The 57,358-nt window shown below is 59.9% G+C and carries 51 protein-coding genes (1 of these 51 running past the window's edge); 21 read left to right on the plus strand and 30 right to left on the minus strand.

Translation table 11 applies throughout. From position 1 onward, the window contains the following. The 3 genes in view from HMPREF2857_RS03390 to HMPREF2857_RS03400 are tightly spaced (at most 11 nt apart) and all read right to left on the minus strand, a layout consistent with a single transcriptional unit that may run on beyond the window. A protein-coding gene (locus HMPREF2857_RS03390) for a heme ABC transporter ATP-binding protein (protein WP_083310492.1) crosses the window boundary here: on the minus strand, positions 1-7 show its 5' end (the start). Its footprint begins 818 nt before the window's first position; the window shows 7 of its 825 coding nt (coding positions 1-7); the start codon lies at positions 5-7; its stop codon lies off the left edge, out of view. Then, positions 7-1,086: a FecCD family ABC transporter permease gene (locus tag HMPREF2857_RS03395; protein ID WP_049172506.1), complete on the minus strand. Its 1,080-nt coding sequence runs from the start codon at positions 1,084-1,086 to the stop codon at positions 7-9. Before HMPREF2857_RS03395 ends, HMPREF2857_RS03390 begins: the two co-directional genes overlap by 1 nt. 11 nt (positions 1,087-1,097) lie before the next feature. Then, positions 1,098-2,171, minus strand: a complete 1,074-nt coding sequence (locus HMPREF2857_RS03400; RefSeq protein ID WP_016421807.1) for a heme/hemin ABC transporter substrate-binding protein — start codon at positions 2,169-2,171, stop codon at positions 1,098-1,100. Positions 2,172-2,374: 203 nt separating this feature from the next. Between HMPREF2857_RS03400 and HMPREF2857_RS03405 the strand changes: the two genes are divergently transcribed. The 3 genes from HMPREF2857_RS03405 to HMPREF2857_RS10870 all read left to right on the plus strand — a co-directional run bounded on the left by HMPREF2857_RS03405 (position 2,375) and on the right by HMPREF2857_RS10870 (position 4,619). Then, a complete protein-coding gene (locus tag HMPREF2857_RS03405; RefSeq protein WP_070642741.1) occupies positions 2,375-2,923 on the plus strand; it encodes a thiamine biosynthesis protein in 549 nt (182 codons plus the stop codon). Positions 2,924-2,967: 44 nt separating this feature from the next. Continuing rightward, positions 2,968-4,152 (plus strand): isocitrate/isopropylmalate dehydrogenase family protein, encoded by a 1,185-nt coding sequence (locus HMPREF2857_RS03410; protein WP_070642743.1) that lies wholly within the window; start codon positions 2,968-2,970, stop codon positions 4,150-4,152. Positions 4,153-4,271: 119 nt separating this feature from the next. Continuing rightward, entirely contained in the window at positions 4,272-4,619 is a 348-nt protein-coding gene (locus HMPREF2857_RS10870) for a PIN domain-containing protein (RefSeq protein ID WP_176719133.1), read from the plus strand. A 49-nt stretch (positions 4,620-4,668) separates the two neighbouring features. Here HMPREF2857_RS10870 and HMPREF2857_RS03415 read toward each other — a convergent pair whose 3' ends face one another. Both HMPREF2857_RS03415 and HMPREF2857_RS03420 read right to left on the minus strand, forming a co-directional pair. After that, complete coding sequence (locus HMPREF2857_RS03415) at positions 4,669-5,550, minus strand: glyoxalase/bleomycin resistance/extradiol dioxygenase family protein (protein WP_070642745.1); 882 nt, start codon at positions 5,548-5,550, stop codon at positions 4,669-4,671. 3 nt (positions 5,551-5,553) lie between these two features. Beyond that, positions 5,554-5,847 (minus strand): RNA-binding S4 domain-containing protein, encoded by a 294-nt coding sequence (locus HMPREF2857_RS03420; protein ID WP_005510922.1) that lies wholly within the window; start codon positions 5,845-5,847, stop codon positions 5,554-5,556. 164 nt (positions 5,848-6,011) lie between these two features. Between HMPREF2857_RS03420 and HMPREF2857_RS03425 the strand changes: the two genes are divergently transcribed. Together HMPREF2857_RS03425 and HMPREF2857_RS03430 are read left to right on the plus strand one after the other, a co-directional pair. After that, a complete protein-coding gene (locus HMPREF2857_RS03425; protein ID WP_070642746.1) occupies positions 6,012-6,539 on the plus strand; it encodes an HPP family protein in 528 nt (175 codons plus the stop codon). A gap of 58 nt (positions 6,540-6,597) precedes the next feature. Then, complete coding sequence (locus HMPREF2857_RS03430) at positions 6,598-7,293, plus strand: NeuD/PglB/VioB family sugar acetyltransferase (protein WP_049172520.1); 696 nt, start codon at positions 6,598-6,600, stop codon at positions 7,291-7,293. Here the strand turns inward: HMPREF2857_RS03430 and HMPREF2857_RS03435 are convergent. From HMPREF2857_RS03435 to HMPREF2857_RS03460, 6 genes are read right to left on the minus strand one after another with little or no spacing between them, the layout of a single operon-like run. Then, the gene (locus HMPREF2857_RS03435; RefSeq protein WP_070642747.1) at positions 7,277-7,927 is read right to left on the minus strand and encodes a sugar transferase; all 651 of its coding nucleotides are present in this window, start codon (positions 7,925-7,927) and stop codon (positions 7,277-7,279) included. The two genes, HMPREF2857_RS03430 and HMPREF2857_RS03435, sit on opposite strands and share 17 nt — an antisense overlap. A 10-nt stretch (positions 7,928-7,937) precedes the next feature. Next, positions 7,938-9,494 carry an O-antigen ligase family protein gene (locus tag HMPREF2857_RS03440; protein ID WP_070642749.1) on the minus strand — a complete coding sequence of 519 codons (1,557 nt, stop codon included), beginning with the start codon at positions 9,492-9,494 and terminating at the stop codon, positions 7,938-7,940. Then, the gene (locus HMPREF2857_RS03445; RefSeq protein WP_070642750.1) at positions 9,491-10,669 is read right to left on the minus strand and encodes a DegT/DnrJ/EryC1/StrS family aminotransferase; all 1,179 of its coding nucleotides are present in this window, start codon (positions 10,667-10,669) and stop codon (positions 9,491-9,493) included. The genes HMPREF2857_RS03440 and HMPREF2857_RS03445 overlap by 4 nt, the downstream gene beginning before the upstream one ends. Further along, on the minus strand, positions 10,669-11,859 hold the full coding sequence (locus HMPREF2857_RS03450; protein ID WP_070642752.1) for a glycosyltransferase family 4 protein: 1,191 nt from the start codon (positions 11,857-11,859) through the stop codon (positions 10,669-10,671). Before HMPREF2857_RS03450 ends, HMPREF2857_RS03445 begins: the two co-directional genes overlap by 1 nt. 3 nt (positions 11,860-11,862) lie before the next feature. Continuing rightward, entirely contained in the window at positions 11,863-13,107 is a 1,245-nt protein-coding gene (locus tag HMPREF2857_RS03455; protein WP_070642754.1) for a lipopolysaccharide biosynthesis protein, read from the minus strand. A gap of 18 nt (positions 13,108-13,125) precedes the next feature. Continuing rightward, a complete protein-coding gene (locus HMPREF2857_RS03460; RefSeq protein WP_070642755.1) occupies positions 13,126-15,003 on the minus strand; it encodes a polysaccharide biosynthesis protein in 1,878 nt (625 codons plus the stop codon). A gap of 366 nt (positions 15,004-15,369) precedes the next feature. Between HMPREF2857_RS03460 and HMPREF2857_RS11185 the strand changes: the two genes are divergently transcribed. Both HMPREF2857_RS11185 and HMPREF2857_RS03465 read left to right on the plus strand, forming a co-directional pair. Continuing rightward, positions 15,370-15,522, plus strand: coding sequence for a hypothetical protein (locus HMPREF2857_RS11185; protein WP_155877870.1), 153 nt, complete (start codon positions 15,370-15,372; stop codon positions 15,520-15,522). A gap of 132 nt (positions 15,523-15,654) precedes the next feature. Continuing rightward, entirely contained in the window at positions 15,655-18,222 is a 2,568-nt protein-coding gene (locus HMPREF2857_RS03465; protein ID WP_070642757.1) for a multicopper oxidase domain-containing protein, read from the plus strand. Between the two features lie 8 nt (positions 18,223-18,230). Here the strand turns inward: HMPREF2857_RS03465 and HMPREF2857_RS03470 are convergent, their stop codons facing one another. Together HMPREF2857_RS03470 and gltB are read right to left on the minus strand one after the other, a co-directional pair. Beyond that, complete coding sequence (locus HMPREF2857_RS03470; protein WP_070642759.1) at positions 18,231-19,772, minus strand: glutamate synthase subunit beta; 1,542 nt, start codon at positions 19,770-19,772, stop codon at positions 18,231-18,233. After that, positions 19,765-24,387: a glutamate synthase large subunit gene (gene gltB, locus HMPREF2857_RS03475; protein WP_070642787.1), complete on the minus strand. Its 4,623-nt coding sequence runs from the start codon at positions 24,385-24,387 to the stop codon at positions 19,765-19,767. The genes HMPREF2857_RS03470 and gltB overlap by 8 nt, the downstream gene beginning before the upstream one ends. A gap of 326 nt (positions 24,388-24,713) precedes the next feature. Here gltB and HMPREF2857_RS03480 point away from each other — a divergent pair, with 326 nt between their 5' ends. Both HMPREF2857_RS03480 and HMPREF2857_RS03485 read left to right on the plus strand, forming a co-directional pair. Continuing rightward, positions 24,714-25,559: an HNH endonuclease family protein gene (locus HMPREF2857_RS03480; protein WP_070642788.1), complete on the plus strand. Its 846-nt coding sequence runs from the start codon at positions 24,714-24,716 to the stop codon at positions 25,557-25,559. Positions 25,560-26,098: 539 nt separating this feature from the next. After that, positions 26,099-27,796 carry an AMP-binding protein gene (locus tag HMPREF2857_RS03485; protein ID WP_016421788.1) on the plus strand — a complete coding sequence of 566 codons (1,698 nt, stop codon included), beginning with the start codon at positions 26,099-26,101 and terminating at the stop codon, positions 27,794-27,796. Between the two features lie 82 nt (positions 27,797-27,878). On the opposite strand, the gene HMPREF2857_RS03490 is transcribed toward HMPREF2857_RS03485, so the two are convergent. Continuing rightward, the gene (locus HMPREF2857_RS03490; protein WP_016421787.1) at positions 27,879-28,610 is read right to left on the minus strand and encodes an SDR family oxidoreductase; all 732 of its coding nucleotides are present in this window, start codon (positions 28,608-28,610) and stop codon (positions 27,879-27,881) included. 24 nt (positions 28,611-28,634) lie between these two features. Further along, positions 28,635-29,396: an SDR family oxidoreductase gene (locus HMPREF2857_RS03495; protein WP_049193380.1), complete on the minus strand. Its 762-nt coding sequence runs from the start codon at positions 29,394-29,396 to the stop codon at positions 28,635-28,637. A gap of 183 nt (positions 29,397-29,579) precedes the next feature. On the opposite strand from HMPREF2857_RS03495, the gene HMPREF2857_RS03500 reads away from it, so the two are divergent. Next, positions 29,580-31,640, plus strand: coding sequence for an oxidoreductase (locus HMPREF2857_RS03500; protein WP_070607218.1), 2,061 nt, complete (start codon positions 29,580-29,582; stop codon positions 31,638-31,640). A gap of 11 nt (positions 31,641-31,651) precedes the next feature. Here HMPREF2857_RS03500 and HMPREF2857_RS03505 read toward each other — a convergent pair whose 3' ends face one another. The 4 genes from HMPREF2857_RS03505 to HMPREF2857_RS03520 all read right to left on the minus strand — a co-directional run bounded on the left by HMPREF2857_RS03505 (position 31,652) and on the right by HMPREF2857_RS03520 (position 34,781). Continuing rightward, positions 31,652-32,314 (minus strand): nitroreductase family protein, encoded by a 663-nt coding sequence (locus HMPREF2857_RS03505; RefSeq protein WP_049172542.1) that lies wholly within the window; start codon positions 32,312-32,314, stop codon positions 31,652-31,654. Between the two features lie 3 nt (positions 32,315-32,317). Further along, positions 32,318-32,818, minus strand: a complete 501-nt coding sequence (locus HMPREF2857_RS03510; RefSeq protein ID WP_049172545.1) for a methylated-DNA--[protein]-cysteine S-methyltransferase — start codon at positions 32,816-32,818, stop codon at positions 32,318-32,320. 12 nt (positions 32,819-32,830) lie between these two features. Next, complete coding sequence (locus tag HMPREF2857_RS03515) at positions 32,831-33,778, minus strand: alpha/beta hydrolase family protein (protein WP_049189819.1); 948 nt, start codon at positions 33,776-33,778, stop codon at positions 32,831-32,833. 109 nt (positions 33,779-33,887) lie between these two features. After that, positions 33,888-34,781, minus strand: coding sequence for a cation diffusion facilitator family transporter (locus tag HMPREF2857_RS03520; RefSeq protein WP_070642760.1), 894 nt, complete (start codon positions 34,779-34,781; stop codon positions 33,888-33,890). Between the two features lie 43 nt (positions 34,782-34,824). Here HMPREF2857_RS03520 and HMPREF2857_RS03525 point away from each other — a divergent pair, with 43 nt between their 5' ends. Then, positions 34,825-37,242 carry an ATP-dependent RNA helicase gene (locus tag HMPREF2857_RS03525; protein WP_070642763.1) on the plus strand — a complete coding sequence of 806 codons (2,418 nt, stop codon included), beginning with the start codon at positions 34,825-34,827 and terminating at the stop codon, positions 37,240-37,242. Between the two features lie 12 nt (positions 37,243-37,254). Here HMPREF2857_RS03525 and HMPREF2857_RS03530 read toward each other — a convergent pair whose 3' ends face one another. Beyond that, positions 37,255-38,421 (minus strand): glycosyltransferase 87 family protein, encoded by a 1,167-nt coding sequence (locus tag HMPREF2857_RS03530; protein ID WP_242458688.1) that lies wholly within the window; start codon positions 38,419-38,421, stop codon positions 37,255-37,257. Between the two features lie 84 nt (positions 38,422-38,505). On the opposite strand from HMPREF2857_RS03530, the gene HMPREF2857_RS03535 reads away from it, so the two are divergent. Next, positions 38,506-39,228 carry a YggS family pyridoxal phosphate-dependent enzyme gene (locus tag HMPREF2857_RS03535; protein ID WP_070642767.1) on the plus strand — a complete coding sequence of 241 codons (723 nt, stop codon included), beginning with the start codon at positions 38,506-38,508 and terminating at the stop codon, positions 39,226-39,228. Positions 39,229-39,258: 30 nt separating this feature from the next. Then, the gene (locus HMPREF2857_RS03540; protein WP_049172555.1) at positions 39,259-39,645 is read left to right on the plus strand and encodes a Rieske (2Fe-2S) protein; all 387 of its coding nucleotides are present in this window, start codon (positions 39,259-39,261) and stop codon (positions 39,643-39,645) included. 14 nt (positions 39,646-39,659) lie between these two features. Here the strand turns inward: HMPREF2857_RS03540 and HMPREF2857_RS03545 are convergent, their stop codons facing one another. Together HMPREF2857_RS03545 and HMPREF2857_RS03550 are read right to left on the minus strand one after the other, a co-directional pair. After that, positions 39,660-40,874 (minus strand): Fic family protein, encoded by a 1,215-nt coding sequence (locus HMPREF2857_RS03545; protein ID WP_070642790.1) that lies wholly within the window; start codon positions 40,872-40,874, stop codon positions 39,660-39,662. Positions 40,875-41,074: 200 nt separating this feature from the next. Next, on the minus strand, positions 41,075-42,283 hold the full coding sequence (locus tag HMPREF2857_RS03550) for an MFS transporter (RefSeq protein WP_049193393.1): 1,209 nt from the start codon (positions 42,281-42,283) through the stop codon (positions 41,075-41,077). 106 nt (positions 42,284-42,389) lie between these two features. Between HMPREF2857_RS03550 and HMPREF2857_RS03555 the strand changes: the two genes are divergently transcribed. Then, positions 42,390-43,607, plus strand: a complete 1,218-nt coding sequence (locus tag HMPREF2857_RS03555) for a saccharopine dehydrogenase family protein (RefSeq protein ID WP_070642768.1) — start codon at positions 42,390-42,392, stop codon at positions 43,605-43,607. Next, positions 43,604-44,455 (plus strand): SDR family NAD(P)-dependent oxidoreductase, encoded by an 852-nt coding sequence (locus HMPREF2857_RS03560; RefSeq protein WP_070642769.1) that lies wholly within the window; start codon positions 43,604-43,606, stop codon positions 44,453-44,455. Before HMPREF2857_RS03555 ends, HMPREF2857_RS03560 begins: the two co-directional genes overlap by 4 nt. A gap of 1 nt (position 44,456) precedes the next feature. Here HMPREF2857_RS03560 and HMPREF2857_RS03565 read toward each other — a convergent pair whose 3' ends face one another. From HMPREF2857_RS03565 to HMPREF2857_RS03575, 3 genes are all read right to left on the minus strand, one after another. Next, a complete protein-coding gene (locus HMPREF2857_RS03565) occupies positions 44,457-44,792 on the minus strand; it encodes a YciI family protein (RefSeq protein ID WP_070642771.1) in 336 nt (111 codons plus the stop codon). Between the two features lie 108 nt (positions 44,793-44,900). Further along, positions 44,901-45,386, minus strand: coding sequence for a hypothetical protein (locus HMPREF2857_RS03570; protein ID WP_070642791.1), 486 nt, complete (start codon positions 45,384-45,386; stop codon positions 44,901-44,903). A gap of 79 nt (positions 45,387-45,465) precedes the next feature. After that, positions 45,466-46,794 (minus strand): PepSY-associated TM helix domain-containing protein, encoded by a 1,329-nt coding sequence (locus tag HMPREF2857_RS03575; protein ID WP_070642772.1) that lies wholly within the window; start codon positions 46,792-46,794, stop codon positions 45,466-45,468. 145 nt (positions 46,795-46,939) lie between these two features. On the opposite strand from HMPREF2857_RS03575, the gene HMPREF2857_RS03580 reads away from it, so the two are divergent. After that, entirely contained in the window at positions 46,940-47,977 is a 1,038-nt protein-coding gene (locus tag HMPREF2857_RS03580) for an aldo/keto reductase (RefSeq protein WP_070642774.1), read from the plus strand. Here the strand turns inward: HMPREF2857_RS03580 and HMPREF2857_RS03585 are convergent. Next, positions 47,961-48,959, minus strand: a complete 999-nt coding sequence (locus HMPREF2857_RS03585; protein ID WP_070602192.1) for an LLM class oxidoreductase — start codon at positions 48,957-48,959, stop codon at positions 47,961-47,963. The two genes, HMPREF2857_RS03580 and HMPREF2857_RS03585, sit on opposite strands and share 17 nt — an antisense overlap. 54 nt (positions 48,960-49,013) lie before the next feature. On the opposite strand from HMPREF2857_RS03585, the gene HMPREF2857_RS03590 reads away from it, so the two are divergent. After that, positions 49,014-49,931, plus strand: a complete 918-nt coding sequence (locus HMPREF2857_RS03590) for an FAD-dependent oxidoreductase (protein WP_070642776.1) — start codon at positions 49,014-49,016, stop codon at positions 49,929-49,931. Here HMPREF2857_RS03590 and HMPREF2857_RS03595 read toward each other — a convergent pair. Then, the gene (locus HMPREF2857_RS03595) at positions 49,888-50,409 is read right to left on the minus strand and encodes a GNAT family N-acetyltransferase (RefSeq protein ID WP_070642793.1); all 522 of its coding nucleotides are present in this window, start codon (positions 50,407-50,409) and stop codon (positions 49,888-49,890) included. The two genes, HMPREF2857_RS03590 and HMPREF2857_RS03595, sit on opposite strands and share 44 nt — an antisense overlap. 272 nt (positions 50,410-50,681) lie before the next feature. Here HMPREF2857_RS03595 and HMPREF2857_RS03600 point away from each other — a divergent pair, with 272 nt between their 5' ends. Next, complete coding sequence (locus tag HMPREF2857_RS03600; RefSeq protein ID WP_070642777.1) at positions 50,682-51,911, plus strand: HNH endonuclease signature motif containing protein; 1,230 nt, start codon at positions 50,682-50,684, stop codon at positions 51,909-51,911. Here HMPREF2857_RS03600 and HMPREF2857_RS03605 read toward each other — a convergent pair. After that, positions 51,908-52,234, minus strand: coding sequence for a transglycosylase family protein (locus HMPREF2857_RS03605; RefSeq protein WP_005511827.1), 327 nt, complete (start codon positions 52,232-52,234; stop codon positions 51,908-51,910). The genes HMPREF2857_RS03600 and HMPREF2857_RS03605 overlap by 4 nt on opposite strands. Before the next feature lie 93 nt (positions 52,235-52,327). Between HMPREF2857_RS03605 and HMPREF2857_RS03610 the strand changes: the two genes are divergently transcribed. Continuing rightward, entirely contained in the window at positions 52,328-53,341 is a 1,014-nt protein-coding gene (locus tag HMPREF2857_RS03610; RefSeq protein ID WP_070642778.1) for an App1 family protein, read from the plus strand. Beyond that, positions 53,338-54,030, plus strand: a complete 693-nt coding sequence (locus HMPREF2857_RS03615) for an AAA family ATPase (RefSeq protein WP_070642780.1) — start codon at positions 53,338-53,340, stop codon at positions 54,028-54,030. Before HMPREF2857_RS03610 ends, HMPREF2857_RS03615 begins: the two co-directional genes overlap by 4 nt. Here HMPREF2857_RS03615 and HMPREF2857_RS03620 read toward each other — a convergent pair. Next, on the minus strand, positions 54,014-55,396 hold the full coding sequence (locus HMPREF2857_RS03620; protein WP_070642782.1) for a DHA2 family efflux MFS transporter permease subunit: 1,383 nt from the start codon (positions 55,394-55,396) through the stop codon (positions 54,014-54,016). The genes HMPREF2857_RS03615 and HMPREF2857_RS03620 overlap by 17 nt on opposite strands. A 59-nt stretch (positions 55,397-55,455) precedes the next feature. On the opposite strand from HMPREF2857_RS03620, the gene HMPREF2857_RS03625 reads away from it, so the two are divergent. Further along, complete coding sequence (locus HMPREF2857_RS03625; RefSeq protein ID WP_083310497.1) at positions 55,456-55,872, plus strand: iron chaperone; 417 nt, start codon at positions 55,456-55,458, stop codon at positions 55,870-55,872. Positions 55,873-55,910: 38 nt separating this feature from the next. Here HMPREF2857_RS03625 and HMPREF2857_RS03630 read toward each other — a convergent pair whose 3' ends face one another. Further along, positions 55,911-56,726, minus strand: coding sequence for a hypothetical protein (locus tag HMPREF2857_RS03630; protein ID WP_048731909.1), 816 nt, complete (start codon positions 56,724-56,726; stop codon positions 55,911-55,913). Positions 56,727-57,358 lie beyond the last annotated feature (632 nt).

A 57,358-nucleotide genomic window follows, 5' to 3' on the forward strand; every position in this document is an offset into this window, starting at 1 on the left:
TTTCCATTAGTGCACCGCCCTCTTCGAACGCAGGAGCAGCCAGAAGAACAGCGGGCCACCGACGATCGAGGTGAGCATTCCCAGCGGCAGGTCCGCACCGGTGATCATGGTGCGGGCCGCGAGGTCGGCCAGCGTTGTGGCCAGCGCGCCGCCGAGGATGCATGCAGGAATCAGCGTGCGATGCGCTGGTCCCAGCAGCAGTCGTGCAGCGTGCGGCACGACCAGGCCGATGAAGACGATGATGCCGGAAAATGCCACACCAGCCGCCACGACCAGGGACGTGCCAAAAATGATGGCGCGACGCAGCGTGACGACGTTAATACCCAGGTGGCGGGCTTGCGCTTCACCAAGACTCAGAATGTCCAGCTTGCGGTAGCTGACCCACATGGCAATTACGGCCGGAACTGTCACCAGCGTAATGATGACAACCTGCGTCCAGGTGGCACTGGCAAACGAGCCCATCTGCCAGAACACAATGCGGTCGCGGGCAGCCGTGGAGGCTACGAATGTCAGGAGCGAAACCAGACCACCACAGATGGAGTTCACAGCCACACCGACCAGAATGATTCGAGCGATATCGCGGCCACCGTGCGCATTGGCGGCCACAATAGCCGTGGCTACCGCGCCACCAATAAAAGCTGAGACCGCAATGGCCCAGCTGCTGGCGAAGACACTCAACACTCCGCCGAGCACTCCGGAAAGCCCGGCGGCGGTGCCCAAAACTGTGGCGGTGGCAGCGCCGACCGCGGCGCCGGAGGAAACGCCGATGAGGCCGGGTTCGGCAAGCGGGTTGCCGAACACCGCTTGCAGCGCCACACCTGCGAGGGCGAGCCCCGCGCCAACGAGGCAGGCCAGCGCGATGCGCGGCAGTCGCACTTGCCACAGCACGGTGTCGATGGGCTCTGGCGCGTCACCGAGACCGCCATTGAACACTAGCCTCACCATTGAGCTCAGTGATTCGCCGATGGTAGCGCCGAACTGCCCCACGGAGGCCGACCAACCTATTGCCAGCACCAGCGCTAGGGCGAGTCCAATGAAAACGGCCACCTGTCTGAACGGACTAGTTTTGTTCGCGGTTGTCTGCATTGCTCAGCCAGTCACTTTCCCGCAGTCTTGTCAGCGCCATCACCAGCACCGCCACCGTAGAGAGCATCCGCAATGGCGCGAATCGCACGCGGCGACTGCGAGTCAAAGGACAGCAGCTGCGAATCGGGCACGTCCACAACGGACTCATTCTGGCCCGCCGGGGTCTGTGCGATGCCCGGGATTTCCTTCAAGCCTTCAATCCCGCCGACGGACTCCAGGCCACCAGACATAACCAGGATGGTGTCTGGAGCCGCAGCAATCAGGGACTCCGGAGTAATAGGCGTGAACGCACCCTCAATACCCACGCCCTCACCGGCATCGACACCGCCGAGACGAGTGATCAGAGAACGCCCACCAGAATCCGGTCCCGCAATCATGGCCACACCGGTTCCGCGCACATACAGAATCATCATCTTGCGGCCATCGGCCTTGGCCTGCGCGTACTCGGTCGCAGCCGCCAGCTCCTTGTCCAGGTGCTCCTTCACCGGGCCAACTTGGTCAGCCAGGCCGACTGCGCCCGCGACTTCGTCGATAAGCGTGTTGATCGTCTCAGGAGTGCGCTCGTCCGACACATGGACGACAGTGATTCCCGCTTTTTCAAACGTGTCGAAGACACGGCTAGGGCCAATCGTGCCATCGGTAATGATGAGCTCCGGCTTCAGCTTCATCACCGACTCAGCATTGACTGCATGCCCGCCGATGGTGAGGTTCGGCAAATCCTTTACCGCCGGGAAATCGGAGGTGGAGTCGCGCCCCACCAGACGGTCTCCGAGACCAAGCGTGTAGACCGCACGACTGAGTGCTCCCGCCCGGTCAAGCGTGAGAATACGCTGGTAGTCCTTGTCCGCCGCCGGTTTCGGGTCTTTCAGCAGCACTTCGGGGTTTTCCGAAGGCAGGTTCGCATGCGCGGCACCGTGAGCGGAAATGTTGTCGGCGCGCGGAACCGTCGTCACGCCAGCGCTTGACGACGATGCCCCCTCCCTCGCGGCATCATCGGAACCACAGGCGACTAGTCCTGCGACTAGGACAACACTCAGCAGTGTTCCGGCAAGACTGCGAACGCGACAGGCAGGCACGGTGAACATATTCCCCCTCTGTGAGCTGACGCTGCACGGAGATAGACGACAAAAAGAATGACTAAATAACGACTAACACTAGTAACAAAGAGCTTAGAAAGGACTTTGCTCTACTCACCCAAAGAATCTTAGGCTATCTTTTAGTTCTAGGTTAGCCTACCCTTAAATAAAGATAGTAATTTCTACAGTTTTTCGGAAGGACGTTACCGCCCATGACTACTCGCACACTCCAGCGTCGCGCAGCTCTCCTAGCTATCCCGGCCGTCGCCGCACTTCCACTTCTCGCCGCCTGTGGCACAGATGACGCGGACGATGCCGCACAGGATGCTACCAACGCCTCGGAAACCACCAGCTCGGCTGCAGATCAAGAAACCGACGCCAGCGCCGGCGAAGTAACCATGGAGGCCGAACCGGTCAACGACCTGTCCGAGGGCGATGTCATCTCCGTCGATCTGGCTGGTCTCGACCCCGACTACGGCTACTACGCCGCACTCTGCGCCGCCGAGAAGGCTCCAGGAAACCCCGTTCCGGACTGCACCGGTGACCGCAGTGCCGGCACCCAGTCGCAGCAGTGGATTACCAAAAAGTCCGGCGGCACCACCACCATCGCCGACGACAACACCGCACACTTCGAGCTCAGCGTCGTGCCCACCGGCGAGGCCGTGGACTGCACCCAGCAGGACTGCGTGCTGAAGCTCTTCGGTGACCACAGCGAGGGCTTCGAGGACATCACCGAGATCCCGGTTACTTTCGCAAAGTAGCCAAACCGCACACGCGCAGGCGTCGCAGTCCTAGGCTAAGAGCCATGGAAACCGACCAGCCTGCGACTGCTTTAGAAGCGGCACCGCGCCGCATCACACTCCTGCCCGGCGACGGCATCGGCCCTGAAATCACCGATGCCTGCCGAGGACTCATCGCCGATGTCTTCCCACACTGGGAGCTGACAGAGGCACAAATTGGCTGGTCCCAGTGGTGCGCGCACGGCAATCCCGTCCCGCAGGAAACTTGGGAAACACTCGGACGCAGCGACGCCGCTCTGCTCGCGGCGATTACCTCCAAGCCCGCTCGAGAGGCTGAGGAAGAACTAGCACCGCATCTGCGCGATACCGGCCTGATCTACCGCTCCCCTGTTCTCCAGCTGCGCCAGCGCCTCGACCTCTTCGCCAACATCCGTCCGGTCACCCTGCCCGGCGCGACTGCCGATTTCACCATCGTCCGCGAAAACACCGAGGGCCTCTACAGTCACGACTATCTCCTTCCGCCTCACGACGCCCCGGCCGACTCCCCGCACCACCACCTGTGGGCAGAGGTGGTGGAGGACTCGACGGTGGCTCGCGCCGTCGATAAGCGTGGCGAAGTTGCGGTTTCTTTGCGCGTGACGACGTCCTTTGCGTGGCACCGCCTTGCGCGACAGGCGGCCAAGTTGGCTCTCGCGCGGCAGGCGGCAAACCCCGATTCGGAGGCCACGCCGATGGTGACGGTGGCGGACAAGCCGAATATCCTGCGGGACTCTGCGCGTGTGATTCGCGGGGCAGTTGAAGAGGTGGCGGAGGAGTATCCGCAGGTCACATTCGATTTTGCCAATGCGGATGCCGTGGCAATGCAGCTAGTGACCGACCCGGCGCGCTTTGATGTCATCATCGCGGAGAACCTCATCGGTGACATCCTCAGTGACATCGGCGCAGGCCTGATTGGCGGGCTGGGGCTGGCGGCATCGGCGAATGTGGGCGACAACTTCGCGGTGTTCGAGCCGGTGCACGGTTCGGCACCTGACATTGCGGGGCATGGCATTGCCAACCCGGCTGCGTTTTTGCTCTCTACGGCTATGTGCGCGGAGCACCTTGGGGCACCGACCTCAGAACTTGCGCCCGCTGCCAAGCTGCGCGAGGCCGTCTACGCCGCGACGCGCACTGCACCGACGCCAGACCTCGGCGGCACTGCGACTACCAGCGAGTTTGTGGCTGCGGTGCGAGCGGAGCTGGGGTTGTAGGCATTGACTCGATTACGAAGCGCAATTAAAGTGGTTGCTATCAATCCCAGCCGTTGACCCTCCGCCGATAAGGAGAGCGCCGATGACTGGGATTACTCATAGGGGGAGGGCCAAGAAATATGAGTAGAAACAGATATAGTGCTGCGCGAGCTGTGCCTTTACGCGAGATCACTACAGCAGTGCTTGTTGATGGTGGCTTTTACCGCAAACGTGCGGCAACACTGTTTGGTCATAAGACCGCAGAGGATCGCGCTGATGAACTGGTCAAGTACTGCCATCGCCATATACGTGAATCGCGCGCTGGACTGTACCGAATCTTTTACTACGACTGCCCACCGTCACAGCGGGTTGTTTATCACCCATTGCTCCAGCAGCAAGTCAACCTTGGTAAAAGTGAACTTTTTACCTGGACCAATGACTTCTTCGCTGCATTGGCTAAAAAACGAAGACGATCCTTTACACGTTAACTACACCGGAAAACAGGACCCTGAGGACGACGAAGAAGAGCTCTAGCTCCTACTGGAACTGGCTGAGGTCAATGCCTTCCAGTGGGTCCGACTCGCGGATATCTTCTTCCGGTGGCAGCGGCACCTCGCAGAGCACAACTGCCGCACCACACGCATCCTGCACGGTTGCCAGCGGGCCGAACTCGGTGGCCTGCGGGGCAACGAGCACGGAACCGCCCAGTTCCTCAGCCTTGGCGACAGCGGTGTCGATGTTCTCCACGCCAAGGTAGGCCAGCCAGCCAACGAAGCTCTTATCTGCCGCATCGGTCTGTGCAGCAACCGAGCTGGCTACCAAGCCAGCGAACGGCGCCCCGTCTTCCATCGCAACTGCGAAAGTGCCGTGCTCGTTCTTGTTGCGCACTGCGATTTCCCAGCCAAAGAAGTTGTGGTAGAAGTCCGCGACCTGCTCAAAGGTCTCCTCTGGGCCTGCGACCAGCTCGAACCACACCGGGGTGCCGGGCTCGCCCGCTGCAATGAAGGCCTGCTCACCCGGCTGTTCCAAAAGTCCAATGAGGCCACCGGCGGGGTCGGAAACGACGGCCATCGTGGATCCGTCGACAAGCGGGGTCGGTTCCTGGAAGACTTCAGCTCCGAGCTCGCGCGCCTTCTCGACGGCACCAGCGGCGGAGTCGACATGGAAATTCACGCGCCACTGGTTGACGAAGGCATCCTCAGCGTCCTTATCGGCCTCAAGCAGCACCGACACCGGCATTCCGGACAGCATGGCAACGCGGCGACCAGCGGATGCCTCGCGGGCATCCTCATGGATTGGCGCGGTATTGCGATAAGCCCACCCGAGAACGCCGCGGTAGAAGCGCTCGGTCTTACGCGGTGCGGCGGAGAGCAGATCTACGCGCAGGGGCATGCCAAATTCGGCGGGAAATGCGGGCATGAGTTACAAGTTCCTCCACTTTTCAGGATCAAAGTCATCGTCGGCGGTGGCCTCATCAAAGTAGTCATCATCGACTTCATCGGCGGTGGCCACGCGTGCCGACATACCGGCAACAGAGACGACGTCCCCTGGACGCAGCACCTTGCCACGGCGAGTGTCGACCTCACCGTTCACGCTGACCTGGCCCTCGGCAATGAGTTCCTTGGCCAGACCGCCCGTTTCCACCAGGTTTGCCAACTTCAGGAATTGCCCGAGACGGATAGACTCGTCCCGGATTGCGACATCGATAGGCTCCATGTCCTTAAGTGTGTCATACCCGGTGAAAATGGTCGGAGTTTGGTTCGGGTCTGGTTCGGGTTTGGAGGCTTGGGAGACCTGGGCGCCACCCCATTTAAACTTCTATTTCAATAAAAACCTCGAACCGCGACGCAGATGAGGCTGCACACCCTAACATCGTTCTCATGTCTAATTCACGGTCTCCGAAGTGGCCCCGGATCGCCAGCGAAGCGCCACCCCGCCCGCCGCTGCGCCATGTTATCGCCGCCTCGGTAGCCGTGAGCCTGCCGCTGATGACCCTGGCACTCATCTCAACTTCTGTCTCTGACCTGCTATTTCTGCCTCCTATTGGCGCTGCCATGGCGCTTATTGTCGGTGCGCCCAACTTGCCTCTGGCTCAGCCACGAAATGTCGTGGTCGGACACCTCATCGGCTGCACGACTGGCATCGCAATTCTGCACATGTTGGGTTCGACCATCATTGCTGCAGCGGTTGCCGCCGGCGTTGCCTTCGCGCTCATGCTTCTTGCTCGCGCGGCTCACTCCCCTGCCACCGCTACCGCTATGGTCACCGTGCTGATGCCACACGGCCATGGGCTTGCCAACGACTTCCGCTTCATAGGCTTCATTTTCGCTTCGTCAATCATGATCGTGGTGCTTGGCATCCTCGCAAATCGACTGCGCGGCCTTCGGTATCCCACCTACTGGTGGTAGGTGAATTCGCAGTCACGCACTCCGGCTAAATACGGCTATCAGTGGGATAATGACACTCATGCCAAAGCAGTGGATTAACAACACGACGACCGAAAAGATTGTCATCGTCGGCGCTGGTGGTTTTGGCCGAAACGTGGTCAGCTTCATCAAGGACATCAACGACTACGCAGCAGCCAACGGCCTACCACCGCAGTGGGAAATCCTAGGCATTATTGATGATGGCACCCCAGATATGACCTTTTTCCACAAAATGGGCGTGCAACTCTTGGGCAAAACCGAAATCCTCGCGGACTTGCCCGAGGGGGTCTACTACACAGTCGCAATCGGCAGCGGCGCAGCTCGACGTTCGATTGCGCAACGCGCAGATACCGAAGGGCTCGTGCCTGCGACTCTGGTCCACCCAGACACCAGCATCGGCGCGCTGGTCACGCTCGGCGAGGGCACCGTCATCTGCCCCGGAGCGCGCCTGACCTGCAATATTGAGGTAGGCAAGCACGCCCAAATCAATATGAATGTCACGATTGGCCACGATGCGGTGCTGCGGGACTACTGCACAATCTTCCCGCTCAATGCCGTGTCGGGCTTTGTCACGCTTGGCGAAGCCTGCACCCTAGGCGCCAACTCCGTAATCAACCCCGGCCTCACCGTTGGCGAGGGAGCGTACATCGGATCCGGAGCCGCAGTTACTAGCGATGTCGATGACTACACCGTTGTCGCCGGTGTTCCTGCAAGTGTGATTAAGAACCTGCGCTAGCCGAGACGTCCTTCTCCGACGAACCGGTGAACTCGGTCATAGTCACTTGCCCCTCTTCCGAGATCCCTTCACGCTTGAGCACCACCAAGATCGTGTCAAGCAGAATCTTTGCATCGAGCAGTAGCGACCAATTATCCACGTACTGCACGTCGTACTCGAAACGTTCTTCCCAGGTGATGCCATTGCGGCCCGAGACCTGGGCAAGCCCCGTAATCCCCGGTGGCACCTCATGGCGGCGTGCTTGGCGCGGCGAATAGCGCTCTAGGTACTTCATGCGCAGCGGACGTGGGCCAACGAGGCTCATGTCTCCACGCAGGACGTTAAAGAGCTCCGGGAGCTCGTCCAAGCTTGTCGAACGCAGGAATTTTCCCACCTCGGTGAGGCGGGACGCATCGTCGACAAGCCCCTTTGCCGGATTGACGTGGTGCATCGTCCGGAACTTGAGGATATTAAACGGCTCACCATCCTGGCCCGGGCGTTCCTGGCGGAATAGGACTGGCTTTCCCATGGAAAGTCGCACTGCCAGAGCCGTAGCGCCCATAACTGGCGACAGCACAATCAAGCCTGCTGCAGATGCCGCGATGTCGACGCCACGCTTAATTACCCGTTGCGCGCGGATGCTCAGTGAATCCATTGGTCATCTCCTACTTTTCGTTGAACATTTCGCGCAGAAGCTTTTCGGCACGCGCATCGACTTCCGCATTGGAACGGTTCCTGACCAGCCATCCGATCGCACCCACTGCACCGGCCGCGGCAAACGACGCTGCCGCAACGCGCAGTTTCTTGTGGTCGTTCTTGTTGTCAGACGCACTTTGCTTGACGACGGCCACCGCTGGCTCCGGCTCCGGCACAACCGGCTCCGCGGTATCGGTGACCATGACTGGTGCGGGCTCGGCTGCGGGTCCTGGTTGCGGCTCCAGCTCTGGTTCTGCCGATGCCTTGTCCTTGCGCCGTAGGCTCAGCATCGCAAATGCTGCTGCAAAGCCAAATAGCCATAGCGAACGGGAATCGTAGTAGTAGCCGGAAAAAACCTGTGCCACAAGAACCGAGAATGCCACGGCTGCGGTCAGACCAGCTTGAAGAAACTTGAATAGGTGGCGACAGGCGATTGCCAATACAACCAACGCAATCACAAGCAGGCCGATACCAATGACACCCGCTTCAGACCCGACTGTGTAGAAGATATTGTGCGGATGCTCCAGTGGACGTGAAGACCTCGGTGTCGACAGCACAACGAAGCTATGCAGGCCTCCACCAAAGATGCGGTGTTCACCCATGATTCGGAAAGCTTCATCATGGAGATAACCGCGTCCGGAATCATGTTCTTTTTCGAAGGTCAACTGGATAAAGCGCGTCTTAAAGTACTCTTCAATCTCGGTACCTGCGATGAACCGCGAGTATCCATACGCGACCGCTGCGGCGACTGCGACGTAAAAAACAGTCGCCCACTTCCAACCCCAGTGAAAAAACACAGCTATAGCGGTAAAGAGGACTACCACGGTGGTAGCAACCAGTACACCGCGGCTTCCCGACGCAACGAGACCGTAAGCAAATGGTGCAGCGAACAAGAGAACTGCCCACATGAACTTGCGCCACAGCATAAAAAACACAGCTGCCGCGATGCCGTACAGCATGAAACGGGCAAAGACATTCGGGCCACCGCCGAACGCCGTCATGCGTCCGACATATTTCGGACCAGTAATGCCACCGTAGAGAAAAATAAGCGAGCAAATGGCTACTGCTAACCACAGCCATACCAGTGCCTGAGGATGCAAATAGAACAGTATTGCTGACATCGTGGCGATGAGCCCAAGCGTTATCAACGCAGTAACGACAGGAGCAACTTCGGCAGCTTCGGGGGCCCACAGTCCGGACAGCATCATCCAGAACAACCAGGCATAGAAAGCCACTAATGCCCACACGGCCATCGGCCACTGCTTTACATTGCCAGCGCCTTTCATCGCATTCAGCCAACTCTGGCGCTGCGCTTCTGGGGTGCCGAAGGCGGTAAGGATTGCAACAACCACCAAAATCGGCAATGCCAAAGATAGATCAGGAAGCGCCGAAGAGACGTCCTTCATCGTCGTGTCGCCAACGTAGAGGACACCAGCAAACATTCCTGCGGCCACCACAATAAACAGCGACTGCAGTTTTGGTTTTCGCTGTTTTACAGCTTCTCCAGCTACCTCTGTAGAAGTCATCCCAGCACTTCCTTCAAAACACCAATCACCCGGGCGACGTCGTCATCGTCCAGCGCAGGACCACTAGGAAGAGTAATGCCACGGGAGAAAAGATTCTCAGCAGTGCCGTTGATGGTCGCCCGCGCGCCCTCATACACCGGCTGCAGGTGCATCGGCTTCCACAGATGACGAGCCTCAATGTTGGCCTCACCAAGTGCTGCAATGACGCTGTCTGGGTTCAGCACGCCCTTATCGACGGCCTCCTGTGGCAGCACGATCGAGGTCAACCAGCAGTTCTCGGTGAAACGCTCATCGGAGTCAGAGAGCAAGCGGGTACCTTTACCAGGGGCATCGTCGTCAAGCGAGGCGAGCAAATCGATGTACGCATCGCGAATCTGGCGACGGCGAGCGATCATGTCGTCCAGACGCGAGTGCTGCGCTCGTCCCAGTGCGGCAAGCAGATTGGAAAGGCGGTAGTTGTAGCCGATTTCAGTGTGCTCGTACCAAGCGACGGGCTGACGCGCCTGCGTGGAGAGGTAGCGCGCGCGGGCGATGAGGTCAGCATCGTTGGACAGCAGCATGCCACCGCCGGATGTGGTCATAATCTTGTTGCCGTTGAAAGACAGCGCGGCGGCATGGCCGAAACTGCCGGCCGGCTGACCATCGACGCTGGCACCGAGCGCCTCGGCGGCGTCCTCGATGAGCGCGATGCCGAGTTCTCCCAGGCGTGGCGCGAAGGCCGGGTAATCGGCGCAGCGGCCAAAGAGGTCCACAATCATCACGGCGGGAACGCTCTTGCCCTCGGTGAGCAGCTCATCGACGGTGCGGAGCAGCAGTTCAGGGTCGATGTTTCCGTCCTCTGCCGCATCGACAAACACCGGCGTAGCGCCAACGTAAGCGATGGCGTTGGTCGTGGCCGCGAAGGTCATGGTGGAAACCGGAATGTAGTCGCCTTCACCGATCCCCAGCGCAAGCAGCGCCAAGTGCAGACCAGCGGTACCGGAAGACAGCGCGAGCGCGTGCTCAACACCGCAGCGCTTGGCAATCTCCGCTTCAAACGCGTCTACCTCGGGTCCCAACGGAGCCACCCAACCAGAGTGGAGTGCGCGAACGACGGCCTGCTCTTCTGCTTCGGTGACTGTCGCGAGCGAAAGAAAGATCCGCTCATTGGGCTTGTTAGCGTCGGCGTTAGTCATTACTTCTGCACCTTTCGGACGCGGTTGAGCACCTCGATGAGCTGGTTGTACAGGCTGTCACGAGCGAAACGCTTCTCACCCAGTTCGCGGTTGCGCTGTCCAGCTGCACGCAGCTCATCGCGGTCGGAGATGATCTCAGCGAATCGCTTGGCCGCGGTCGGAATATCGCGCGAGAGACGCCAACCGGCATCGTGCTCGGTTGCAGCTTCCTCCAGCCAGCCACCGTGGTTGAACACCACCGGACGCGATGCGGCCATGGCATCGAAGACCTTGTTCAGGGAGTTGCCCTCCAGGCAGGGGTCATCACGCAGCGGCGATAGCGCGATATCGGCGGCAGACACGTACTTGGCGACATCTTCCTTCGGCTGACGGCCAAGGAACATCGCATCGGCATTGAGGCCAGCGTTCTTGGCGCGCTGGTACAACGCGTCCGAGTCGCTTCCCTGCCCCAGCAGGACAAAACGCACATTCTCCACGCCATCACGACGCAGCTGCGCCACCAAATCCACAAGCCACTCCAGCTGGTAGGACATGCCAAAACCACCGGCATAGACAGCTACCACGTCATCGCCCCAGCCCTGCTCCTTTCGGAAAGCAGCACGCTGCTCGGCCGGGACATCAAAACGCTCAAAGTCCGACGCATTCGGAATCACGGTCACGCGCTTCTTCGGAGCGACCTCTTTGACGCCATCGGCCATCGACGGCGACAGCGCCACGACCTCGCTCGATGCCGCATAAAATGCCTTCTCCAGCTGCTTGGCCAGGAAAATTGCCACCGGATTATTGAGGTAGCCCAACTTGATCGGCACCTCTGGCCACAGGTCACGAATTTCCGCCACCAACGGCGTACGCTGGGTAAACTTCGCCACAATTCCCGGAACCGCCACAGTCAGCGGGGTCGAGGACGCGTAGATCACGTCGGCAGGCACACGGGCAGCGACCGCGGAGGCGCGCACCAGGAAGTTCAAGAAACTGACGATACGCTCGCGCTTCGACATTTCATTGCGGTACGGAATCGCTAGACGACGCACGTGGATACCATCAACAGTTTTATCCATGGCCTCATCGCGACCACAGATCATTGTCACCTCGTGGCCTGCGGCGGCCATTCGGCGCGCAAACTCGTAGGGTCGGGAACCACCCGGCTCACCGGGGAGAACAAAGTGCTGGTGGATATAAGTGATTCGCATTGTTTAGGCTTCCTCGATTACGTCGACGGGGAGTTCTTCGGTGGTAGTTGATGGATTCTTCTGGCCTCCGGTTGGCCGCATTAGCGCCACTACCGCGACCACGGCTGCTGCAAAATAGACAACTGCGCTGGTCCACGCGAGACCGAGGGCATCTCCGAGAAGAATGCCAATCGGGTAACAAATGACAGCGATGACGGCGGAAATAAGTTCCACTCGGCCAATTCGACGGGGATTGTCACTGCCGAGAATTTCACCGCACAGGTGTCGGTAGCAGCCGAGCACCACGGCCGCGATAGTCAGTGGCAGCACCAACTCCCGGGCAGGCTCAAACTCATGGCCGAATACCGGCACGATAAGGAAGTAGAGTGCCACACCACCGAGTGCACCAAGTGCGCCGTACGCTGCAATGACTATGCCAAGGTGTCGGAGCACACGAGATGGGGTGAGTTCGCGCCCCCTCTGGTCGCTGGTGCGCTGATCGGCGACTGACTGCGCGATCCAGTACAGCGGTTCCGTCGCCGTCGCCACGACTACGAAAAGACCTAACGACGCCGGTGAGGCCAGCGCCGGCAGCAAAACGCGACCCAAGCGTGTGGTCGTCAGCGGCCCCAGGCCCGATGCGATAAATGGGGCATTTGTTCGAGCCGTCTCTACCACTCCGCCAACACGGGAATCGGTGTGTTTGCGTGACTTCGCTAGCGACCAGATTGCCAGTGGCAGTGCCGGGAAGATATAGGCTGCAGCCCACCAGCGCCAGTCTTCGACTCCGGCGAAATATAGCGCAGCGCTAATAAGCAGTACTGAGCCCTGGAAACCGATGAATACTACGACGAAGAAGGACACTCGATGGCGGCTGATAGCCATGGCACGAACCATGGAAAATGACACGGTAACCAAGGCGACGACGCCGGCCATCGCCGTCCATGGTCCGTAGACGACACCTGCAATGGCACAGGCAATCAGAGCGACTACAGTCATGGCGAAACCACTCGGAATGAGACCGTGGTCGTAATCATCGCGGCGCAGCAAAAGCCGATCGGCCCCAAAGCCGACGAATGGCGCCACAATATAGGCGAACTGCAAAACGGTAGCGACCTCGCCTCGACCGGCGGGCCCCAGCACTCGCGCGGAAAGAATACTGACCACAAAGGCGACGACTGCGGCGAGCGCTGAAGCTGCCGAAATCGTCGCAACTGTTCGAACTCTTTGCGCCAGCTGCCCGGAGTTAGAGGAGCTGGTGGTTGTCACGGTGGGGAGTCATCCTAACTATTTTGCTTTCGAGCTAGCGGTTGCAAGTGATTGTGCACCGGTGGGATGCGCCACAATACTGCCTTGCGCCCCTCCGTGCTCTGCAAGCCAACGACGTGCCGCATCGTGATTATGTGTGCACGGGAGAATCCGCGAATTCAGCCGTTCCGGCTCAACACGTACCTCAGTGATTAGCGGATGACGATCACCGATCTTGGGAACCTCGCGGTCATCAACCAAGTCCTCGGAGATCTTCTCACCGTCACGAAGACCCGTGTAGACAATCTCTACGTCTGCGTCATGGAGCCTGATCAGGTTCTCCGCCAGCTCAGCAATCTTGACCGGCTTACCCATCTCCAGCACCAGAGTCTCACCGGACTCTGCAATAACGGTAGCCTGCAGCACCAGCTGCGATGCCTCTGGAATGGTCATGAAGTAGCGCTGAACGTCAGGATGGGTCACCGTAACCGGGCCGCCCTCTTCAATCTGACGCTGGAAAGTCGTAATGACCGAGCCGCGCGAGCCAAACACGTTACCGAAGCGGACAGATGCCCAGACACCTTCGTGAGTTTGCCCCATGTGCGCAGTCAGGCGTTCCGCAGCGCGCTTGGATTCCCCCAGAATCGAGGCCGGGTTGGCAGCCTTGTCCGTGGAAATATTAATAACGGTTGAAACGTTGGCCGCAGCCGCTGCATCCAGGACGTTCTGAGTTCCGATGACATTGGTTTGCACTGCTTCTGCAGGGTAGCTCTCCAGCAGCGGCAGGTGCTTGAGAGCTGCAGCATGGTAGACAACATCGGGCTTGCGCGCGGTGAAGATCTGCGTCAGCATTTCCGCGTCACGGATATCAGCCAGGACGGTATCGGAGCCGTCGAGAAGCGCCGAACCCGTCAGCGACAGCTGCGTGGCATGCAAGCCGCCCTCATCGCGATCCAGCATGATCAGTTCTGCCGGCTCAAAGCGGTGAACCTGTCGGCAGATTTCGGAACCGATAGAACCTCCAGCGCCGGTGACCAGCACCTTCTTACCGCGGATTATGGAAGCGACCTTGGATTCATCCAGGTGCAGAGGCTGACGGCCAATGAGGTCGGCGATGTTAATTTCGCGCACCTGCGAGGTAGCGACAGCACCACGGTGACGCGAGTACTCTTCCACCGGCGGCAGAATGAGCAGACGCAGGGACGATTCCTCACAAATGTGGTTGAGGACGTTGATGCACTCGGTGGACAGTGGCTCATCAGTCGCAATGATGACCGACTGCGCCGAAGTGCGCGATGCGAGCTCACCCAGCTGATCAATTCCACGAATCACGCGGAGACCATGGATACGAGAAATATGGTTCTCGCCGCTTTCTTTGGGATCGACGATTCCAACCAAGTGGAAGCGGTTCTCACGGGAGATACCGGAATCCGTAAGGCTGTTAATAAAGAATTTGGCTCGACGGCCTGCACCGAGAACGATCAAGCGATCATCCGTCTGACGGGAGCCAAAGTTGTTGGTAATCCAGCGAGCGAGAGTTCGGGTATAGATACTTGCCAAAGTTGCGACACAGCCACCTGCGAACGGAACGTACCACACAATTTCCGGGAAGGTCTTCAGGATTTGAGCTAACCCAGTGGCTGCGGTAGCCCCGCCCATGCTGATGCTCAGCAGAACAATATCTTCAGTTCGACTGCCGGGCCATACGCGTTGCGGGTTGGTGTACTCCCCGAGCAGCAGGCCGAGCAGGACGATGACGGCCACGGCGACAGCGACAACCAAAAAATTAGTGCCTGATATTTCAGAGAAAGATACCAATTCACCGCGGACGATTCCGTTAGCGGCGGACAGCGCAATCAGCCAGGCGAGTACGTCAAATATGCACCAGGCGAGCTGCTTCCAGTCTCGGATAAACATTCTTATGCCTTTTACTGCTGGTTAAATTTTCTTACGCACAATGCGTTCCACAGGCTTGGCATACTATGCGATATGAACTACATTTACAGCCCCCTACTACAAAGGGCTACCCCATCGTTCGGGTAGCCAAAAAGCCACCTTTACCACCCATCATTCTCCCTGGTAAAACAACGTTTCACCAACTGTTTACTGAAGCTTCAATCTGTTTACATTCATCTAACTAGCTGTACAAACTAGCTTCTAACGTAACCACTTCCTGACGATTGCAATTAATGCACAATCACCTCTTTATTGAGATGTTTATTCAAGGAAGTATTTGCGTGAATACTCAAACAATCGTTTTTGACAAAAGGGTTACACTTCCCCGTGAGCACATCATCAACGCGTCGGGCACGCGCTTTCATCACCCGGAAGCCCTTCCTTACTACCCTGATGCTGATTCAAAACCGGATGGGTCAGACACAGAAGACCACACAGTTCTGGCAGGCCCACAAAAACGGCGAAGACCCGACCAAATAAAAGCACTCTTACATGCGCCCATATTAAATGCGCACCCAGTATGCGTATTATTGATATATGTCGTCGCACGCCACACCAGAACCCCAATCCCCCACAACCAAACCGCCTACTAAGCCTGGCAAGAAGCGCCGCATGTCCTGGCATCGCAAGGCCGGTATGCCAGTGCGCTGGTGGTTCGCCTCCATCATTGTGGCAGCACTCATTCACCCTTTCGTCACCGATGGCCGTTGGCTGTTGGTGCATCTCTTTACCCTCGGCGCCGTCACCAACTCCATCCTCATCTGGGGCCGCCACTTCACCGAAAAGCTACTGAAAATCGACGTGCCCGTTGGCAATCGGAAGATTCAGTTGGCAAATATTTACCTGCTCAACGTAGGTATTGTCGCAACGGTCGTCGGCAAGCTCGGTGACTGGTGGCCAGTGACCATCGTCGGCGCGGCGGTCGTCGGCGTCGCCGTCGCATGGCATGCGATTTCCCTCGGACGCGACCTGGTAGCGAAGCGCGATCGGCCATTCGCCATCTCCGTTGCGCACTACGTCGCGTCGGCATGCCTACTGCCCATCGGCGCTGCACTCGGCGCCATCCTCGCATCTCCGAAGGGCAAAGCGCTTCACGACGACCTCCTATTGGCACACGAAGCCGTCAACCTCATTGGCTTCCTCGGGCTCGCGGCCTGCGGCACGCTCGTCACCATGTTCCCAGCGCTGTGGCGAACCCAGATGTCGCCGCATTCCCGCCCGAAGCTGGCACTAGCAATACAGCTCATAGGTATCGCGATTACCGCGATCGGTGCACTGACCAGCTTCAACTGGTTGGACTCCGTCGGCCTTGGCATTATCACTATCGGCTGGGTCATAGCCGCCATCCCGTGGGCACACAACGTCATGACTGTCGCTAAAGACCCGCGCGACCGCCTCAGCTACCCGGCGTTGTCTGCTGCAGCTGCAGTCGTCTGGCTAATCGGCACACTCACAGTCGCCACAGTCAAAGCGCTTGACGACGGCTTCGTAATCTCATCCCTCACGCTGCCGCTGGTAATCGGATTCGGCGCCCAGTTGCTTATCGGCATGATGAGCCAACTCTTGCCCGCCACCATCGGCGGAGGTGCTGGCCCAGTCTCTGCCGGTATGAAGGAACTTGACCGCGCGGGCGCATTCCGCTGGTCGACCATCAATATTGGTCTGGCACTGTGGCTAATGCCGCTGCCTTCCTGGATCAAAGTGGCGGTCTCCGCAATGGTCTCCCTTGCCTTGGTGTCTTATCTGCCACTTGTCGGCCGGGCCGCGAAGGCTCAGATCGGTGCGTTAAAAGAGAGTCAGAAGGCACGGGCCAACAAGGAAGCAACGCTGAAATCGGTCGAACTGCACGCAACTGCACGTCGACTCGGTGCTCAAACTACCGCTGCTCTGGCTGTATTGGGCCTGGTAGTAACCGTCGGCGTTGCGCTGAGCGGTGGCGGTAGCGGTACGGGAAGCATTGAAACCACCAGCGATGTTGCGCCCACCGGACAAACCGTCGAGGTCACGGTCACTGCCAACGATATGACCTATACCCCGAACGTCATTGAGGCGAACCCCGGCGACCGACTGGTCATCACCATGGTCAACGCGGATTCCCAAGTCCACGATCTGCGCTTGGCCACCGGCGAGGACACCGGCCGAGTCTCCCCCGGTGGCTCCGCCACCATTGAAGTGCCGGTTGTTCCCGGTGACATTGACGGCTGGTGCACCATTGCTGGTCACCGCCAGATGGGCATGACGCTCACAGTTAATGCAGGTGGTTCGGATCATTCACACCGCACCGAGCACGGCAGCCACTCCGGCCATGCCACGCCAGGCGCACTCGGGAATGTCGGCGAGCTACCCGGCCCGGATTCCCCCACCATCAACCCGCTATTAGAACCCGCCGAGGACGCCACGGTTCACCACGTCACGCTGCGGGCCAGCGAGTTCACCGGCTACGCTGCCCCTGGCGTCGAGCAGCAGCATTGGGTATTCAACGGCAAACCGCTGGGGCCAACTCTGCGCGGCAAGGTGGGCGACGAGTTCGTCGTCACGCTCATCAACGATGGCACGATGAGTCACTCCATCGACTTCCACGCGGGCATCGTTGCACCGGATGAACCTATGCGCGACATCGCCCCTGGTGAACAGCTTGAGTACCGCTTCCGTGCCGACCGCGCGGGCATATGGATGTACCACTGCGCAACCATGCCCATGTCCATGCACATCGCTGCCGGTATGCACGGTGCCGTCATCATCGACCCACCGAATCTCACTGATGTCGACCACGAGGTTCTTCTGGTGCAGTCGGAAAGCTACTGGGGCGAGGACGGCCCCGACGCCGACAAGACCATGGCCGAGGACCCCGATATCTACAAGTTCAACGGCTACCCCGACCAGTATCTCACCCACCCAATTCGCATTCGCGCAGGTGAGACGGTACGTTTCTGGGTACTTGCCGCCGGCCCCAACAAGGGCACGAGCTTCCATATCGTCGGCACGCAGTTCCATCGCGTGTACAAGGAGGGAACGCTTTTGCTTGACGACGGCGTGGGCGGTGCCCAAGCCCTTGACCTCGGTGCCGCGCAGGGTGGTTATGTTGAGGCCGAATTCCCGGAGCCAGGCACGTACCGCTTTGTCGACCACCAGATGGTGCATGCCGAAATGGGGGCACGCGGCAACATAGTGGTGAACTAAACCAGGGTTTACAACTTAATTGGAGCGTCTTCTGGCTCCACCGCGCGAGGCAAGTTGGACTCGCCCATCAGGTACTGGTCCACGGCCTCGGCGCAGGCGCGGCCTTCGGCGATAGCCCACACAATCAAACTGGCACCACGGCCATTGTCACCGGCCACGAACACCGGACCGTCGAAGTTCTGCTCGATGTCGCTGCGCACGGCGAGGTAGTCGTCGTCACGCATCATCACACCGCGGTCGTTGAACTGAATCCCCAGCTCGTGCGGCAGACCGCCGCGCTCCGGGCCGGAGAAGCCCAGCGCGATGAGAACTAGGTCGGCATCGAGTTCGAAATCCGTATCCTCCATGGGCACGCGCTTGCCATCGATGACCTCGACCTCGTTGGCGGACAGGCCGGTCACGTGACCGTCCTCGCCGTGGAAGGAGACGGTGTTGACGTTGAAGACGCGCTTGCCCAGGGTCTCGCCGGTGACGCGAGCGTTAAGGCCGAGCGCCTCGGTAACCTCTGGCGGTTCGGAACCGGTGATGGTGTACTCACCTTCTTCGTGAGCAGTCGCCACGCGCCAGACCAGCGGGTACATCGGCCACGGAGTCGACGCCGCACGGGACTTCGGCGCACGCGGGCGAATATCGAACTGCGTGACGGACGCCGCGCCCTGGCGCAGCGCGGTACCGAAGCAGTCAATGCCGGTGTCACCACCACCAATGACGACAACCTTCTTGCCCTTGGCATCAATCGGCGGGGTGTCGAGCTCGCCTGCGGCAACGCGGTTTGCTCCCGGCAGGTACTCCATAGCCTGGTGAATACCCTCCAGATCACGGCCATCGACAGGCAGGTCGCGGGCCAGCGACGCGCCGGTAGCTAGGACCACTGCATCGAAATCGGCCAGGTCAGCGGCTGTCGGTGAGACGTTGGTGCGGAACTCGGTACCCTCGATCTCCATCTGCTCAAGGCGACGGTCGAGGAAGCGCTGCTCCATCTTGTAGTCCGGCACACCGTAGCGCATCAGACCACCAATCTTGTCGTCACGCTCGAACACCGTGACATCATGCCCGGCGCGAGTAAGCTGCTGTGCTGCAGCAAGACCCGCCGGCCCGGAGCCAATGACAGCAATGTGCTGGCCGGTGTCGAAAGTTGGCACAATCGGCTGCACCCACCCCTCATCGAAGCCGCGTTCAACGATGGCCAACTCGATGTTCTTGATGGTCACGGCATCGTCGTTGATGCCGAGCACACAACCGCCCTCGCACGGAGCTGGACACAGGCGACCGGTCCACTCGGGAAAGTTGTTGGTGGCGTGCAAGCGCTCGAAAGCCTCGTGCCAGCGGTTCTGACGAACCAAGTCATTCCACTCCGGAATGATGTTGCCCAGCGGGCAGGCCGAGTGACAAAACGGCACGCCACAGTCCATACAGCGGGTCGCCTGCTGTTGCACCTGCCCGTTGCTAGCCTCCTCATAGACCTCTTTCCAGTCCATCAGACGCAGCGGAACCGGGCGATGAGCAGGCTCTACGCGCTGGAATTTCATGAAACCCTTCGGATCAGCCATTGGTTACTGCCTCCATGATTGCTTCGTTGATGTCAGCGTCGTTGTCCTTTGCCTTCGCGACTACGTCGAGAATTCGGGCGTAATCACGCGGCATGATTTTGATGAACTGTGCAGCCGGGAACCGAGTCTTGGAACCCGTGAGCTTGCGGTGCTTCGACAGCGTGGCCTCCAGCCAGCTGATGTCCTCATCATCGAGCGGCACAATATCGACCAACTCGGTGTTGATGTTCGCCCGCGTCGCCTCGTTATCCAGCAGGTAGGCGATACCGCCACTCATACCGGCGCCGAAGTTGTGCCCGACCGGGCCCGCCACTACGACGCGGCCACCGGTCATGTACTCACAACCGTGGTTACCGATGCCCTCGACCACGGCCGTAGCACCGGAGTTACGCACGCAGAAGCGCTCACCGACGGTGCCGCGGACGAAGATCTCACCGCTGGTGGCACCAAAACCAATGACATTGCCGGCAATGGTGTCGGTAGCCACATCCGCGGTCGGCGGGGCCGAACGTGAAGGTCGGACCACAATCTTGCCGCCGCACAGGCCCTTGCCGACGAAGTCGTTGGCATCGCCCTCCAGCTTGATGGTCACACCGGCCGGCAGGAACGCGCCCAGCGAGTTACCGGCGGAACCGAGCAGGTTGACGACGATGGAGTCGTCGGCAAGCCCCTGCTTACCTGCGACCTTGGTGACTTCGTACCCCAGGCGCGTGCCCACGGAACGGTTCACATTGCTGATGGCGTGGTGCAGCGATACCGGTGTCGGCGCCAGCCCATTCGCGCGCGCCGTACGCAGCGCGGGCTGCGCTTCATCGATGAGGCGCTCGTCCAACGCACCCTCGAGCCCGTGGTCCTGCGCCTTCGTGCAGTAGGAATCCTGGTCCGCAAAGAAGGGGCTCTCGGCAACGTGCAGGATTCGCTCCAGGTCAAGCTTTGCGACGCGCGGAAGGTTGCCCAGATCCTTGCGCGGACGCAGGCACTCGGCATGTCCGACCGCTTCATCGATGGTGCGGAAACCCAGCTCAGCGAGGTATTCACGGACCTGCTGGGCGATGAAGGTGAAGAAGTTGACCACGTGCTCGGCACGGCCGGTGAACTTGCTCCGCAACTTCGGATTCTGGGTGGCAATACCAACTGGGCAGGTGTCCAGGTGGCAGACGCGCATCATGACGCAGCCCTCAACCACCAGCGGAGCGGTGGCAAAACCAAACTCTTCAGCGCCCAGCAGCATCGCGACCACGACATCGCGACCGGTCTTGAGCTGGCCATCGCACTGCACGCGGATGCGGTCGCGCAGCCCGTTGAGCATCAGGGTCTGCTGAGTTTCAGCGAGCCCCAGCTCCCACGGACCGCCAGCGTGCTTAAGGCTGGTCAGCGGCGAAGCGCCGGTGCCGCCATCATGGCCGGAGATCAGCACGACGTCGGCATGCGCCTTCGAGACACCAGCGGCGACGGTACCCACACCCTGCTCGGAGACGAGCTTGACGTGAATGCGGGCGCGTGGATTGGCGTTCTTGAGGTCGTAAATGAGCTGCGCCAAATCCTCGATTGAGTAGATGTCGTGGTGGGGTGGGGGCGAGATCAGACCCACGCCCGGGGTGGTGATGCGGACTTCCGCGATCCACGGGTAGACCTTGTTCGGTGGCAGCTGGCCACCTTCGCCGGGCTTTGCGCCCTGGGCCATCTTGATCTGGATGTCGGTGCAGTTGGACAGGTAGTGGCTGGTCACACCGAAGCGGCCCGATGCGACCTGCTTGATGGCAGAGCGCTTCCAGTCGCCGTTGGCCTCCATTTCGAAGCGGTCTGGATCTTCACCGCCCTCGCCGGAGTTGGACATGGCACCCAGGCGGTTCATAGCGATGGCCAGCGTCTCATGTGCCTCCGCAGAGATGGAGCCGTAGCTCATCGCGCCGGTGGAGAAACGCTTGACGATGCTGGAGACCGGTTCAACTTCTTCGATGTCGATGGGCTCGCGGTGCGAGGCGAACTCGAGCATGCCGCGCAGAGTAGCCAGCTGCTTGGTCTGCTCATCAACCTTGTTGGTGTAGTCGCGGAAGACCGCGTACTGACCAGTGCGGGTTGCGTGCTGCAGCGTGTAGATCGTCTCCGGGTTGAATAGGTGGTACTCGCCTTCGCGGCGCCACTTGTACTCGCCGCCGAGATCCAGCTCGCGGTGGGCCTGCTCTTCCGGACGCGGCAGGAATGCGCTGCGGTGACGAGCCGCAACATCTTCTGCGACCTCATCGAGACCGATACCTTCCAGCGGAGAAACAGCTCCGGTGAAGTACTCGTCCAGGAACTCCTGCGACAGACCGACGGTGTCGGCCAGCTGAGCGCCACGGTAGGACTGCAGTGAGGCGATACCCATCTTGGACATGACCTTCAGCACACCCTTGGAGGCGGCCTTGCAGTAGTTCGAGCAGGCCTGATCCAGCGTCAGAGCTCCGAGCTGGTCCTTCATGCGCAGCTCATCGATGGTTTCGAAAGCCATGTACGGGTTAATGGCATCGGCGCCAAAGCCCAGCAGCATGGCCATGTGGTGCACCTCGCGGGCGTCGCCAGCCTCAATGATGAGGCTGGCGCGCGTGCGAGTGCGCTCCTCCACCAAGTGGTGGTGGACCGCGGAGGTCAGCAACAGCGACGGGATAGGGGCAAAGCGCTCATTGGACTCACGGTCAGACAGCACAATCAGTCGGGCACCGCGGTCAATGGCCTCAGAGACCTCACGGCGGACACGACGGATAGCGTTGCGCAGGCCGCGGCCACCGCGGGCGACCGGGTACAGGCCGGAGATGACCTCGGCACGGAACTCGGAGTACTCCTCGTTCTTGCCCGCCTGGCACAGGGTGACAAAGTCGTGGTTGTCCAGGATTGGATGCTCAAGCCGGATGCGACGGGCGGCATCGGCGGTGGGCTCCAGGATGTTGGTCTCTGCACCCAGCAACGTATTCATGCTGGTGATGGACTTTTCGCGCAGCGAGTCCAACGGCGGGTTGGTAACCTGCGCGAACCGCTGCGAGAAGAAGTCGAACAGCATGCGAGGGCGGTTGGACAGTGCCGCAATCGGCGTATCCGAGCCCATCGACCCCAAGCCCTCCGCGCCGGTGAGTGCCATCGGGCGGATGATTAGGTCAACGTCTTCCTCGGTGATGCCAAAGACGCGCTGCCGCAACACCGCGCGGGCATGAGGCATGTACTGGTAGCGCTCGCGTGGCAGGTCAGTGATGTCGACCAGGCCCTCTTTGATCCATTCCTCGTATGGACCAGTGGCGGCCAGCGTGGACTTAATCTCTTTGTCCTCAACAATGCGACCGGCCTTCATGTCCACCAGGAACATGCGCCCCGGCTGCACGCGCGTGCGCTGCACGATCTGCTCCGGCGGGATATCCAAGACACCAGCTTCGGAGGCCATCACCACCAGACCCTCGTCGGTCACCCAGATGCGCCCCGGGCGCAGGCCATTGCGATCCAGGGTGGCACCGATGACCTGGCCGTCGGTAAAGCAGATAGCGGCGGGGCCGTCCCACGGCTCCATCAGGCAGGCGTGGTACTCGTAGAACGCGCGAACCTGCGGGCTGAGGTTGTCGTCGTGCTCCCAGGCCTGCGGAACCATCATCATGACCGCATGCGGGAGACTACGACCACCGAGATGCAGTAACTCCAGGGCCTCGTCGAAACGCGCAGTGTCAGAACCGTTGGGGTCGCACACCGGCAGCGCGCGGTCGATGTTGCCCAGCTTGCCAGAGCGAATTAGCGACTCGCGGGCGCGCATCCAGTTCTCGTTGCCGCGCACGGTGTTGATTTCACCATTGTGAGCGACGTAGCGGTACGGGTGTGCCAGCGGCCAGGACGGGAAAGTGTTCGTGGAAAAGCGCGAGTGCACGATGGCGAGCGCGGAAGTGACCTCCTTCTGCTGCAGGTCAAGGTAGAAATCCTTCAGCTGCGGAGTAGTCAGCATGCCCTTGTAGACGATCGTGCGGCTGGACAGCGACGGGAAGTACACGGTGTCGCCGCCAGAGCCCTCGCCGGCGCCCTGTTCCCCCAGCTCGCGCTCGCAGCGCTTACGCAGGAAGAACATCTTGCGGTCGAGATCGATATCGCTGAGCTGGCGACCCTCATAGTTCTTCGCGGTAACGAAGAGCTGACGCAGCACCGGCATAGCCTGGCGAGCCATCTGGCCAAGCCCGTCAGCGTTAATCGGCACATCGCGCCATGCCAAGATCTCGATGCCCTCTTCGGCGCAGATGTCTTCAATAGCCCGGATGGCATCAAGGGTGGCCATGCGCGACTGCGGCAGGAACGCAATACCGGTGGCGTAGGTGCCAGCCGGCGGCAAAATAACGCCTTCCTTGCTCAGCTCAGCACGGTAGTAGGCATCCGGAACCTGAATGAGAATGCCGGCACCGTCGCCGGTGGTCTTCTCAGCGCCGGCGGCACCGCGGTGGTCGAGGTTGACCAGTGCCTGGATGCCCTTTTCCACAATGTCATGGGTCTGGCGACCGTAAATGTCGGCAACAAAGGCCACGCCACACGCATCATGTTCGTTCGACGGGTGGTAGAGACCTTCCCTCTGAGGACCACGAGGCAATGTGGTCGCTGTTTCGGTCAGAGTCATGGCTGTCTTAGCTGTCATGGCTGTTTTCCCCTTGTAGGTGCAATGTGCCAATTGGGGGACACGGGTTATCTATATTTCCAACTGTTTTAACAATGCACTTTCATCTAGGCGTATTGCAATACGTATTTAGGGAACTAGCTATATTTACCCACCCCCGAAGGAGCTAGAACACCCTTCCCGTTCGACTAAAACCGGGCTTTTACTACCCGCTTTAACGCCATAACCCCCTAATCGAGCTACCACCCCCGCTAACTACGCACAATTGTTCGATTCTTTAGCAAACCTCCCTCCATACCCAATCCGCCCCCACCGCTATGGTTAGCTCCATGCTCGCCAACCGTCGTTTCCGCTCGCCACTGCAGGGCCTCGCCCTCCTTATCGGCGCAGCGACAATCCTCAGCGGCTGCACGGCCCCCACAGCCCCCACTCCAGAGAGCCAGTCATACAGCCCGGCACCGGCACCCGCATTTACGCCCGAGCCAGAGGAACCCGCGCCCGAGATTCCCGAAGCGCCCCACACCCCCGCCGCCCCGGACACCCCAGCGCCCGGCACATCGCCTATCGACGGCATCCGTAGCGCCCTCAACCAGCTGGAGGTAAAAGGGCGCGCACCGAAAACCGGCTATGCGCGCGATGAGTTCGGGCAACGTTGGAGCGACGATGTCTCTGCCGAGTTTGGGCACAACGGATGTGACACGCGAAACGATATTTTGAATCGTGACCTTATTAATAAGGAGTACAAACCAAATAGCCACGATTGCGTCGTGCTTTCAGGGCAATTACTGGATCCCTATACCGGCACGATGATTGAGTTCCAGCGTGGCCGCGATACCTCTTCTGCCGTTCAAATCGACCATGTCGTAGCCTTAAGCGACGCCTGGCAAAAGGGGGCACAGCAACTCCCGCCCGAGGTTCGGCAGGACTTTGCAAATGACCCCCTCAACCTCTTGGCCGTCGATGGCCCCGCCAATCAACAGAAGCGGGATAGCGATGCCGCATCCTGGGTACCCGCCAATAAGCCATTTCGCTGCCAGTATGTCGCTCGCCAGGTGGCGGTAAAACAGAAATACCACCTATGGGTCACGCAGGCGGAGTATGATGCCATCGACCGTTGGCTCTCCACCTGCACACCAGAGGATGAGCCCGCGCTCGCCGCTCTAACCCTGAATTAGGGCAACTTCCTCCGGCGCTCACCGATGCCACACACCGAGGCTCAAGCCGGCGAATATGTCACCTATTTAGCTACGTGTTCGCAACCTCCGCCCCTCCTAGTCGCGAACATTTCTATTTTTCTGAAGATACCTAGCCCCCTAATTTCTGGGGGCGACCGCCATTCAGCTACTGCCCGCCCCGTCAAACAAACCAACCGAAAACCCCTGGGTTCATAGAGTTATATACGTCAATATCAGAATTGAATTCGTTACCGCAGTGTTATCATTTCGTTATATTCACTGCTTCCTGTCGGTTTATAACTGTTTGATAACACTGTATCCTCGAGCCCGTACGCGAAAAGGTACCCGTCGTAAAGCATTGCGCACGCCGACTGCGTATTTTTTACTTTTCTTCGTGGAAACTACTTTTTGACGCGGCACAGGTTTGTTAAAGTCTGGTTGTTACAAAATCGCACTACCGTGACTGATGGTGTCAGTGTGACTAAAGAGTCGCTTGGCGCTATTAATCGCTTGTCCATCATCTTGGAGGATTCTCACCCATGGCAGCTGAAATGAAGGCTCCGGAAGTACCACTTGGGCTCCAAATCAAGGCTTTTGCCCAGTCGATTCCACCACTCCTGCGTACTGGTGCCCTGTACATGACTCCGAAGACGGCGCCGAAGATTCTCGATTACCTGCGTCGCCTGAAGTTCTCCGTCGCCAGCCTGATTTCCATGAGTGCGCTGCGCTACCCGGATCGCCTCGCCCTTGTCGACGATGACGGTGAACTCACCTATTCTCAGCTGCTTGACAACTCTCACGCCCTGGCTCGCGCCTTGATGGACCGTGGCATGACCCAGAAGTCCAGCTTCGGCGTTATCGCACGCAACGGCCGCGGCATCATCCTGCCGATGGCCATCAAGGGATTCATCGGCTCCGAAATTATGCTGATGAACATCGGCTCCGGCCCGACTCAGATTCGCGGTGTCGTTGACCAGAATAAGGCCAAGTTCCTGTTCGTCGATGACGAGTTCCTGGGCAACCTGCCAGAAGACCTCGACGATGTCACCGTCGTTATTACCTCCGTGACCAAGCCGGAGACCCGCAAGAACGCGGGCAAGAACTTCGTGTTCATGGAAGACCTCATTGAAGAAGGTCGTACATCGAACGCCAAGCTAGATCCGAAGCCGGAGCAGGGACGCATCATCATCATGTCCTCCGGCACCACCGGCATCCCGAAGGGTGTCCTGCGCAATGAGCCCAAGACACCGGCAACCGTGGGTGCAATCGCCGATCGTATTCCGTGGCGCCGCAACATGGTCATTCACCAGTCCGCATCCATGTTCCACGCCTGGGGCTGGGCAAATGTGCTGATTGGCATGGCTACCGGCTCCACCATTGTCACCATGCGTGTCTTCGACCCGAAGAAGGCTGTTGACCAGTGTGAACAGTACGGCTGTAACGGCATGATTTCCGCGGCCTTCTTCCTGCGCCAGATCAAGGATGTTCTGGATGAGGAGCCGAACCGCAAGATTGGCCCGTTCCGCTTCATTGTCTCCTCTGGTAACGCCATCCCGGGCTGGCTCGTCTCCGCGCTGACTCACCGCTTCGGTCCGGTTATCTGTAACTTCTACGGCTCCACCGAGGCCGGCCTGTGCTCCATCGCATCCGGCGCGGACCTCGCAGCCCGCCCGGACTCCGCAGGTCGCCCGGCAATTGGCGCCAAGGTTCGCATCCTGGGTGACGACGGCAAGGAAGTCGAGCCGGGTGAGGTTGGCATGATCCACACCGCTCAGGAGCTCTCCTTCATCGGTTACCTGAACAAGAAGGACAAGTTCACCACCGTCGATGGCCTGTTCCAGATTGGTGACCTCGGCCGTATCGACCAGGACGGCTACCTGTACATCTGTGGTCGCTCCGACGACATGGTGATCAAGGGCGGCGAGAACGTCTTCCCACGCGAGGTCGAAGAAATTCTGGGCCCGGTGCCGGGCATCGCCGATGTCTTCTGCCACGGCAGCAACGAAAACGACGAGATTTTCGCTGACCTGTTCCTCTACGTTGTCCGCGAGGACAATGAGGCCGGCAAGAACCTCACCGAGGACATGCTGCGCGAGTACGTCCGCGAAACTCTGGCCGAGCACTCCACTCCGGACCGCGTCTTCTTCGTCGACTCCCTGCCGCGCAACGCCATCGGCAAGGTTGTCCCGCGCGAGGTCAAAGCAATGCACGAGCGCCTGAATCTGGACGCTCAGTAAGAAGCCTGCACACGAAAGTGTGCCCACCGGCTATCCGCCTGGTGGGCACACTTTTTGCTTATCTTCGCTACCTTTTACACGGCTATCCGCGCGGGCGCACCTGGATTTCATCCACGTTGGCATCCGCTCCGGTATCAACGGCCAGACGTACTGCGGCTGCGATCGATTCAGGCCGCATGAACTTCGTGCCGTCGTAACGCCAATCAGCATCATCGCGGTGCCAATTCGACTGCAGCTGAACCTGCATATCGGTATCGACGCGCCCGGGGTGCACGGAGCTGACTCGAACCGCGCCACGCTCTTCCTCGCGCAGCGCATCGGTGAAGGCCCGCAGCGCGAACTTCGACGCTGCATACGGTGAAGTACCAGCTGAAGCGCGGAATCCCGAGCCCGAGTTGATGGTTACCAGCGTGCCCTCCGCCTTGCGCAGCGCTGGCAGCAGCTGGCGTGTCAGGTCGGCGACGGCGACGACGTTGATGTCCATAATTCGCGACCAGTCCGCACGCGAAACCTCCGCCACGTCCCCATCGACGTACACGCCCGCCGAGTGCACGAGCACATCCAGCCCGCGCCCACCGAGCGCCTCCAACAGCTTTGCCACTTCCGCGTTTACGGCGTCGGTATCACCCAGATCAGCAACGAATACGCTTGCCGACGGCAACTGCGACGCCACCTTCTCGGCAGACTCAGCACTGGTAGCGCCCACAATGACATGGTGGTCACGGGAGAGATCCTTGGCGACCGCCAGGCCAATACCACGGCTTGCGCCCGTGACCAGGGCAATTTTGGTGTCAGCGGCAATATCGATGCTCATGTACGGCTCCTCTATGTAGTCGGTTTACTTCTTCGGCTTCGCGCCGCCCACCTGGTCGATGGGGGTCACCTGCAGGAAGTCAATGTTGACGCGCTTCGGACGGGTGGCCGCGAACACAATGATGTCGGCAACATCATCGGCGGTCAGCGACTCAACGCCATCGTAGACCGCTGCGGCCTTGGTCTCGTCGCCGTCGAAACGCACGAGTGAGAAGTCGGTGTGGACGCGCCCCGGATCGATTTCGGTGACGCGCACGCCATCGGCAGCAACCTCTTGACGCAGGACTTCCACCAGCGCGCGCTCAGCGTGCTTGGCTGCGTTGTAACCGGCGCCGCCGGTGTAGACCTGACGGCCGGCAATCGAGCCGACGGTGAGCACAATGCCGCTAGTGGACTTCAATGCGGGCAGCAGCGCGCGGGTGACGCGCAGGGTGCCCAGCACGTTGACCTCGTACATCCAGCGCCACTTTTCCTCGACAGCGCCTTCAACCGATTCCATGCCCCAGGCGCCACCGGCGTTGTTAACCAGCACGTCGACGCGCGGTTCGGCCTTAGCCAGCGCCGCCACATCGGCGTCAGAGGTGACGTCAACCTTGTAGACCGTCGCTTCACCACCGGCAGCGCGAATCTCCTCCGCGACAGCCTCCAGCTTGTCCTCGCGGCGGGCTCCCAGCACAACGCGGAAACCTTCAGCTGCGAACTGCTTGGCAGTGGCTGCACCAATACCGGAAGAAGCACCGGTAACTACAGCTACTTTCTTGCCATTAGTTGAAGTTTCAGAGGTCATGGGGGCTCAACTCCTTGCTACATGCGTCTACTAATATCCCCGACTGTAGTCATACGACACCCTCCTGCGCCGAAGACTGCGTGTGCTTTACACCTGATGTTCCACGTGAAACGTATATAAAACTGTGCCGGAATTTTTCCGATTCACCTCATACACAGCCGCTAAAACCGCGATACTGGTTGCATGTCTGACCAGCCTCACTTCCCACATCTTCTCTCCCCTCTCGACGTCGGTCCTCTAACTCTGCGCAATCGCATCATCATGGGCTCAATGCACTCCGGCCTGGAAGATCGCACCCGTGATATCCCCAAGCTGGCTGCCTACCTGGGTCGACGCGCCGAAGGTGGCGTGGGGCTCATCGTCACCGGCGGTTATGCTCCCAACATCGAAGGTTGGCTGACTCCGGCCGGTTCGATGATGGCGTCGAAGCGCATGGCGGACAATCACCGCCGCGTTACTGACCTCGTGCACTCCCACGGCAGCCACATCGTGCTGCAGGTGCTGCACGCCGGTCGTTACAGCTACAGCCCGCTGGCTCGCTCCGCCAATACCGGTCAGTCGCCGATTAGCCCGTTTAAGGCTCATCGCCTCACCGGCTTTGATGTCTCGCGCACCATTGGCGCCTACGTCCGCGCCGCGAAGCTCGCAAAGCGCGCCGGTTACGACGGCATCGAGGTTATGGGTTCCGAGGGTTACCTGCTCAACCAGTTCCTGGCCGAGCGCACCAACCACCGCTCGGACAACTGGGGTGGCAGCGCCGAGGCTCGCATGCGCCTGCCCATCGAAATTGTCCGCCGCATTCGCGCCGAGGTGGGCGAGGACTTCCTACTGCAGTACCGCATTTCGCTGCTTGACCTGGTGGAAGACGGCCAGACCTGGTCCGAGACCACTGAACTCGCGCAGCGTCTGGTCGAGGCTGGCGTCGATGTCTTCAACACCGGTATCGGCTGGCACGAAGCACGCGTCCCCACCATCGTCACGTCCGTGCCGCGCGCCGCATTCACGGATCTGACGGGTCGTCTCCGTTCGCTTGTCGACGTCCCGGTGGCAGCCTCCAACCGAATCAACCGCCCCGAGGTTGCGGAGAAGATCCTCGCTGACGGCAATGCGGACTTGATTTCCATGGCCCGCCCACTGCTGGCTGACCCGGACTTCGCCATCAAGGCGGGCGATGGTCGAGCTGACCAGATTAACACCTGTATCGCCTGTAACCAGGCCTGCTTGGACCACACCTTCGCGGCCAAGCGCTCCACCTGTTTGGTCAACCCGAAGGCTGCTTACGAAACCGAGTTGGTATCCGTGCCGGTTGCGAAGGACAAGGCCAAGCGCATCGCCGTCATCGGCGCTGGTGTGGCTGGACTCGCTTTCGCGGAAGCCGCAGCTCAGCGCGGTCACCACCCAGAGATTTTCGAGGCCGCCGACCAGATTGGTGGCCAGTTCAACCTCGCCGCAAAGATTCCGGGCAAGGAGGACTACGGCGAGACGCTGAAGTACTTCTCCCGCCGTCTGGAGGTACTCGAAGTTCCGGTTCACCTAAACACGCGTGCCGACGTCGACGAGCTCAAGGCCAAGTTCGACCACGTGATTGTGGCCACGGGTGTTACCCCGCGTATCCCGGGCATTGACGGTATCGACCACGAGAAGGTCATTCGTTACGACGAACTGCTCTCGGGTGCGAAGCAGGCCGGTAACAAGGTGGCCGTCATCGGTGCTGGTGGTATCGGTGTGGACGTGTGTGAGTACCTCACGCGCAAGCCGAACCAGACCATCGAGGCCTGGAAGGACGCCTGGGGCGTCGGTGACCCTGCGGAGTTCCGCGCGGGTCTGACCAAGCCGGGCACGGTCTCTGGCGCGGCTGAGGAGTTTGAGGTCGAGCGCGAGGTGCACCTGCTGCAGCGCAAGACCTCCCGCATCGGTAAGGGCCTGGGCAAGACCACTGGTTGGGTTCACCGTGCGGAGATCAAGAAGGCCGGTGTCAAGCAGTACACCGGCGTCACCTACAACCGTATCGATGACGAGGGCCTGCACATCACCATCGATGAAAAGCAACAGGTCATCGCGGTTGACAACGTGATTGTCTGTACTGGTCAGATATCCAATCTGGACTGCCTGGGCGGCAAGGATCGCGAGAGCGTCACCGGCGATAACTCCAATGTCACCATCATCGGCGGCGCGGACGTGGCCGCTGAGCTGGACGCAAAGCGTGCCATCCGCCAGGCCGTTGAGGTAGCGCTCGCGCTGTAGGGCTAGGGCTGCTACGCCTCGTAGCGGTCGGTGTAGGCGCGCTGCTCGAACTCGAAACGGCCCGGGTGAGCCGGGAACTCACCCGGGACACCGATGGCCAGCAACAGCGCTACCGCCACATCGGTGTCACCGGCACCGATAGCTTCCTTGACCTTCTGCTCACTAAAGCCCGTCATCGGGGAGCTAGCCCAACCAAAGGCGCTGGCAGTGACCATAGCGAAAGAAGCGGCAATCATGGCGTCGCGGATTGCGAACTCGCGGGAGAGACCCTTTTCCTCGCGGACCTTATGGAAGGAGGTCATCGAGGCTTCCCGCTCGGCAGCGGCAACTTCGTCCCACAGGCCAGTCGCCTTGTTGGCCTCAACCAGGCGTGGAATACCGCGCTTCCAGCCGGTCGGCTCACCAATGAAGGCGAGCAGCAGCGGCGCATTGGCAACCTGCTTCTGACCACCGGCAGCTTCCACTACCTGCTGGCGCACCTCAGGGTCCTCGATGCGCACGATAGCCCGAGACTGAATGTTAAAGGCGCTGGGAGCTTCCAGAGATAGCTCCAGGAGGCGGCGCACGTCAGCGTCGTCAAGCGGTTCGTCAGCGTAGACGCGCGTGGCACGGCGGTTGCGGATGATGTTCTCAAATTCGGTGGCGAACTGGTCGCGCGGAGAATGCGAAGTCATGCATTAAAGAATAACTGTTTGCCAACCTTCGAGTTCGAGCAGCCAGCGCTTCATTTCGCGGCCGCCGGCATAGGATCCGAAAGACCCCGCTCCCCCACTGGCGGGCACCACGCGGTGACAGGGAATCAGAATGCCCAGCGGATTGGTGGCACAGGCCGAGCCAGCAGCTCTGGCGGCACGGGGTGATCCGGCCATTTCAGCGAGCTCACCGTAGGTCACAACCTGGCCATACGGCACGTCGCGCAGTGCGGTCAGCGCACGGGCGCGGAAAGAATCCTGGGTGAATATGTCGCAGTCCAGCGGCAGCGCAAACTCGCGGCGCTGCCCGGCAAAGTACTCGCGGAACTGCTGCGCTGCCTGTTCCGCCACCGCTTGCGCTTCGGGGTCGGCGGCGCTGGGGTCGTCGTCAAGCACGGGGCCTAAGAGATTGACTTCGACGACCCCGCGAGCGGAGGTGGCGATTCCAAGCACGCCGAAAGGCGTTTCTACCTGGGAAATCGCCATAAAACCTCCTACTTAGCCCTTGTTGGCCTGGAACCAGGCCAACAGCTCGTCCCACTCCTTCTCGTGACCGGAGCGGAAGTAACCACCGTAGCCCACGCCCTTGCCGCCAGCCGGCTGAGCCTGGCGCTTTTCAATCTTTTCAGCAGAGCTCATCACATTGGTGATCAGGTCTGCCGAGGACTCCTCAGTCCAGTAATCATCCGGAACGCGGATGGACAGGAACGGCTGCGGAGCCTTGGAGAAGCGGTTAGCGAAGTCGAACTCGGAGTCGTCGAAGAAGTAGCCTTCCTTGCGAGCCCAACGAGCCCACTGACGCATGACACCATTCGGCGGCTCAACAGCTAGACGCCACGCCGACGCCGGAATGTGGCCAGTGATGAAACCGCTGATCGGGCCGAGAATATTGAAGATGAAGAATGCGCGGACCTTTCCCGCCACGGACGGCACCTTGGAAATACGCATACCGCGGCAGTTGACCAACGCCGCTGCGTCATAGGTGCCCTCGGAGCCGGCGTAGACGATGCCGTGACCGCCAACCGCGTGGCCGACAGCGAAGTGCGGCACGTCCGGGTAGGTCTCCTTGGCCCACTCAATCACACCCGGAATATCCTTGGTGATCCAGTCCGACATCCGGATGTCTTCATTGTTCTGGTCAGTCTTCAGAGCGGACTGGCCAATTCCGCGGTAGTCATAGGTGATAACGCCGTAGCCCTTTTCTGCCACGGTCTCAGCGAAACGGTGGTAGAAACCCTGCGGCACACCGGTACCGGAGTGAACGGTGATGATGCCGTTGGGAATGTTCTCTGGGTTCTCCTTCGGGCGGAACATGGTTCCGCGCAGCAGGACGCGGTCATTAGCCGGAATAATGATGTCCTGCCGAGGGCACGGCTCCGGCAACTTCGGACTCTTCGCGGAAAAACGGCTATCCCCAGTGGAAGTGGTTGAGGCTTCGGAGGTCATTTATGCAGTTCCTTCGAGTGGACTTAAACAGTGCATGATTTTGTATACACAATCTTAAAGTGTAAGGCTCATCACTTTCAGCGCTTTCGTGGAATTTGCCTCACACGCGCTACAACTGCACATCCCCATAGGCGCGTTCGTCCTCAATTGGCTCCAGATGCGAGGAGATATGCACACCTGGGAAACGCTCCCGCAGCTCATCTTCCATCGCGGTAAGCACATCGTGACCGCGCTCCACGCTCCACGCGCCCGGCACCAGCACATGAAACTCAATGAACTTCTGATGCCCCGACTCGCGAGTGCGGATTTCGTGGACGTCGATGCCACGACTCCGGTCACGGTGCGAGGCCAAAATCTCATCCACCGCCACGCGGTCGTCGCCCTCCATGGCCTTGTCCATCAGGCCGTTACCGGAATCGCGCAGCAGCTTGTAGCCGGTGACCAGGATGTTTACGGCCACGGCCAGCGCGATAATCGGGTCGAGCCACCACAGGCCGGTAGCCCACACCAGAGCCACACCCGCCAGAACGCCGGCGGAGGTCCACACGTCGGTCATCAGATGCTTACCGTCGGCGGTCAGCGCCAGGGAGTTGTGGTGGCGCCCGGCCTTAAGCAGAACCAGCGCCACCGCACCATTGATCACCGAGGCAATTACGGTCACGACGAGGCCCAGGCCAATCTGCTCAATCGGCTGCGGGTTCACCAACCGCTCGATGGAGACATAAATAATGGCCGCCGCCGCCACGAAGATCATGGCACCTTCCAGCCCGGCCGAGAAGTACTCTGCCTTGGAATGGCCGAACTCATGATCGCGGTCCGCGGGCCGCGCGATAACCTTGAGCACGATAATTGCGACAACTGCCGCAACCAGATTGACAATCGACTCCGTCGCGTCGGAAAGCAGGCCCACCGATCCGGTTAGAGTGTAGCCCCAAAACTTCAGCGCGATGGTGACGACCGCCGCCCCCACTGAAAGCCAACCAAAACGAGATAAGTCCTGCATATGCGGGCACTTTACCCGCCTTTCCGGAGTTACTACCAGTTCTATGAGCACCGATTTCCAGTTCAATTTGCAGAACATTTCTGCAGGCCTGCCGTTCGCGTCGCAGCTCGCCTCGCTTGCCGACGCCGTGCGCGACCACGACGTAGTAGTCCAGGCCCCACCGGGCACCGGCAAAACCACGTTGGTTCCACCGGCGGTGGCCAACACCCTGGGTGGCCGCATTGTGGTCACGGCTCCCCGGCGCGTGGCGGTGCGCTCGGCGGCGCGGCGGTTGGCGCAGTTGTCGGGCACGAAGCTCGGTGAGGAAGTTGGCTACTCGGTGCGTGGCGACGCAAAAGTTTCCCGCACCACCCGCGTTGAGTTTGTCACTCCCGGTGTGCTGCTGCGCCGACTGCTGCGCGACGGCGACGTGGATGCCAGCGCGGTGCTCATCGATGAGGTGCACGAGCGCGGCTTGGACACCGACCTGGTGTTGGCGATGGTGCGCGACCTGCGGGATATCCGCGATGACCTGCGCCTTGTCGCTATGTCGGCAACGGTGGACGCACCGAAGTTCGCGGCCTTGCTCGGCGGCTCCACCCCGGCCCCCATTGTGGCGGCGGAGGCAGAGATCTTCCCGCTGGACATCCGCTACGCGCCCTTTCCGCAGCGGCTGGATGCACGCGGTGTGACCGACGACTTCCTGCAGCACGTTGCTGCACAGGCCAGCACACTCGCGGAAGAAGCCGCCGGTGATGTGCTGGTTTTCCTCCCCGGCATCCGCGAGGTGGAACGCTGCGCCGGTTATATCGCGGACTCCTCGGAGATGGCGGTGCTGACGCTGCACGGCCAGCAGAGCTCCGAGGAGCAGGACCGCGTGTTCCGTCGGCAAGCGGATGGTAGACGCGTAATTGTGTCCACCGCGATTGCGGAATCATCCGTGACTGTGCCGGGCGTGCGCGCCGTTGTCGACGCCTGCCTCGCGCGCGGACCGCGACTCGACATTGCGCGTGGCTTCTCCGGCCTGGTCACCAGCTCGTGTGCACAGTCCTCGGCGAACCAGCGCGCAGGCCGAGCGGGACGTGAAGGCCCAGGCATCGTGGTGCGCTGCGTCTCCCAGTCGGAATTCGCGTCCTTTCCCGCCTGGCCCGCGCCGGAAATCGAGGTCGCCGACCTGACCCAAGCACTCCTCGACGCCGCCGCGTGGGGCACGCCTGGGATGCAGGGACTGAAGCTTCTCGACGCCCCACCACCCCACCACGCGGAGGTCGCAAGCCGCATTCTCACTGGTCTGGGCGCTGTTGATGAGGACGGTGACATCATGGAACTCGGCCGTACTCTGGCTACCCTGCCGGTGCATCCGCGCATGGGACACGCGCTGCTGACGGCTACGGCCATGATGCCGGAGCACGCGGGCGCGGTCGCACGCGCGGTGGAGAAACTCACCGATGCCCGCGGCTTGGCCAAGCAGGTGCGCCGCATTGAGCTGGATACTGAGGCCCCCGCCAACCTACTGCCCTCGGACATCCCCGCGCTGGTCACGGCCTTGGCGTGGCCGGATTTCATCGGGCGACGCCGCAGTGCGAACTCCGACGAATACCTCTTCACCGGCGGCACCGCAGCAGAGCTAGCCCGCAGTTCCGATCTGCACGGCCACGAATGGATCGCGGCCGCCGACATCTCGCGGCTCTCCCATGGGCGCGCGCTGATTCGCGACGGCGAGGCGATTGACCTGGAAATCGCCATGCTCGCCGCCGGCCACCTCGCCCACACGGAAACCACCGCGCGCGTCGAACAGGGCCGCGTTCGTGCCCGCGAGCGCGACCTGCTCGGCGCCATCGAACTGTCATCCCGCCAGGTCTCCCCGACGCCCGAGCAGTGCATCGCCGCCAACTCCGCCTGGCTTGCCGGCACGCTTACCGACGCCTCCCCCAACCTCGACCGCGACACCGAACAACTCCGCCGCCGCATGGCCTTTCTCCACACTCATCGCGGTGCCCCATGGCCGGATGTCTCCCCCGCAGGGCTCGCGGCCCAGGCCGAGCTCCTCTTTGCTGGCGAGCTGGACCGCCCGACCCCACCCAAGCTAGATGCCGAGCACCTCCGCCGCCTGCTGCCCTGGCCGGAGGCTTCGGACTTCGACCGGCTGGTGCCCGAACGCCTAGAGGTCCCCTCCGGTTCGAAGATTCGCCTGGAGTACCCGGAGGACCCCACGAACCCTGAGGCAAAGATTGTGCTCGCCGTGAAGTTGCAGGAGTGCTTCGGCCTGGCGGAGACCCCGCAGGTATTGGAAAAGCCGGTGACAATGCATTTGCTGTCACCGGCTCAGCGACCACTCGCGGTCACTGGAGACTTGGAAAGTTTCTGGAATGGCGCCTACGCACAGGTTCGCTCCGAGATGCGGGGCCGTTACCCCAAGCACCCGTGGCCGGAGAACCCGTGGGAGGAGCAGGCTACTGCGAGAACGAAGCGCCGTCGTTAAGCAAGCCCGTCGTTAAGCAGCTGCCTGTGCCCGCACGCGACTGGGCTTGCGCCAGAGGTAGATTGCGTAGCCCAGGCAGGTGAAGAAGAGCACGCCCCCCATGATTCCCTGCATGTTGCCGTAGAACCACTGCCCCACATTGGCAGCGTGGCCGAAGTCATTGCCCACGAACACCTTGTACGGTGCCCACCAGTGGGCGATCATGAACAGGACACCGACAATAATGTGCCCAATCTCGCGGACGAAGAGCACCAGCGGCACGAAGACCATGACGATCGACCAGTGGTGGCTGACCGCGTATGGCCCGGCGAAGCTGACCGCCAGCGCAACGAAACCAAGGGCTGCGACATCATAGCCGTTGCGGTGGTAGATCCACGCCACGAAAGCAGCAGCGATGGCACCGATGAGGAAGAAACCGTAGATGCCAATATCGAGCGCGGTACCCTCCACCCCGGCGCGGGCGAGCAGACCACTGAACGCCTGGTTGGCCTCATAGGTCGGGGCGCCACCGCGGTTGCCGGCGAAGAACTCATCGGTCCAGAAGTAGATGGACTCCTTAAAGCGCACGGCGAAACCAATAGCGACGGTCACCAGGAACCAGCAGAAGCTCTTGGCCACGGCCGCAAAGTCACGGCGCATGAGGAACACCAGCGCATATGCCGCGGGGGTGATCTTAATTCCCGCCGCGATACCCACGCCCAGTCCACGCAGTTTCTTGGGCAAAAAGCCCAGCACATCGGAGACCACCAGCAGCGCGAGGAAGACGTTGATCTGCCCGAAGAGCACGTTGGCGCGCAGCGGGTCGAGCAGCATCACAACACCGAGCACGCAGGTAGCCATCAGCTTCGGACGCTCAGAGCCGAGACGAGTGAAGACCATCCACAGCATCGCCCACACCGCCGCCAGCGTGGCGAACGTCCAGATGATCTGCAGGGTCACCGGCCCCGCCCAGGTCAGCGGGTAAAACAGCAGCGCCGCAAACGGTGGGTAGATGAAGCGGAAACCCGATCTGGTGGGAAACTCTGGTGAGTAGAGATCCTGGTCTCGTCGTAGTGCCCAGCCGGCGTCTTGGAAGACCTCGAGGTCCATCATGTAGGCAGTTGCCGCAAGATAGATGAGATCGATGACAACGACCAGCGACACCAGCCCAAATACAATTGCCAAGATCCGTCTCTGCATGACGGAAAGCGTCGAGAGTCTGTCCATGAGCATGATTCGACACTACCGCACAGTTCTTCCTACTCAGGCCTTAGAGTGGGAGGTATGTTCGTGGAAAACTATCGCAAGGTTCGCTCCGAGATCGACGACGCTTGCCGACGAGCTGGGCGCCAGCCCTCCGAGGTCCGCCTGCTGCCCGTCAGCAAGACTGTGCCTGTCGACGCCCTGGTGGAATCCTGGCCGGAGCTCGCAGCAGCCGGCTGCGCTGGCCTGGCGGAAAACCGCGTCCAGGAAGCGGTGGCCAAGGCGGAGGCATTCCGGGAGGCCTTCGGCGACAAGGCACCACATATGGCCATCATTGGTCCACTGCAGACGAATAAGGCCGGCCACTTGGTCAGTTGTGCTGATGAGTTTCAGGCTCTGGACCGCCCGAAGGTGGCCGGAGCACTGCAGCGTCGCTTGGCCGATTCCGAGCGCACGCTCGATGTCTTGATTCAGGTCAATGCCTCCCGCGAGCCGCAGAAGTCGGGTCTGGCGCCGAGCCACGCGGCGGAGTTTGTCCGCATGTTTGGCCCCGATGGCGAATACCCGAACCTGCGTCTGCGCGGGTTTATGACCATCGCGGCCCAGAATGATCCGAATGTGCGCGAGACCTTCGCGGAGCTGCGGGAGCTGCGGGACAGTCTGCTCGGGGATTTGCCGGAGGGTGTCAGCCTCAACGAACTGTCAATGGGTATGTCCGGCGACTACCGCGAAGCCATCGCCGAGGGGGCGACCACCGTGCGTGTGGGACGCGCCATCTTCGGTGAGCGCTCCTATCAGAAATAAAGGTCGCGAAATAGAGGTAATCTCAATGCCATGAGTTCTGATGTCTCCCCGTGCTCCCGTCGTCGTTTCCTCCTGGGAACTGCCGCCACTGCCGCTGGCGCACTCGTAGCCGCTTGTGCACCAAAGTCTGCGGTGGAGAAGGTTGACGCTGCCGACATTCCGGTTGGCGGCGGTGTGGTGATCGGCAATTACGTCGTCACGCAGCCGGAGGAAGGCAAGTTCGCCGCTTTCTCCAGCTCGTGCCCGCACCAGAATGGCCGTATCACCGAGGTCAGCAATGGTGTGATGATTTGCCCGAACCACAACTCTCACTTTGACATTGCTACTGGTGAGGTTGTTTCTGGCCCGTCGCGTAAGCCCGCTGGCCAGGCATCGCTTTCAGCCGAAGGCACTGAGCTGATTGTGGGCCAGAAGTAGGTTCCGGAAGCAGATTAGTGTTCGGTGGGTTCAAGGCCTAGAAGGTCTACGCCAGCCGGCGCCAGCTGGAATCGCAGCGGGCGACGGCTCGTCGGCGTTGCCAGTCCTTGAGCCTCTAACTCGGCGAGATACTTTCGCGCTGTCCGCTTCTCCTTGCCGATGGTGTCGGCGACGTGTTCGAGCTTGATTCCATAATCAGGTCCGAACAACCGAACCTGTGCCAGGACAAACAGCGTCCCGATTTCGTTGTCTGTCAGTGACACGGACAGTGCCTGCTCGGGCGAGTTGGTTAGCTCAGCTACCCGCTGTTCAAGCTTCTCGCACTGGTGGGACTTCATCTGCAGCTCTTCCAGCAAATACTGCTGAGCATTCAGAATGACATCAGCCATCACCTCGACGAAGAACGTGACTTCGCCCCGGTTCATTGGGTCTTCCGTAGTGGTAAAAGCCTTGTAATACTTCGCTTTATCCTCAGCGAGTTGGCGAGAAATAGTCAGCGCTGTGGCAGGTGAGAGTGTCTCCCGCAAAGCCACTGACAGCAGAAAACGCCCCATCCGACCATTGCCGTCATAAAACGGGTGAACGAACTCGAACATGAAATGGCTTGCCAGGATTCGAATAAGCCGATTGTCCTCTGAGGAATTCACCGTTTCCAGGAACTCATTGAGAAGTTGGTGAATGGCAGCTTCACTTTCAACACCGCGATGAATCTGTCGTTGCCCATCGGTAATCGTGACCGTTGATGCTCTAAAGAGTTCACCGTCTAACTCATCCTCGCTGGCAATTTCATCGCCGAGAAGTTGATCGTACTGCTGCCGGATCCCTGTGAGCGTTGTCGGAAACTCAATCCGCTCATCGTTTGCCAGCCGGAAATAGAGCTGACTGAACTCATGAAAGCGCTTGTGCTGGGTTCCCGAAGTGTTGTCCAACGCCTCGGCGACTTCTCGCCGTGTGGAGTGAATCCCCTCAATCTCATTGGTGGCTACCACCTCGGCCAGGAGCAGATTGAAGAGATAGTGAGTCCGCGCGGCACCCGGCAGACGATTCCACAACTGTGAAATCTGCAGCTCTAGAGACAGAATCTTTTCAACCCTGGCTGCGAGATCGCTTGTAATGCAGCAAAAGAGTGGCCACTGCCCCAGCGGAAAGTGCCACTGAATCGTCGACGGGGAGTCTTTGCGTGACTGGTACTCGCTCTCCACTGCCTGTTCCGCATCGTGTGCAGACATGTGGAAGATCCTCTTAAGCGGATAGTGCTTCACGGCGAGTCTCCCCCTTCTGTTTCCAATGCTTTTTACATGATGCTTTCTACATATAGTGCCCTAAAAACGAACCCTTAATGTAAAAAATCACCGTTTTTTACATTAAGGGTTCGTTTCTTGGTGTCTAAATGTACCTTGCTGGCGATTTTCCCCCTACCGCGTTACCCTTAGCGCCGCGGCTTCAACCCCGCTACGGCACACGCGCCCGCGATGAAGGACAGCGCCACCAGCCACGGAATCAGCCCTGCCCACTCAAAGCGGCTGAACACCATGCCGGATACCCAACCGACAATGGACGAGCCCGCGTAGTAGCTGAACAGATACATCGATGATGCCTCGGCGCGGTCGCGCTGCGCCACCAGCCCCACACCGGACGAGGACAGCGAGTGGGCCACGAAGAACGATGCCGTGAACACGAGCACGCCCACGATCAGCGCGGGCAGCCACGGCAGCAGCGCCAGCCCCAGGCCCATGCACGCCGCCAGAGTCGCAATGGCGATGAGGCGACGGCGGCTCACCGTCTTCGCCCACACACCCGCGCGTGCCGACGACCACGTGCCCGACAGGTAGAGAATAAATACGAACCCTGCCAGTGCCGGGGAGAGCCCGAACTTATCGCCCAGCCGGAAGCCCAGGTAGTTGTACAGGGAGACAAACGCTCCCATAAACAGGAACGCCAGGGCGCACAGCGCCAGGATGCGCGGGTCGCGCAAGTGTCGCGCAATGGCCTGCCCCTCCCCTGCAAACGACAGTTTCTTCGGCTTAAACCTGCGCTGTTGCGGCAGGAAGTACCAGGTCAGAATGGCGAAGATGAACGCCACCGTCGCCGAGACCGCAATCGCCACCCGCCAGGAGGCGAACTCCAGCACAATGGACGGAATGATACGGCCGAGCAGGCCACCGACCGTCGTGCCCGAGATATACAGCCCCATCACGCGACTGACGTGGTCGGCGTGGACTTCCTCACTGACATACGCCATAGCCACTGCGGGCACACCGGCAATGACAATGCCCTGCAACAGGCGCAGCGCAATCATCGAACCGATGCCCGGCGCGATTGACACCACGAGCCCCAGTAGCGTTGCCACAAATGCGCTGATGACGATGACGCGCCTGCGCCCAAAGCGCTCCGACAAAATGGACACCGGGATAATCGCACAGGCCAAGCCACCGGTGGTGGCGGATACCGTCAGCGCGGCGGTGGCGGGGTCGACCGATAGCTCGTCGGAAAGCGTGGGCAGTAGCGCCTGCGTTGCGTAGAGCGCTTGGAACGATGCCAAGCCAGCGAAAAGCACAGCAATAAGCGCGCGACGGAATCCGGGATCTTCTGGCCGTAGTCCTTCGATCTGTTCGGGGTTTTCGTTAGCGCTAGTCACTTGTCCTACGTTAGCCCTCCCTCCAAACCCCTCGCTGAATACACGGATTCAGAAAACCTTTTTAATTCGCCCGCGGTATCGCTTTCGTTTTATTAGTTTCGTAGGCATGACTACTTCTTCCGCACAGCCACAGAGTCGCAACCACGACCGCGAGTACGACATCGTCGTCTACGGTGCCACGGGTTTCGTGGGCCGCTTGATTGTGGACTATCTGGCTAAACACGCCGGTCAGACGAAGGTGGCGCTGGCAGGCAGGAACGCCCAGAAGCTTGCCGACGTCGCGGAGAACGCAGGTGTATCGGACTGGCCGGTCATTGTTGCGGATGCCGCCGACCAGCAAGCGGTGGCTCAGCTTGCAGCCAGTACAAAGGTGGTGCTGACCGTTGTGGGGCCGTATGCGAAGTACGGTCGCACCCTGGTGGCCGAGTGTGCCAAGGCCGGTACTCACTACGTCGACCTGTGTGGCGAGGTGCTGTTCGTCCACGACTCCATCGCGAATAACCACGAGGTGGCACAGCAGACCGGAGCGAAGATTGTCCACTCTTGCGGCTTCGACTCGATTCCTTCCGACGTCGCTGTCCGCGAGCTCCACGAGGCGGCCCACACCAAGCTCGGTGAGACAACCCTGTTGTTCAAGCACGTCAAGGGCGGGGTCTCCGGCGGCACTATCGATTCGGTCCGCGTCCAGCTTGCACAGGCCAAGAAGGACCCCAAGCTGCGTCGCATCATCGCCGATCAGTACGCCCTGGCTGAGCCGGGCCCCGACCAGGGTAAGTTCGGCGTCGACCTGCGCCCGGCGCGCTTCCGTCGCCATTGGCGAGCACCCTTCTTCATGTCGCCTTTCAACACCCGCATTGTTCAGCGCTCAGCGATGCTGGCGGATTACGGTGATTCCTTCCGCTACCGCGAGCTACTCAATGTCGGCCGTGGTCCGAAGGCTTTCGTGCGCGCAAATATTTTCGCGGCTGTCTGCAGGTTGGCGCTGGCGGCGATGGCGTTCGGGCCGACGGCCAAGCTCATTGATAAGAAGCTGCCGAAGCCGGGCGAGGGCCCAAGCGCTGAAGAACAGGCCGAGGGACGCTTCACCATCGAGGCCTACACCGTCGATACTTCCGGTATTCACTGGCGTTCCAAGGTGTCGCTCGAGGAAGACCCGGGGTACGCAGGCACCGCGATCATGATTTCCAGCGCCGCCCTTGCGCTCGTCCACGACGATCTGCCAGACGCTACCGGCGTGCTCACTCCCACTGTCGCGCTTGGCGACGCCCTATCCCGCCGTCTCCGCGCGGGCGGCATGACCATTGAGGCGGTGCAGGCTCGATGATTGGTGGCCTGACCGGTGCTTTTGCAAATATCACCCGCGGACCGAAACTGCCGAGTGTAGGTGGCGGCCGTGCGTTAGTGACCGGCGCTTCCTCCGGCATCGGCTGGGCATGCGCGGAGGCACTGGTCGAGGCCGGTTTCGAGGTCGTTGGTACGTCCCGCAGGGGCGCGGAGGCGCCGCACCCCGAGGGCGTGCAGATGGTGGCGCTCGACATGTCCAGCGCCGACGACATCGCCGCTGTGGTCGCCCACGGGCCTTACGACGTCGTCGTCGCCAACGCCGGTGAGAGCCAGTCGGGCGCTTTCGAGGAGCTACCCCGCGAGGCGCTTGAGCGTCTCTTCCAAGTCAGTGTTCTGGGGCAGGTGGAGCTGTTACAGCAGCTGCTGCCTGGCATGCGCGAGGCCGGTCGTGGCCGAATCGTGCTGGTTGGCTCGATGCTCGGCGGGTTGCCGCTGTCCTACCGTTCTTCCTATGTGGCGACGAAGGCCGCTATCCGCGGCTTTGGGCTTTCGTTGCGCGGTGAAGTCGCGCAGTTCGGTATTGGGGTGACGGTTGTCGAGCCGGGTGCCATCAACACGGGGATTTCTACACGTCGGACGACGTATGGCGATGAGGGCTCCGTTTACGCTGCTGATGTCCACCGCATGCTGACGAAGTTGAATGCCAATGAGGAAGATGGCATTCCCGCTTCGGAGATTGCTGAGGTGGTTATGCGCGAGGTGGCTGCCGAGCGACCTTTGGCTCTGGTGGCGCGGGGGTCGTCGGCAAGCGTTGCAGTGCCCTTCATGCGGCGAATCCCGACGCAAGCGATGTTGACCATCATGCGCCGGGTGCACGGGCTGCGGTGAGTTAATCGGCGACGGCGCGCATTTCAACGGCCTGCGCACACGCCTCCGCGGCTTCGTGGGCTAGGTTGATGGCCTCTTGCTCGTCTGCGACTTGGACGATCCAAAAAGCTGACGGGAACGTCATCGCGTTGTAGTACGGCAGATCGCTATGTGAACCATCCGGCAGCACCGTCATGGCATCCTCCGGCGGTACCAGCCCGCCGGACATAACCCAGTGGCCTTCGTCCTGAAGCTTCTGATTGAAGCGTCCAACCCGTTCAAAGGCAGCGTGCATTTCCTCATCAGAGTCATACGCGTTAATATCTCTGCGGCCATGAACCGTGAAAAAGTACTGCACACCAAGCTCCTGAGTTTCGTTTTGCTAAGTGTAACAGATTGAGCGGGGCTGGAACCGGGAATTTGTGAGGAATTTAGAGCTTTGGTTGAGCGTTTTTGCGGCCAGGGCCTAGTTTTCCTCTTTCGCAGCGGCGGCTCGCTGTGCCCTGATCTCCGCTACCTGCTGCTTGCGGGTATTGAAACCCATGCACCACGGGGCGGCTAGACCTGAGTCGGGGGCATGCGGGTTATCGCGCCAAGATTTGCCCTCGTTGTAGGCCTGCGCGCCCTCACGGTATGCGGCGGACTGCTCAGTAAAAGTTGGATACGGCTGTTCGTCAGCCTGCCTAACCTGCGCGCCGACCGATTTCATTCTCGCGCGCAGTTCCTTGACTTTGTTCTCAATCTTTTTGTTGTAGCGTTCCTGCTGCTCTGCGATCTCAGCGAGTGCCTGCTGCTCGGTGATGGGGTCGAACGAGTCTTGGCCTGCCTTGTCGTAGGCTTCCTTAGCGCGCGGGGTGCGCTCCCAATCACGCAAAGACGGATTGTAAACGCACCAGTCTTCCTGGCCGTCGTCTTTGTAGATACTGCCACTGTGATCCCAATACCTTGTCATGCGTTTACCCTCCTGAGTGTTTTTCATGGGTCTTACCACGCCGTTAGGTACAGGGAACCCGAAGGCGACAGAACCTACACTAACCTCTCCGCAGCTTCCGCCAGACCCAATCAACGATCACGAAGCCAACGAGAGTCACACCGAACAGTGGTGCAACCACCGAGTAGGCAATCAGCAGCGCCACAACGGCCGCTGCAACTCCCGGGCGAATGTCCCGCCAACGCGTCGGCGCCGGGAGCCTGCCAGGACGGCCACCTCGACCGCGCCCAAACCACATGGCGTAACCGCGCACAATCATCGCCAACAGAGCGACACCAATCAGCGCCAGGATCAGCTGATTCACCCACCCGAACAGGATGCCCATGTGCGCGTTGATCAGCCATTCGGTCAGCTTCGCCGGCAGCGGCCAGTCCGCAAAGTGAATCCGATCAACCATCGTTCCGGTCGACCCGTCAACGGTGACGGTCTCAATACCCATCCGCCACTCCTCGCGGGCTTCCTTGGCCATCCACACCGTGCCAGCTTCCGGTGGAGTCAGTTCGACTTTCCCGGCCAGCCCCTCGGCACGTGCGAGGTTCATAACACTATCTGCCTCTGACCAGTCATAATTCGCTGGTGCAGTCGCAGTCATGGCTGGTTTCGGTGCGTACCAGTCCATCGTCTCGCGCAGCTTTGCGATGCCCGTTCCAGCCACCCACGACCACGTCAGGCCGGTGACAGTCAGGAACAGAAGTCCAACGCTAACCGCCACGCCAACATTCGCGTGACGACGCATATGATGCGCCCTCTTACTTGTTCCCTGTGTCCGCTTGCGACGCGAACGGTCCCACCAGAGCCAGAGGCCACCAATAGCCAGTGCGCCCATCCAGGATGCTGCCGTCTCGGAGTAGAGGCGACCAAAGTTGCTATCAATCCAGAGCCTGCGGTGCCCTTCCGAGATCCACGCCCGCAGTGGCAGCGCCGCCGAGGAACCGTATTGCACCAGGTCACCCTTGATGCTCAAGTCGCCTGGGTCAACGAACACCGCATGTCGGTAGGACTCCGACTTCAGCTGCTCGTCATTGAACATGACTCGCGTTGTCTGCCCCGGCTTTTCCGGGACCTGCACTGCGGTCACCGGCAGGTCAGGGTGCACACGCTGCGCGACCTCAACCTGCTTTTCCAGTGGTTGTGCGGGAAGGCTTGATGTTGCAGTTAGTTCTTCGTGGTAAACCACCTTTTCTATGCTCGGGGCGAGGGCATACGCCACGCCTGTGATAGCTGCAATAACGAGTAGTGGCGCAACGAGGATGCCTGCAACGACATGGATTCGGTGCAGTAATGCTCGTGGTCCACCATTTTTCTGAGTCTGTGCGACGGGGTTTGCGGCTGGCGTTCCAGCGGCATCGCCTGTGGCTATTGAAGTCATGCCTTATTAGTCGGACGAACTGCCCCAGTTGTTCCCCAGCAAGCTCACTTTTATTACTTCCAGGGGTAGCCATTCGGCCACGCGCCTCGTTGTCGGCCACCTTGTGCGCAACTACCCGTCGTTAAGCACGCGTACCCTCGTAGACATGGCTTACCCAGACGTGTACCGCGCCGATGAAAACCGCTATGAGACGATGCCGTACAACCGCTCCGGCAGTACAGGGCTGAAGCTTCCAGCCATTACACTGGGACTTTGGCATAACTTTGGTGATGACCGACCGCTCGAGACGCAGCGTGAAATCCTGCGCACCGCGTTCGACCACGGCGTCACGCACTTCGACCTCGCCAACAATTACGGCCCACCGCAGGGCTCTGCGGAGGCGAATTTCGGTCGCATCATGGCCAAGGATTTCGCTCCCTACCGCGATGAAATGATCATTTCCTCCAAGGCCGGTTGGTACATGCAGGATGGCCCCTACGGCTTCGGCGGCTCGCGGAAGTACCTCGTGGCCAGCTGCGATGCCTCGCTGAAGCGCATGGGCCTGGATTATGTGGACATTTTCTACCACCACCGCCCCGACCCGGATACGCCTATCGAGGAAACCGTCGCCGCCCTCGATTTCCTCGTCCGGTCGGGTCGCGCGCTCTACGTCGGCGTTAGCTCCTACTCCCCCGAGCTCACTCGCCGCGCGCAGAAAATTGCCCGTGAGCTGGGCACACCGCTGACCATTCACCAGCCGAGCTACTCCATGTTCAACCGCTGGATCGAGGACGAGCTGCTGGCAACCTGCGCCGACGAAGGCATGGGCGTCATCGCCTTTTCCGCGCTTGCGCAGGGGCTTCTCACCGACCGCTACTTGGATGGCGTGCCGGAGTCCTCGCGTCTCGGGGCGCACAAGATGAACTCGGGGTTCCTCAACGACGACACGCTCACCGCCATCCGCGAGCTCAACGCCATTGCTTCACGACGAGGCCAGTCCCTGGCACAGATGGCCATCTCGTGGGTGCTCCGCCGTGACGAAGTGACCTCAGCCCTGATCGGTGCATCCTCGGTGAAGCAGCTGAAGAACAGCCTCGGCGCCCTGGACGCTGCACCGTTTAGCGATGAAGAACTCGCGGAAATCGACAAGTGGGCTGTCGACCGCGGGATTAATCAGTGGCAGGGCGCTACGGAGTCTGTGTAGGGAGCTCATCGAGCGCCGGCAGCACATACTCGATCAGCTCATCAATCTGTTCTTCCGCATCTCGCTTCGAGGTGCGGAAGTTGATGCTGACGTGATTGATGCCGAGCTGTCGCTGGGATTGCAGCAGTTCAATGAGCTTGTTGCGACCAAGGCGGTACCCGAAGTGGCCGCCCTGCGCGGGGGCGTCGGGATCTTCATGCAGGTCAATCCACAGTGATTCCAGGAATGGTTTGAACACGTCCTCACCGCACTCCTGAGCCACAGCCTCCTGCCAGTTGGCGATGTTTTTCTTCTGCATCTCCAGGCCCTTGTGGTACATGAACCACCCGTCGGTATGCGCGGCCTTCCACTCCAGGCTCTGCTGACAGGAGCCAGTGGCCAACAGCGGAACTCGGCGTGCCAGTGGCTTGGGCACCACATCGGATCCGCCCATCTTGCCCTCGGACCAGCGGATGGGCCGGTAGCTAGTACTGAGGGCCTTTTCATAGACCTCGATATGCTCGCGGAAACGCTCACCCCGCTTGCCTTTGTCCTGGTTAAAGGCGGGAAACTCCTCGGGTCGGTCCCCAGTGGCAACGCCGAAGAGGAAACGACCGTCGGAAAGCCTGTCCAGCGTGGCAGCGCGCTTGGCCATCACCAGCGGATGCTGGAAGGGCACGACGACTGCACCGGTGCCGAGCGCGATGTCGGTGGTGTGTGCGGCGATGTAACTGAGGTACATCCAGGGGTCGTAGACCTGGCCGACGTCGCCGAATGTTTCCACGCGCAGCGGGATGTCGCGTGCCCACACCGCCGCGATGCCTGCGCGTTCGACTTTCTGAATCAGCCGAATCTGGTTGCTCAGCGCGTCCTTGGGCTCGGCTTCGGCGTCCTGCTCGATGGGCAGACTCAGCCCTACCGTGAGTCGGCCCGGCGCGAATGTACGCTGGTAACCGGGTAGTTCGTCGATGGGCTTGTCCGAAAGATCAAACAGCGAGCTCATGGTGCTCCACGGTAGTACAGCTCGAGGTGCGGCACTCGTCGTTATGCTGGAAACATGCTTGAGGATGTCATCATCGTCGGTGGCGGCCAAGCTGCCCTCGCTACCGCCTATTACTTGCACAAACGCGGCATTGATCCGCTCATTCTGGACAATCAGCCCGCTCCCGGCGGCTCCTGGCGCAATGTCTGGCCCTCACTGACGCTCTTTTCCACCCCGGACTTTTCCAACCTTCCGGGCATCCAGATGCCCAATTATGACGGTTTCCCGCCCGCTTCCCACGTGATTGACTACCTCAGCTCCTACGAAAAGCGCTACGAACTGCGCGTTCAGCGCCCGGTCGCCGTCACGCACGTCTCCCACGACGGCACCTTCCACCTCACCAGCGATGCCGGCGACTTCGAATCCCGCCAGCTCATCGCCGCCACCGGCAACCGGCCCTTCGTCCCGTATTACCCCGGCACGACCACCGCGAAACAGTGGCATTCGGCCAACTACCCAGGTCCCGAGCCATTCGAAAGCTCTTGCGTTGCCGTTGTCGGCGCGGCGAACTCCGGCGCCCAAATAGCCTCTGAACTGGTACTTTCCAACATCGACACCACCTGGTTCACCCGCCACGAACCACGCTGGATGCCCGACGACGTCGACGGCCGCGTCCTGTTCAAACGCTACCGGCAGGACGCCACCGACAGCATCGGCGACATCGTCGTCCTACCGCCCGTCCGCAAAGCCCGCGACTCCGGCGCACTCACCTGGACGCCCATGTTTTCTTCGCTTGACGACGTCCACGCGGACCACCTCATCTGGTGCACCGGTTTCCGCCCAGCGCTCGGCCCTTTCCGCAGCATCGACTCTGACCTCATCGAGTTCGTCGGCTACGGCGACTGGGTTGGCCCCGGTGCCGCCACGATCATGGGTGTTGGCCCCTTCGCTAAGCGCGCGGCCGAGCGGGTAGCTGCCCGCCTGTCAGCATGACCTGCATCAACAGCATGTCCAACCATCGCCCGTTCTTTGTCCCCACCTGCGGCAGTAGCCCAACATGCTGAAAGCCATACTTTTTGTGCAGCGCTATCGATCCCTCGTTACTGCCTTCAATCGCCGCAACCAAGACATGCTTTCCCGCCTCGCGAGCAGCATCGATGGTCGCGCTTAACAGTGCGCCACCAATTCCCCGGCCTTGAAAGTTCGGATGCACGTAGATGGAGTTTTCCACCGTGTACTGAAACCCGTCGAAGTCACGAAAATCGCTAAAGGTGGCATACCCAGCGACTTCGTCGTCAAGCGTGGCGACGAAAACCGGGTAACCCTTCTTCCAGTGCGCCTCCATCCATGCGATGCGATTCTCCGCACTGACCGTGTCATCGTTCCAGATGGCGACGGTGTTGATTACGGCTTCGTTGTAGATCTCCGCGATTGCTGCGGCGTCCTCCCGCGTTGCGTGTCGGATAATCATGGTTTTACTCCCCGTTATCTGCACTCTGCTTTTATGAAAGCGAGATTACCAAGCTTTCTTTTTCGAACGGGTGTTTTAACCGTTTTTCCCACCCCTACCCCGCGAACAACCCATAAACACCCAGGTGCACGGTGCTTTTATGGTCTACCAACCACCTTCGAAAACTCCTCAAAATTCTCTTTCATTTCTCTTTACAAACTAGAAACATGCCCGTATGATAGCAAGTAAGTTCGAAAGAAAACCGACAACCATTGGAGCACCAGGGGGATCCAATGAAGTCCGAACAAGTACCCGAACCATATTGGGCTCACGAAAATCCTGAAGATGAGCTCTCAGCACTCGCGCGGGCTACCAACCGCGCCCAACTTGAGTTAATTGAAGCCTGCTGCCCCGCAGGTGATGATGACGTTGAAAACCATGCCGCTCGCATCAGCGTTCGGTTGGGAATCACTCGCAGTGAGGCACTACGTATCTGTGACATTGGCCTGTTGCTGGAGAAAATGCCACAGTTGGCGGCCTATGCCCGGGAAAGCTGTGCATTATCCATGCGCCAACTCGGCATCATTGCACATGGCGTAGTCGGCATCGAGCCTGATCAAATACCCGATGCAGAGAAGAAGATTCTGGCATTGGTTACGCCACGGAAGCGTCGTCAAGCGATGATTGGCCCTCGCACGCTCACCACCAAAATTGGTGATATTGCTGCGGATTTGGATGACCGTGCTCGTGCCGACGGCACAATTCCCACCATCACCGATACGGAATCGGTGACTTTGGTGGAACGTCCTGACAGCTACTCCCAAATCATTCTCACCCTGCGGCCGGACCGCGCCTATTTCGCCATGTGCGCAATTGAAACGGTCTTCCGCGCGAATGAGGAAATGACGCAGGCGGATGCATTTGTGGAACTCATCCACCAGCGCACCAATGCGGAAGTTGTGCTCAATGTTTTCCGCGAGCCCCACAGTGATGATGCCTGGCTGGACGGCGCCGGCTGGCTTGGCGCGCTGGTCACGGAAGAGTGGATGCAAAAGGTGACGCATGTCCGCCTCTCAGCAGACAGCGCCACCAATGGTTACCGTCCAACTCCAGCGCAGGTCGCCCGCGTCCACGGTCGCGATGGAACATGTCGCTTCCCCGGCTGCGAAGTCCCAGCGTACAAGTGCGATATTGACCATATCGCGCCGTACAACCAGGAAGACCCCGAAGCCGGTGGCCCCACCGACACACAGAATCTGCACTGCCTATGCAGGAAGCACCACAACCTGAAAACCCACAAGCTCTGGGATATCACCGCTTATGAGGACGGCTCAGAGGTGTGGTCCTCTGCCGACGGTATTACCGCGGCGACCGTCCCGGCCGGACCATTAGCCGGGTTCGGGCGACAGACTTTTGACAAACGCGCTACTCAGAAGACGAAAGCACGCCATGACCACTACATGAAGTGGTGGCTGTCATTCGCGGCTGTGCCAGATCTGGTCTTTGATGATGGGGAGGATTAACCCAGCGGACCACCGCAGTTCGGCCATGCGCCAGCACCCTGGGAGGCAAGCACGCGCTCGCCAATCTCAATCTGCTGCTCCTTAGTGGCCTGGTCAGCTGTCGGTGCGTACTGGTCACCGCCGTGGCCACTCCAGGTCTGCTGCGAGAACTGCAGTCCGCCGTAGTAGCCGTTACCGGTATTGGTCTGCCAATTTCCGCCGGACTCACATGCCGCAACCTGATCCCAGGCGCTGACTGATGCAGCGTTAGCGGCGGCGGTCGGGGCAGCAATCATGCCTGCTGCCACAGCGGCGGATGCGATGAACTTACCGGAAAAACGCATAAAAAGAGAACACTCCTAAAGGGTTGACTTTTCTCTTGGGCGACCAACCTACGCGCACCCTCCCCCGTCCTGTCAACCCGTATCCTGGAAAGCATGTCCGTGGCAGATGTCGTCCGCAAGACCGAGAGAAGGATCAACGCGCTGGCCGCCAAGCGTTCCAAAAACGCTGGTTGGGAACCGGAAATCATCGGTTTCACCGGGTACGGAAATGCAGAGCGCGTGCGCGTATTCGGCCGTGTCCTCCTGAAGGATCCGGCCAAAAAACGAGACGAAGAACGAAACAAAAAACGCGGATTTTGGCAGTTCTTTACCGTCGAACTCGCGGACTTTCCCGTCACCATCACTGCCGGCGACCGCACGGTGGAAACCACCACGGATAGCAACGGCTATATCGAGGTACTAATCAGGAATCACGGCCTCGAACCCGGCTGGCACGAAATCACCATCAACGACACTCCTGCAGAGGTCCTCATCCTCTCCCCGGAGACCAAATATGGCATCGTCTCCGATATTGATGACACCGTGTTGGTCACCATGCTGCCGCGCGCCCTCATCGCCGCCTACAACTCCTGGGTCAAGGAGACAGACGAGCGCAAGGCCGTCGCTGGATTCAGCGAGTTTTATGCGCAGCTTCGCCGTCGTTACGCGAGCAAAATCGACGAGGACACGGACGTTCCCGTCATCTATCTCTCCACCGGAGCGTGGAACACCTTCAGCACCCTAAAAAAGTTCCTGCACCGCAACAACCTGCCGAAGGGCCCACTGCTTCTCACCGATTGGGGGCCAACGCCCACCGGCCTGTTCCGCTCGGGCAAGGAACACAAGAAGGTGCGGCTCCGGGACCTGTTTATTGACTTCCCCGAAATCAACTGGATTCTCGTCGGCGATGATGGCCAGTACGACCCGCTCATCTACGGCACGGCCGCGGCGGAGCATCCCGACAAGGTCGCGGCAATCGCAATCCGCAACCTCACTCCCAGCGAGCACGTGCTCTCTCACGGCACGGCGGTGCCAATTGAAAAGCTGGAGAACAAGCAGGTCCCATTCATTGAAGGCGCCGACGGCTATGAACTGCTCAAACAGATCGACCAGCTACCGCAACCATGATCTACCTCCGCCATGCCCGTATTCACGATGATGCCGAGCTCCCGGCGTACGTCGTAAAGCTCGCCCTGCCCTTCCCCATGGCCTTCACCACGCCGATTACCATCTTGACCGGCGAAAACGGCAAGGGAAAGTCGACGGTGCTGGAGGCGTTGGCATCGGCGATGGGCGTCGATACGGACGGCGGCTCGCGGTACAAGACGCAAGAGCGTACCTCCCCGGTCCCGCTGGTGCTGACCAGGCGCAATCCCCCGGACACGTTCTTCTTTCGCGGCGACGCGCACCTGAACCTCACGCGCTATTACGAGTCGCTTGGGCAGCTACCAGGTGGCAGAGAAATGGCAGACCTCACCCAGATGAGCCACGGCCAATCCATCATGACGCTGGCCGAACGCCGCTTCAGTCCCGAATCACTGATCTTCCTTGACGAACCCGAAGCCGGCCTGTCGGTCCTACGCCAACTGGAACTCCTCGGCCGCCTCGGCGCGCTCGCGGAAGCCGGCGCACAAATCATCATGGCGACGCATTCCCCCATCCTGCTCGCCGCACCGGAAGCAACAATCATTTCGCTTGACGACGCCGACACCACCCACTTCGAAGACACCCTCGCGGTACGGGCAACCAGGGACTTCCTAGCCGATCCCGTCGGCATCGCTGACTACATGGTGGAGCGTTTTACTTCGGATTCTTAAGCCCCAGCGATGCCACGACGCCCACGGCCGACAGCGCCACCGGCAGCCACATGGCATCACTCATGGCGGTGGTGAAGTCGCCACGGTTGCTGCTGAGCGCCGCAGCCATGACGGTAGCAATCAGCGCGCTACCCAGCACACTGCCGATCTGGCGGATGGTGTTGTACACACCGGAGGCAGCACCGGCGAGGGTCGGGTCAATGTTGCGGGTCGCGGCCGTCGACAGCGTGCCCCAAATAAACGCGTTCGCCACACCGAACACGGCGCCCGGCAGTAGCAGCCACAGCACGGAGAGGTCCTCGTGGATGAGGTAGTGAAACCCGAGCATGCCCACCAGCGAGGACCCAAAACCGATCAGCGCGAACTCACGGAACTTCAGCCGGTCTAGCATTCGCCCAGTCCACGGTGCCATGACACCGGAGATGAGCGCCTGCGGCACGAGCAGTAGTGAGGCCTGGATGGTCGATAGGTCGCGGGCGTTCTGGGCGAAGAGGATAATCGGGAAACCGACCGCGACCACCAGCGCGCCCATCACGGCAATGGCCAGCGAGGAGATGGTGAAGTTGCGATCCTTAAAAAGGGACAGCGGCATCAGCGGTTCGGCCGTGGTCTTGGCCTCCCACAGGGTGAACAGGGCCAGGACCACCACGCCACCGGCAATCAGTGCCCAGATCCAACCGGACCAGCCGGCACTCTCCCCCTCCTGAATGCCGAAGACCAGCAGGAACATACCAATCGCGCTGAGTACAACACCGAGATAATCAATCTTGTTGCGGTGTGTCTCAAATGTCGGCAGATAGCGGAACGCAAAGACGAGCCCGATCAGCCCAATCGGCACATTAATGAGGAAAATCCAGCGCCAACTCAGCAGCTCAATCAACACGCCACCGGCCAGCGGCCCCGTCAGCGAGGCAATTCCGGCCGCCGCACCCCACAGGCCCATCGCCGCACCGCGATGCGCCGGCGGAAACATCTGCGTAATCAGCGCCATCGTCTGCGGCGTCAGCAGCGCGGCCCCCAGTCCCTGCACCACGCGGGCAATGATCAGCATGCTTAACGACGGCGCCAACCCACACGCCAGCGACGCCAACACGAAGATAACCAGGCCCGCTACATAGGTGTGCTTGACTCCCCAGAGATCACCGAGCCTGCCGGTAATAAGCAACGGCACAGCATAGGCCAGCAGATAACCACTGGTCACCCACATGACCTGGTTGAGCTCACCGCCCAGTTCATGCTGGATGGTGTTGATGCCAACAGTGACAATGGTGGCGTCGACCAGAATCATGAAGAAGCCGAGCAAAACGGTCCATAGCGCTGGCCACGCCTTTTTGGGATCAAACTGAGTATTCAAATCTGTAGCCACTCGGAGTCATGTTAGTTGATGGCTCGGCTATTAGTTGAGGGCACAGTAAAATCCAGGCCGTGGCTGTTCAGCATATGACCGACGAAACCATCGCCGAGTTCTTCGCCGATCACCTCTCGCGGGTGGATGATGACACGCAGCGTGCTGTCGCTCTCGAGGTGTTGGAATGGGTTCATGAAAAGTACCCGGAACTCGGCGTTCGCATTGCCTGGAATCAGCCGATGTTCACGCTCGATGGCACTTTTATCATCGGTTTCTCCTACGCCAAGAAGCACATGGCGATTGCCCCGGAACGCGCTGGTATTGAAAAGTTCTCCGACGACTTCGATGCCCGCGGCCTCTCCTACGGAAAAATGATGGTCCGTTTCCCCTGGCCAAAGGACGGCAAAGCCGAGTCCATGCCGCTGGACCTGCTGGCCAAGATGATTGAGTTCAACATGGAGGACAAGCGCGGGATGACCAAGTTTTGGCGATAGGCCGGGATTGATTACCAGACCTGGAAGCTGCCAAGCATTTAATGAGCATTCCTTTCCTCAGCGAGATTGCGGAGGAATGCGTCTTTGTCGTCGCAGTAAATCTCAATCGAGAAAACGGTCATTAGCCCCTTGTAAAGATCTTCTGCCACGACTTGCGAATCCACTTCTAATCTGACGTTCACTTCACTCAAAACAGGCACCCTGAGATTGCCGTCCTCGTCAATTGCTATGTCCCCTCCTTCACCTGCCGTTACGGAGCTCGCATGACGTAACTGTGACCACGGAATTTCGCAAATAAGCCTTCGCCCATTTCGCAGTACGAGTCCTTGCGGTGTTATGAGATGCGGATGGTCCCGAACAGTTACGTAAAATCCAGATAGAAGAACTACGGCATAAACACTAATTACCAGCAATAAATATCGCCAAAGTGCATTAGAAATGGCAAAATGCACAATGCTGATTTCTACAACGCTTAGCGCCAGTATCATAAAAACAACAGTTCGAAGGTTTCTATGTACAGTGAAGGCTCTGACTTCACTGTCGACATTTTTCTGAGGCCTAAAGAATGCGAAAGCAGCTATCAGTGAACCAACTTCCGAAACGAGTAGCGCTAGTATTTTTCGAGGTACACCAAATTTCTTCGCCGTCTCGGACAGTGAAGCAGCCCATGACCTGCCATTTCTGAGATAGTCTTGCCACATACCCCCAAACAGCAAGAGAAAAGCCGCAACCATCACCACCAGCGGCAACAGGAATACCCAACCCGGCAAACCAGATACCACATTCATAAGAAGGAAAAGAACTCCTTCAAAAATAATTGCGGTAAACAGTATTGCTCTAAATACACTTTTCACGCTTGCCCTCCGATTATGAATTGTCAGGTTTTCCCCGGAAGAAGATTCCTCACCATGCAAGCTCTCTTAATACTTCTTACACATTCTTGGGTTGATTTTTCACGATATAAACAGGTACCAAATGATCGTCAAAATATGACCGTGAATCAATTTCATGACTGAACATCGCTATATCAATGCCCCAGATGGGGATGCGCACCGCATTACAGCCAGCTAAGAGATAGGGCCGACTACCCTCGTGCACATCTCAAAACTATTCAAGTTTTCTACTGCTTTCAATACAAAATCAGTTTTTGAGGTTTTTGCTCCTCTTCTCGCGAGCTGGCTGCGATGCTAGCTGGCCGACGCATCCGACGACTTATGGCCACGCTATTCACCTATCGATGCGCTACAGCGTATCCACAAGTGAATAGCGCATCGACAAGTGAGAGAGCCTGGCCCACAGCGTGCGCATAAGTGCCGAAAAACCATCGATAAGTCAGGAGAATCCATCGACAAGTCCCCGAAACCTGGCCATAAGTGCCGGACAGGGTTAAAGGAGAGTTAAAGGACAAGCCAACAACCTCAGCTCAGCATCTGCCTCTGCTTCAACCCAAGCAGGGTTAAGGGTCAGAAAGTGTGTCTGAAATCGG

Origin of the sequence: Corynebacterium sp. HMSC076C10 (assembly GCF_001812455.1) — a bacterium.
GTDB lineage: Bacteria > Actinomycetota > Actinomycetes > Mycobacteriales > Mycobacteriaceae > Corynebacterium > Corynebacterium jeikeium_D.

Coding starts and splice junctions, on each gene's coding strand:
- HMPREF2857_RS03540 (WP_049172555.1), top strand. CDS start 39,259: ATGAGTTCTGATGTCTCCCCGTGCTCCCGTCGTCGTTTCCTCCTGGGA.
- HMPREF2857_RS03615 (WP_070642780.1), top strand. CDS start 53,338: ATGATCTACCTCCGCCATGCCCGTATTCACGATGATGCCGAGCTCCCG.
- HMPREF2857_RS03425 (WP_070642746.1), top strand. CDS start 6,012: ATGTCTAATTCACGGTCTCCGAAGTGGCCCCGGATCGCCAGCGAAGCG.
- HMPREF2857_RS03500 (WP_070607218.1), top strand. CDS start 29,580: ATGTCTGACCAGCCTCACTTCCCACATCTTCTCTCCCCTCTCGACGTC.
- HMPREF2857_RS03535 (WP_070642767.1), top strand. CDS start 38,506: ATGTTCGTGGAAAACTATCGCAAGGTTCGCTCCGAGATCGACGACGCT.
- HMPREF2857_RS03530 (WP_242458688.1), bottom strand. CDS start 38,421: ATGCAGAGACGGATCTTGGCAATTGTATTTGGGCTGGTGTCGCTGGTC.
- HMPREF2857_RS03520 (WP_070642760.1), bottom strand. CDS start 34,781: ATGCAGGACTTATCTCGTTTTGGTTGGCTTTCAGTGGGGGCGGCGGTC.
- HMPREF2857_RS03595 (WP_070642793.1), bottom strand. CDS start 50,409: ATGATTATCCGACACGCAACGCGGGAGGACGCCGCAGCAATCGCGGAG.
- HMPREF2857_RS03570 (WP_070642791.1), bottom strand. CDS start 45,386: ATGACAAGGTATTGGGATCACAGTGGCAGTATCTACAAAGACGACGGC.
- HMPREF2857_RS03605 (WP_005511827.1), bottom strand. CDS start 52,234: ATGCGTTTTTCCGGTAAGTTCATCGCATCCGCCGCTGTGGCAGCAGGC.
- HMPREF2857_RS03395 (WP_049172506.1), bottom strand. CDS start 1,086: ATGCAGACAACCGCGAACAAAACTAGTCCGTTCAGACAGGTGGCCGTT.
- HMPREF2857_RS03430 (WP_049172520.1), top strand. CDS start 6,598: ATGCCAAAGCAGTGGATTAACAACACGACGACCGAAAAGATTGTCATC.
- HMPREF2857_RS03585 (WP_070602192.1), bottom strand. CDS start 48,959: ATGAGCTCGCTGTTTGATCTTTCGGACAAGCCCATCGACGAACTACCC.
- HMPREF2857_RS03590 (WP_070642776.1), top strand. CDS start 49,014: ATGCTTGAGGATGTCATCATCGTCGGTGGCGGCCAAGCTGCCCTCGCT.
- HMPREF2857_RS03580 (WP_070642774.1), top strand. CDS start 46,940: ATGGCTTACCCAGACGTGTACCGCGCCGATGAAAACCGCTATGAGACG.
- HMPREF2857_RS03460 (WP_070642755.1), bottom strand. CDS start 15,003: ATGTTTATCCGAGACTGGAAGCAGCTCGCCTGGTGCATATTTGACGTA.
- HMPREF2857_RS03415 (WP_070642745.1), bottom strand. CDS start 5,550: ATGCCCGCATTTCCCGCCGAATTTGGCATGCCCCTGCGCGTAGATCTG.
- HMPREF2857_RS03610 (WP_070642778.1), top strand. CDS start 52,328: ATGTCCGTGGCAGATGTCGTCCGCAAGACCGAGAGAAGGATCAACGCG.
- HMPREF2857_RS03600 (WP_070642777.1), top strand. CDS start 50,682: ATGAAGTCCGAACAAGTACCCGAACCATATTGGGCTCACGAAAATCCT.
- HMPREF2857_RS03485 (WP_016421788.1), top strand. CDS start 26,099: ATGGCAGCTGAAATGAAGGCTCCGGAAGTACCACTTGGGCTCCAAATC.
- HMPREF2857_RS03435 (WP_070642747.1), bottom strand. CDS start 7,927: ATGGATTCACTGAGCATCCGCGCGCAACGGGTAATTAAGCGTGGCGTC.
- HMPREF2857_RS03545 (WP_070642790.1), bottom strand. CDS start 40,874: ATGTCTGCACACGATGCGGAACAGGCAGTGGAGAGCGAGTACCAGTCA.
- HMPREF2857_RS03495 (WP_049193380.1), bottom strand. CDS start 29,396: ATGACCTCTGAAACTTCAACTAATGGCAAGAAAGTAGCTGTAGTTACC.
- HMPREF2857_RS03505 (WP_049172542.1), bottom strand. CDS start 32,314: ATGACTTCGCATTCTCCGCGCGACCAGTTCGCCACCGAATTTGAGAAC.
- HMPREF2857_RS03470 (WP_070642759.1), bottom strand. CDS start 19,772: ATGGCTGATCCGAAGGGTTTCATGAAATTCCAGCGCGTAGAGCCTGCT.
- gltB (WP_070642787.1), bottom strand. CDS start 24,387: ATGACTCTGACCGAAACAGCGACCACATTGCCTCGTGGTCCTCAGAGG.
- HMPREF2857_RS03560 (WP_070642769.1), top strand. CDS start 43,604: ATGATTGGTGGCCTGACCGGTGCTTTTGCAAATATCACCCGCGGACCG.
- HMPREF2857_RS03410 (WP_070642743.1), top strand. CDS start 2,968: ATGGAAACCGACCAGCCTGCGACTGCTTTAGAAGCGGCACCGCGCCGC.
- HMPREF2857_RS03465 (WP_070642757.1), top strand. CDS start 15,655: ATGTCCTGGCATCGCAAGGCCGGTATGCCAGTGCGCTGGTGGTTCGCC.
- HMPREF2857_RS03555 (WP_070642768.1), top strand. CDS start 42,390: ATGACTACTTCTTCCGCACAGCCACAGAGTCGCAACCACGACCGCGAG.
- HMPREF2857_RS10870 (WP_176719133.1), top strand. CDS start 4,272: ATGAGTAGAAACAGATATAGTGCTGCGCGAGCTGTGCCTTTACGCGAG.
- HMPREF2857_RS03420 (WP_005510922.1), bottom strand. CDS start 5,847: ATGGAGCCTATCGATGTCGCAATCCGGGACGAGTCTATCCGTCTCGGG.
- HMPREF2857_RS03405 (WP_070642741.1), top strand. CDS start 2,375: ATGACTACTCGCACACTCCAGCGTCGCGCAGCTCTCCTAGCTATCCCG.
- HMPREF2857_RS03480 (WP_070642788.1), top strand. CDS start 24,714: ATGCTCGCCAACCGTCGTTTCCGCTCGCCACTGCAGGGCCTCGCCCTC.
- HMPREF2857_RS03510 (WP_049172545.1), bottom strand. CDS start 32,818: ATGGCGATTTCCCAGGTAGAAACGCCTTTCGGCGTGCTTGGAATCGCC.
- HMPREF2857_RS03575 (WP_070642772.1), bottom strand. CDS start 46,794: ATGACTTCAATAGCCACAGGCGATGCCGCTGGAACGCCAGCCGCAAAC.
- HMPREF2857_RS03515 (WP_049189819.1), bottom strand. CDS start 33,778: ATGACCTCCGAAGCCTCAACCACTTCCACTGGGGATAGCCGTTTTTCC.
- HMPREF2857_RS03440 (WP_070642749.1), bottom strand. CDS start 9,494: ATGACTTCTACAGAGGTAGCTGGAGAAGCTGTAAAACAGCGAAAACCA.
- HMPREF2857_RS03490 (WP_016421787.1), bottom strand. CDS start 28,610: ATGAGCATCGATATTGCCGCTGACACCAAAATTGCCCTGGTCACGGGC.
- HMPREF2857_RS03445 (WP_070642750.1), bottom strand. CDS start 10,669: ATGACTAACGCCGACGCTAACAAGCCCAATGAGCGGATCTTTCTTTCG.
- HMPREF2857_RS03450 (WP_070642752.1), bottom strand. CDS start 11,859: ATGCGAATCACTTATATCCACCAGCACTTTGTTCTCCCCGGTGAGCCG.
- HMPREF2857_RS03525 (WP_070642763.1), top strand. CDS start 34,825: ATGAGCACCGATTTCCAGTTCAATTTGCAGAACATTTCTGCAGGCCTG.
- HMPREF2857_RS03400 (WP_016421807.1), bottom strand. CDS start 2,171: ATGTTCACCGTGCCTGCCTGTCGCGTTCGCAGTCTTGCCGGAACACTG.